Annotated in this window: 56 protein-coding genes (2 of these 56 cut by a window edge); 19 read left to right on the plus strand and 37 right to left on the minus strand. The window is 53.4% G+C overall.

The annotated features are described in order from the left end of the window. Both AUQ43_RS04500 and AUQ43_RS04505 read right to left on the minus strand, forming a co-directional pair. A protein-coding gene (locus AUQ43_RS04500) for a TRAP transporter permease (protein WP_062954885.1) crosses the window boundary here: on the minus strand, positions 1-146 show its 5' end (the start). It extends 2,095 nt beyond the left edge of the window; only the first 146 of its 2,241 coding nucleotides appear in the window; the start codon lies at positions 144-146; the stop codon falls past the left edge of the window. A gap of 115 nt (positions 147-261) precedes the next feature. Beyond that, entirely contained in the window at positions 262-1,236 is a 975-nt protein-coding gene (locus tag AUQ43_RS04505) for a TAXI family TRAP transporter solute-binding subunit (RefSeq protein WP_062954886.1), read from the minus strand. 288 nt (positions 1,237-1,524) lie between these two features. Between AUQ43_RS04505 and AUQ43_RS04510 the strand changes: the two genes are divergently transcribed. From AUQ43_RS04510 to AUQ43_RS04550, 9 genes are all read left to right on the plus strand, one after another. After that, the gene (locus AUQ43_RS04510) at positions 1,525-3,471 is read left to right on the plus strand and encodes a methyl-accepting chemotaxis protein (RefSeq protein ID WP_062954887.1); all 1,947 of its coding nucleotides are present in this window, start codon (positions 1,525-1,527) and stop codon (positions 3,469-3,471) included. Between the two features lie 383 nt (positions 3,472-3,854). Further along, positions 3,855-4,616, plus strand: coding sequence for an ATP-binding cassette domain-containing protein (locus tag AUQ43_RS04515; protein WP_348657893.1), 762 nt, complete (start codon positions 3,855-3,857; stop codon positions 4,614-4,616). 92 nt (positions 4,617-4,708) lie between these two features. Beyond that, entirely contained in the window at positions 4,709-5,506 is a 798-nt protein-coding gene (locus AUQ43_RS04520; RefSeq protein ID WP_062954889.1) for a transporter substrate-binding domain-containing protein, read from the plus strand. A 115-nt stretch (positions 5,507-5,621) separates the two neighbouring features. Then, positions 5,622-6,314, plus strand: coding sequence for an ABC transporter permease (locus AUQ43_RS04525; protein WP_062954890.1), 693 nt, complete (start codon positions 5,622-5,624; stop codon positions 6,312-6,314). Positions 6,315-6,317: 3 nt separating this feature from the next. After that, complete coding sequence (locus AUQ43_RS04530; RefSeq protein WP_062954891.1) at positions 6,318-7,061, plus strand: ABC transporter permease; 744 nt, start codon at positions 6,318-6,320, stop codon at positions 7,059-7,061. A 116-nt stretch (positions 7,062-7,177) separates the two neighbouring features. Continuing rightward, positions 7,178-8,314 carry a succinylglutamate desuccinylase/aspartoacylase family protein gene (locus tag AUQ43_RS04535; protein WP_062954892.1) on the plus strand — a complete coding sequence of 379 codons (1,137 nt, stop codon included), beginning with the start codon at positions 7,178-7,180 and terminating at the stop codon, positions 8,312-8,314. A 195-nt stretch (positions 8,315-8,509) separates the two neighbouring features. Beyond that, entirely contained in the window at positions 8,510-9,343 is an 834-nt protein-coding gene (gene deoC, locus AUQ43_RS04540) for a deoxyribose-phosphate aldolase (protein ID WP_084271985.1), read from the plus strand. 59 nt (positions 9,344-9,402) lie between these two features. After that, a complete protein-coding gene (locus tag AUQ43_RS04545) occupies positions 9,403-10,626 on the plus strand; it encodes a phosphopentomutase (protein ID WP_062954893.1) in 1,224 nt (407 codons plus the stop codon). Between the two features lie 6 nt (positions 10,627-10,632). Further along, positions 10,633-11,319, plus strand: coding sequence for a DsbA family oxidoreductase (locus tag AUQ43_RS04550; protein ID WP_062954894.1), 687 nt, complete (start codon positions 10,633-10,635; stop codon positions 11,317-11,319). 55 nt (positions 11,320-11,374) lie between these two features. On the opposite strand, the gene mfd is transcribed toward AUQ43_RS04550, so the two are convergent. Continuing rightward, positions 11,375-14,872: a transcription-repair coupling factor gene (mfd, locus tag AUQ43_RS04555; protein WP_062954895.1), complete on the minus strand. Its 3,498-nt coding sequence runs from the start codon at positions 14,870-14,872 to the stop codon at positions 11,375-11,377. Positions 14,873-14,879: 7 nt separating this feature from the next. Continuing rightward, the gene (locus AUQ43_RS04560; RefSeq protein ID WP_062954896.1) at positions 14,880-15,152 is read right to left on the minus strand and encodes a succinate dehydrogenase assembly factor 2; all 273 of its coding nucleotides are present in this window, start codon (positions 15,150-15,152) and stop codon (positions 14,880-14,882) included. 226 nt (positions 15,153-15,378) lie between these two features. Between AUQ43_RS04560 and recG the strand changes: the two genes are divergently transcribed. Continuing rightward, positions 15,379-17,466: an ATP-dependent DNA helicase RecG gene (recG, locus tag AUQ43_RS04565; RefSeq protein WP_062954897.1), complete on the plus strand. Its 2,088-nt coding sequence runs from the start codon at positions 15,379-15,381 to the stop codon at positions 17,464-17,466. Positions 17,467-17,528: 62 nt separating this feature from the next. On the opposite strand, the gene AUQ43_RS04570 is transcribed toward recG, so the two are convergent. Then, positions 17,529-18,392, minus strand: a complete 864-nt coding sequence (locus tag AUQ43_RS04570; RefSeq protein ID WP_062954898.1) for a DUF502 domain-containing protein — start codon at positions 18,390-18,392, stop codon at positions 17,529-17,531. A gap of 203 nt (positions 18,393-18,595) precedes the next feature. On the opposite strand from AUQ43_RS04570, the gene AUQ43_RS04575 reads away from it, so the two are divergent. Both AUQ43_RS04575 and AUQ43_RS04580 read left to right on the plus strand, forming a co-directional pair. Beyond that, a complete protein-coding gene (locus AUQ43_RS04575) occupies positions 18,596-18,865 on the plus strand; it encodes a hypothetical protein (RefSeq protein ID WP_062954899.1) in 270 nt (89 codons plus the stop codon). Beyond that, on the plus strand, positions 18,852-19,307 hold the full coding sequence (locus AUQ43_RS04580; RefSeq protein WP_062954900.1) for an NUDIX hydrolase: 456 nt from the start codon (positions 18,852-18,854) through the stop codon (positions 19,305-19,307). The genes AUQ43_RS04575 and AUQ43_RS04580 overlap by 14 nt, the downstream gene beginning before the upstream one ends. 87 nt (positions 19,308-19,394) lie before the next feature. Here AUQ43_RS04580 and rpoH read toward each other — a convergent pair whose 3' ends face one another. Beyond that, positions 19,395-20,264 (minus strand): RNA polymerase sigma factor RpoH, encoded by an 870-nt coding sequence (rpoH, locus tag AUQ43_RS04585; RefSeq protein ID WP_062954901.1) that lies wholly within the window; start codon positions 20,262-20,264, stop codon positions 19,395-19,397. 614 nt (positions 20,265-20,878) lie between these two features. On the opposite strand from rpoH, the gene AUQ43_RS04590 reads away from it, so the two are divergent. Further along, entirely contained in the window at positions 20,879-21,394 is a 516-nt protein-coding gene (locus AUQ43_RS04590; RefSeq protein WP_062954902.1) for a YchJ family protein, read from the plus strand. On the opposite strand, the gene AUQ43_RS04595 is transcribed toward AUQ43_RS04590, so the two are convergent. From AUQ43_RS04595 to AUQ43_RS04625, 7 genes are all read right to left on the minus strand, one after another. Further along, the gene (locus AUQ43_RS04595) at positions 21,391-21,789 is read right to left on the minus strand and encodes an NUDIX domain-containing protein (RefSeq protein WP_232310578.1); all 399 of its coding nucleotides are present in this window, start codon (positions 21,787-21,789) and stop codon (positions 21,391-21,393) included. The two genes, AUQ43_RS04590 and AUQ43_RS04595, sit on opposite strands and share 4 nt — an antisense overlap. Positions 21,790-22,033: 244 nt before the next feature. Next, the gene (ssb, locus tag AUQ43_RS04600) at positions 22,034-22,564 is read right to left on the minus strand and encodes a single-stranded DNA-binding protein (protein ID WP_062954904.1); all 531 of its coding nucleotides are present in this window, start codon (positions 22,562-22,564) and stop codon (positions 22,034-22,036) included. Between the two features lie 59 nt (positions 22,565-22,623). Beyond that, complete coding sequence (locus AUQ43_RS04605) at positions 22,624-23,097, minus strand: GAF domain-containing protein (protein ID WP_062954905.1); 474 nt, start codon at positions 23,095-23,097, stop codon at positions 22,624-22,626. Positions 23,098-23,245: 148 nt separating this feature from the next. After that, on the minus strand, positions 23,246-24,316 hold the full coding sequence (locus AUQ43_RS04610) for a sn-glycerol-3-phosphate import ATP-binding protein UgpC (protein WP_062954906.1): 1,071 nt from the start codon (positions 24,314-24,316) through the stop codon (positions 23,246-23,248). Positions 24,317-24,373: 57 nt separating this feature from the next. Continuing rightward, positions 24,374-25,228, minus strand: coding sequence for a sn-glycerol-3-phosphate ABC transporter permease UgpE (gene ugpE, locus AUQ43_RS04615; RefSeq protein WP_062954907.1), 855 nt, complete (start codon positions 25,226-25,228; stop codon positions 24,374-24,376). 13 nt (positions 25,229-25,241) lie between these two features. Then, positions 25,242-26,120, minus strand: coding sequence for an ABC transporter permease subunit (locus tag AUQ43_RS04620; protein ID WP_062954908.1), 879 nt, complete (start codon positions 26,118-26,120; stop codon positions 25,242-25,244). Positions 26,121-26,204: 84 nt separating this feature from the next. Next, positions 26,205-27,503 (minus strand): extracellular solute-binding protein, encoded by a 1,299-nt coding sequence (locus AUQ43_RS04625; protein ID WP_062954909.1) that lies wholly within the window; start codon positions 27,501-27,503, stop codon positions 26,205-26,207. A gap of 552 nt (positions 27,504-28,055) precedes the next feature. Between AUQ43_RS04625 and nagA the strand changes: the two genes are divergently transcribed. The 3 genes from nagA (at position 28,056) to uvrA (ending at position 33,477) form a co-directional block, all read left to right on the plus strand. Then, a complete protein-coding gene (gene nagA / locus AUQ43_RS04630) occupies positions 28,056-29,204 on the plus strand; it encodes an N-acetylglucosamine-6-phosphate deacetylase (RefSeq protein ID WP_062954910.1) in 1,149 nt (382 codons plus the stop codon). A 156-nt stretch (positions 29,205-29,360) separates the two neighbouring features. Further along, positions 29,361-30,440 (plus strand): class II fructose-bisphosphate aldolase, encoded by a 1,080-nt coding sequence (fbaA, locus tag AUQ43_RS04635; protein WP_062954911.1) that lies wholly within the window; start codon positions 29,361-29,363, stop codon positions 30,438-30,440. Between the two features lie 208 nt (positions 30,441-30,648). Further along, entirely contained in the window at positions 30,649-33,477 is a 2,829-nt protein-coding gene (uvrA, locus tag AUQ43_RS04640) for an excinuclease ABC subunit UvrA (protein ID WP_062954912.1), read from the plus strand. A 55-nt stretch (positions 33,478-33,532) separates the two neighbouring features. On the opposite strand, the gene AUQ43_RS04645 is transcribed toward uvrA, so the two are convergent. Further along, positions 33,533-34,513 (minus strand): hypothetical protein, encoded by a 981-nt coding sequence (locus AUQ43_RS04645; RefSeq protein ID WP_062954913.1) that lies wholly within the window; start codon positions 34,511-34,513, stop codon positions 33,533-33,535. Positions 34,514-34,715: 202 nt separating this feature from the next. Here AUQ43_RS04645 and trmFO point away from each other — a divergent pair, with 202 nt between their 5' ends. Continuing rightward, positions 34,716-36,062, plus strand: coding sequence for a methylenetetrahydrofolate--tRNA-(uracil(54)-C(5))-methyltransferase (FADH(2)-oxidizing) TrmFO (gene trmFO / locus AUQ43_RS04650; RefSeq protein WP_062955262.1), 1,347 nt, complete (start codon positions 34,716-34,718; stop codon positions 36,060-36,062). A 59-nt stretch (positions 36,063-36,121) separates the two neighbouring features. Here trmFO and AUQ43_RS04655 read toward each other — a convergent pair whose 3' ends face one another. The 3 genes from AUQ43_RS04655 to AUQ43_RS04665 all read right to left on the minus strand — a co-directional run bounded on the left by AUQ43_RS04655 (position 36,122) and on the right by AUQ43_RS04665 (position 38,874). Continuing rightward, positions 36,122-36,703 (minus strand): hypothetical protein, encoded by a 582-nt coding sequence (locus AUQ43_RS04655; protein WP_232310579.1) that lies wholly within the window; start codon positions 36,701-36,703, stop codon positions 36,122-36,124. 147 nt (positions 36,704-36,850) lie between these two features. Then, on the minus strand, positions 36,851-37,696 hold the full coding sequence (locus AUQ43_RS04660; protein WP_062954915.1) for a phytoene/squalene synthase family protein: 846 nt from the start codon (positions 37,694-37,696) through the stop codon (positions 36,851-36,853). 5 nt (positions 37,697-37,701) lie between these two features. Beyond that, positions 37,702-38,874 (minus strand): mechanosensitive ion channel family protein, encoded by a 1,173-nt coding sequence (locus AUQ43_RS04665; RefSeq protein WP_062954916.1) that lies wholly within the window; start codon positions 38,872-38,874, stop codon positions 37,702-37,704. Between the two features lie 108 nt (positions 38,875-38,982). On the opposite strand from AUQ43_RS04665, the gene AUQ43_RS04670 reads away from it, so the two are divergent. Continuing rightward, a complete protein-coding gene (locus AUQ43_RS04670) occupies positions 38,983-40,332 on the plus strand; it encodes an NAD(P)-binding protein (protein WP_062954917.1) in 1,350 nt (449 codons plus the stop codon). A 16-nt stretch (positions 40,333-40,348) separates the two neighbouring features. Here AUQ43_RS04670 and AUQ43_RS04675 read toward each other — a convergent pair whose 3' ends face one another. From AUQ43_RS04675 to yajC, 6 genes are all read right to left on the minus strand, one after another. Then, positions 40,349-40,729 carry an Mth938-like domain-containing protein gene (locus AUQ43_RS04675; protein WP_062954918.1) on the minus strand — a complete coding sequence of 127 codons (381 nt, stop codon included), beginning with the start codon at positions 40,727-40,729 and terminating at the stop codon, positions 40,349-40,351. 53 nt (positions 40,730-40,782) lie between these two features. Then, the gene (locus tag AUQ43_RS20515) at positions 40,783-41,091 is read right to left on the minus strand and encodes a DMT family transporter (protein WP_232310580.1); all 309 of its coding nucleotides are present in this window, start codon (positions 41,089-41,091) and stop codon (positions 40,783-40,785) included. Further along, positions 41,052-41,633: a DMT family transporter gene (locus AUQ43_RS20520; protein ID WP_232310581.1), complete on the minus strand. Its 582-nt coding sequence runs from the start codon at positions 41,631-41,633 to the stop codon at positions 41,052-41,054. Before AUQ43_RS20520 ends, AUQ43_RS20515 begins: the two co-directional genes overlap by 40 nt. A gap of 212 nt (positions 41,634-41,845) precedes the next feature. Next, entirely contained in the window at positions 41,846-42,775 is a 930-nt protein-coding gene (gene secF / locus AUQ43_RS04685) for a protein translocase subunit SecF (protein ID WP_062954919.1), read from the minus strand. Between the two features lie 19 nt (positions 42,776-42,794). Further along, complete coding sequence (secD, locus tag AUQ43_RS04690; protein ID WP_062955263.1) at positions 42,795-44,369, minus strand: protein translocase subunit SecD; 1,575 nt, start codon at positions 44,367-44,369, stop codon at positions 42,795-42,797. 142 nt (positions 44,370-44,511) lie between these two features. Next, a complete protein-coding gene (gene yajC, locus AUQ43_RS04695; RefSeq protein ID WP_062954920.1) occupies positions 44,512-44,889 on the minus strand; it encodes a preprotein translocase subunit YajC in 378 nt (125 codons plus the stop codon). A gap of 234 nt (positions 44,890-45,123) precedes the next feature. Here yajC and AUQ43_RS04700 point away from each other — a divergent pair, with 234 nt between their 5' ends. Continuing rightward, a complete protein-coding gene (locus AUQ43_RS04700; RefSeq protein ID WP_062954921.1) occupies positions 45,124-45,987 on the plus strand; it encodes an ATP-binding protein in 864 nt (287 codons plus the stop codon). Between the two features lie 57 nt (positions 45,988-46,044). Here the strand turns inward: AUQ43_RS04700 and AUQ43_RS04705 are convergent, their stop codons facing one another. From AUQ43_RS04705 to argS, 14 genes are all read right to left on the minus strand, one after another. Continuing rightward, positions 46,045-47,100, minus strand: a complete 1,056-nt coding sequence (locus AUQ43_RS04705) for a M23 family metallopeptidase (protein ID WP_232310582.1) — start codon at positions 47,098-47,100, stop codon at positions 46,045-46,047. Between the two features lie 83 nt (positions 47,101-47,183). Continuing rightward, positions 47,184-47,822, minus strand: coding sequence for a protein-L-isoaspartate(D-aspartate) O-methyltransferase (locus AUQ43_RS04710; protein ID WP_181838576.1), 639 nt, complete (start codon positions 47,820-47,822; stop codon positions 47,184-47,186). Between the two features lie 11 nt (positions 47,823-47,833). Beyond that, on the minus strand, positions 47,834-48,601 hold the full coding sequence (gene surE / locus AUQ43_RS04715) for a 5'/3'-nucleotidase SurE (protein ID WP_062954923.1): 768 nt from the start codon (positions 48,599-48,601) through the stop codon (positions 47,834-47,836). A gap of 12 nt (positions 48,602-48,613) precedes the next feature. After that, positions 48,614-49,888, minus strand: coding sequence for a serine--tRNA ligase (gene serS / locus AUQ43_RS04720; protein WP_062954924.1), 1,275 nt, complete (start codon positions 49,886-49,888; stop codon positions 48,614-48,616). 100 nt (positions 49,889-49,988) lie between these two features. Then, complete coding sequence (tatC, locus tag AUQ43_RS04725; protein WP_309471158.1) at positions 49,989-50,987, minus strand: twin-arginine translocase subunit TatC; 999 nt, start codon at positions 50,985-50,987, stop codon at positions 49,989-49,991. A 2-nt stretch (positions 50,988-50,989) separates the two neighbouring features. Continuing rightward, positions 50,990-51,388 carry a Sec-independent protein translocase protein TatB gene (gene tatB / locus AUQ43_RS04730; protein WP_062954926.1) on the minus strand — a complete coding sequence of 133 codons (399 nt, stop codon included), beginning with the start codon at positions 51,386-51,388 and terminating at the stop codon, positions 50,990-50,992. 35 nt (positions 51,389-51,423) lie between these two features. After that, the gene (tatA, locus tag AUQ43_RS04735; protein ID WP_062954927.1) at positions 51,424-51,663 is read right to left on the minus strand and encodes a twin-arginine translocase TatA/TatE family subunit; all 240 of its coding nucleotides are present in this window, start codon (positions 51,661-51,663) and stop codon (positions 51,424-51,426) included. A gap of 173 nt (positions 51,664-51,836) precedes the next feature. Beyond that, positions 51,837-52,880 (minus strand): ABC transporter ATP-binding protein, encoded by a 1,044-nt coding sequence (locus tag AUQ43_RS04740; protein ID WP_062954928.1) that lies wholly within the window; start codon positions 52,878-52,880, stop codon positions 51,837-51,839. Between the two features lie 105 nt (positions 52,881-52,985). Next, positions 52,986-53,831, minus strand: coding sequence for an SMC-Scp complex subunit ScpB (gene scpB / locus AUQ43_RS04745; RefSeq protein WP_232310583.1), 846 nt, complete (start codon positions 53,829-53,831; stop codon positions 52,986-52,988). 18 nt (positions 53,832-53,849) lie between these two features. Beyond that, the gene (locus tag AUQ43_RS04750; protein WP_062954929.1) at positions 53,850-54,719 is read right to left on the minus strand and encodes a ScpA family protein; all 870 of its coding nucleotides are present in this window, start codon (positions 54,717-54,719) and stop codon (positions 53,850-53,852) included. 31 nt (positions 54,720-54,750) lie between these two features. Further along, a complete protein-coding gene (locus AUQ43_RS04755) occupies positions 54,751-55,434 on the minus strand; it encodes a site-2 protease family protein (protein WP_062954930.1) in 684 nt (227 codons plus the stop codon). After that, positions 55,431-56,501: a beta-N-acetylhexosaminidase gene (nagZ, locus tag AUQ43_RS04760; RefSeq protein WP_232310584.1), complete on the minus strand. Its 1,071-nt coding sequence runs from the start codon at positions 56,499-56,501 to the stop codon at positions 55,431-55,433. Before nagZ ends, AUQ43_RS04755 begins: the two co-directional genes overlap by 4 nt. Further along, the gene (locus AUQ43_RS04765) at positions 56,488-57,369 is read right to left on the minus strand and encodes an SPOR domain-containing protein (protein ID WP_062954932.1); all 882 of its coding nucleotides are present in this window, start codon (positions 57,367-57,369) and stop codon (positions 56,488-56,490) included. Before AUQ43_RS04765 ends, nagZ begins: the two co-directional genes overlap by 14 nt. A 3-nt stretch (positions 57,370-57,372) precedes the next feature. Continuing rightward, positions 57,373-57,671, minus strand: partial view of an arginine--tRNA ligase gene (gene argS / locus AUQ43_RS04770; RefSeq protein WP_062954933.1) — the 3' end only. It continues 1,453 nt past the right edge of the window; the window shows 299 of its 1,752 coding nt (coding positions 1,454-1,752); its start codon lies beyond the right edge, outside the window; its stop codon occupies positions 57,373-57,375.

Genomic DNA, 57,671 nt, shown 5'->3' on the forward strand with positions numbered 1-57,671 from the left:
ATGTGGAAGGCCGCGTAGATCGCCGCGGAGATTGTGATGAAGGTCAGTCCCCCGCCCTCAAACATTCGCCGGTTATGTTCGACCGGTTCTTCGTCAACACCATCAGCAATGAGGTGTTCGTCTTCCACCTGGCTTTTATCTGACATCTATTCCCCCGCACTCACGCAAGTTTGTTTTTGGCCACAGGCAAGCTGGTAATTGAAATATGGCGGACCGTCCACAAGGACAGTCCGCCTTACAAGATGTTTTTGATGGCAGTGATCAGTTGATCATGTCTGCCGGAATGGACGCGCCATTCTCGTTGAACCACTTCGCAGCACCCGGGTGCCACTTCATGACCTTGTTCTTGTCCCAGTTCGCCGGAACGGTCGAGCGGGCCGCACGGTGGATGGAAACCATCCGGTCATTGTCGGACATCACAACATCTGTAGCTGCATAGACGAAGCTTTCCGGAAGATCACAGTTAGCAATCGCAAAGTTCCACATGGAAACCGAACGTGCAGGTTCGGTCAGCGTGGTATAGGTATCTGCTGCGATGTCGAACTCCGATACCGGGAAGGCATCCATGATTTGCTTCTGTTCTGCTTCGGTAAACTCGATGATGTTTACGTCGGTCTGAACTTCAAGCTGGCTGACAGCGGGAACCGGGACGCCTGCGGCAAACGCGATCACGTCAAGCAAGCCGTCCTGCAGCTGACCACCAAGGTCAGACCAGCCGCCATTCCGGCGTTCGAAATCAACACCCAGTTCTTCAAGCATGCGCGGGAAATAGGTGTCCGAGGTCGAGCCAGCCGGACCAAAACCGATTTTGGCGCCTGCCGGAATATCGGCAACCGAGGTAATTCCGGAAGAAGAAAGTGCGGTGATCGAGAACGGCGTCTGGTACATCGGGAACATCGCGCACGCATTGGTCATCTGCAGACCTGGTGCAATCGGGTTGGTACCCGCCAGAGATTCTGCAGCCGGACCCATGGTGGTCATGCCAAAGGCGGCTTCGCCGGTGTGAACAAGTGCCATATTCTGCATCGGGCCGCCGGTGACTTCGCCGCCACCCGAGATTCCAAGTTCTTCCGCGACCAGGTTGGCCCAGCCAGAACCATACGCAAAATAGGTCCCGCCCTGAGACGCTGTGCCGACGGTGAAGCTCTCAGGCCAGCCATCACGATCCTGTGCCACGGCAGCAGTGCTCCCGAACGCAAACGCGACCGCCATCCCTGCAAATAATGCGCGTTTCATTAATTTCCTCCGTTTATCGGTATTTTGTGAGAATCTGCCACAAGTCATTTCCTCATATGGGGAAACTTGAGGTTGATGGCAATGTGGTTCTTAATCAATACCGAAAATGGTGAGATTTCATAGTGATGTCGATCTCATGACATGCTCGACTTTAGTTGTATTCGCCGTACTTATAAGATTTAATTAGAATTATCTAACGTGCGCAGATCACTAAGACGGCGCGGCTTGTAATCGTGACGTTCAATCACATTTGTATCTGATGGCGTGGGTGTTTTGGGGGACTTATGAATGTCGTTAAACATTGGTAGCCGGATACTGCTTGCGGCAGCGATGATCGTTGTTGCCACATTCGTGGCCTTTATCCTCTATTTTGACTATCAGCAGCGTACGTCGATCCAAACCTCCTTAGAATCGAAACTGACCGAAAGCGGTTCGTTGGCGACGGCTGGTATTTCGAATTGGCTTGATGGTCGCCGCCTCTTGGTTGAGAGCCTTGCCAACAGCATTGCACGTGACAGTTCACCAGAGAATGTGTCGGCGGTTGCAAGTGGTGAAGCCTTTGCCGAGTCATTCATATTTTCGTATTTCGGCAGTGCGGATGGTGTGATGACGATGTATCCACCTGATGAGTTGCCGCCCGATTACGACCCACGTAAACGTCCCTGGTATGCCGACGCTGTTGCAGTGGGCGACAGTACCTTGACCGAACCTTACACTGATGCCTCCACCGGACAACTGATTGTCACGGCGACCACGCCGGTTTCCGAAGACGGCAACCTACTCGGTGTTGTCGGGGGGGACATTGATATTGGTATTCTCGGTGATCTGGTGCGCAGTATTGACCTTGGGGGTATCGGGTATGGCTTCCTTGTGAACGATCAGGGAACGGTCCTGATCCACCCGAATGCCGAGTTCACACTAAAACCCCTGTCTGATGTTTTCCCTGAAGACACACCAACAGTGACCGAAGGTATGGACAATATCAAAGAAGGTCGTGGGGAACAGCTCTTCACCTTCTTTCGTGTGAGCGGCCTGCCCTCGGTAAACTGGTATCTTGGGTTCGCTCTGGATCGGGATGAAGCGTATGCTTCACTTTACGAGTTCCGCTACACGGCGATTATTACCGCCGTAATTGCCGTCCTGGCGATCATGGGGCTGATGGGCGTTTTGGTGCGCGTTTGGGTTTCAGGTCCGGTTATGAGCATGACTTCTGCCATGACCCGGCTTGCCCAAGGTCAGAAAGACGTCGAGGTTCCAGGAACAGAGCTCAAAGACGAGATTGGTGCGATGGCCGCTGCGGTGCTTGTGTTCAAGAATAATGCAGCCGAAGTCGAACGCTTGGCGCATGCAAACGAAGAAGCAACGAAGCGGGCTGCGGAAGCGCGAAAACGTGCGCTTGAGCAGATGGCGGACAACTTCGAACAGAGCGTGCTTTCAATCGTGGAAACCGTCGCAGATGCCGCGGAAAAAACGCAGTCAGTGGCAACACAGTTGTCGGCCAATGCAGAGGAGTCGACGTCACGCGCTGCTGCTGTCTCCAATGCAGCAAATATTACCACGGAAAATGTGCAGGCCGTCGCGTCTGCCACCGAAGAGCTTTCCGCCGCTATTCGCGAAATCGGGGCGCAAGTGACGCAATCCATCGAAGTGGCAACCGAGGCTGTTGACGGCGTCAACAGCACATCGGCAACTGTCACGGAGCTTGCAGAAGCAGCTGAACGGATCGGCAAGGTCGTTGGTCTTATTCAGGATATTGCCGGGCAAACCAATCTTCTGGCTTTGAACGCAACCATCGAAGCCGCCCGCGCAGGTGACGCTGGCAAGGGCTTTGCTGTTGTTGCTGGTGAGGTGAAATCACTTGCCAATCAAACCGACAAGGCGACAGGCGATATCCAGGTTCAGGTCGATGGTATTCAGGGATCCTCGTCCCGCTCGGTTTCGGAAATTGGTTCAATTTCAGGAACGATCGAACGCATCAATGAGTTCTGCAATGCGATCGCAGCAGCCGTAGAGCAACAAGGGGCTGCCACGCGTGAAATAGCCGATAGCGTCCAACGCGCGGCGTCGGGCACACAGGAGGTATCGCAAAATGTTTCCGCTGTGTCTGATGCGTCAAACATGGTCAGTGTCGAAGCCAATTCGCTTCTGCAGTCCTCGCGGGAGATGCGTGAACTTGCCCATCGATTGCGCGAAGAAGTACTCGGTTTCCTGAAGTCAGTGCGTGATAATGATTGAGTTCCCCATGGTGACATCTTTCGTGTGATCTAAAACCCAGAGCGCCTGATTAACGGACTCCGTCTGTCCTGCTTAACTCCATGAGAACTGGATTCTCAGGTGAGCGTAACCTCTGTGTAGTTTTTTATTGCGTAAAATCCCTTACTGCTGCACGATTTGTGCAATGCGGTCGTTAATGGTGATGTGTAACCGTCTGAAACCGCAGTTTTCTTCACAAAACTGCAAAATATCAGTGGAAATGCTCTCGTTGGACAGGCAATTATTGACGGAATGAGAGGCGCTTTGGCGCGTCTTGTGGGGGAGCATCTGGTTTCAGATGCTAAGACGAACGAAGAAGACAAGACTCTCAACAGGGAAATTTTAAACTCGATATGAGCACAGACATACCCGCCCTGCAGGTCGAAGGGATGTTCAAAAGCTTTGGTGAGCATGAAGTTCTCAAAGGAATTGACCTTACGGCCAACACCGGGGACGTGATTTCGATTATTGGCTCGTCCGGATCGGGCAAAAGTACATTTTTAAGATGCATCAACCTGCTTGAAACGCCAGACTCCGGTGAAGTTCATGTTAAGGGTGAACTGATCCGCATGAAGACGTTGAAGGACGGCTCGCAGGAAGCGGCTGATAAAAAACAGTTGCAGCGCATCCGCACCAAACTCGCCATGGTGTTTCAAAGCTTCAACCTCTGGAGCCATCTGACCATTCTTGAGAACGTGATCGAAGCACCGATCCATGTTTTGGGTGTTCCCCGCAAAGAAGCGATTGAGCGCGCTGACGCATTGCTCAAGAAGGTCGGGATGTATGAACGTCGGGATTACTATCCCGGTCATGTATCCGGTGGCCAGCAACAACGTGCCGCGATTGCGCGCGCGCTTGCAATATCACCCGATGTTTTGCTGTTTGATGAGCCGACTTCAGCCCTTGATCCCGAGCTGGTTGGTGAAGTTCTTCGGGTTATGACCGATCTTGCCGAGGAAGGCCGCACAATGCTTGTGGTGACCCACGAGATGGGCTTTGCGCGCGGTGTTTCAAGCCATGTCATGTATTTGCATCAAGGAAGGGTCGAGGAATTCGGCAACCCGACTGATGTTTTCGAGAATCCAAAATCGGAACGCATGAAGCAGTTTCTTCAGCGCGATTTCTGATCTGGGCGGACCAGGGCCAGGTGTGCCGTGGTCGCAAGAATGGGAGTACCTCAATACGTACGCCCCGTTCCAATCAACAAGGGAGACTATGAATGAAAAACTGGATCAAGGTTGCATCTGCTGCAGCAGTTGGCATTGCACTGAGTGCTTCGGCCGCAAACGCTGATTGGGATAAAGTCGTTGTCGCGACCGAGGGGGCCTACCCTCCGTTCAACATGATGGACGACAATGGCAACCTCATCGGTTTCGACGTTGATTTCGCCAACAAGCTTTGCGAAACCGCGAATGTCGAGTGCGAAATCGTTGCACAGGACTGGGACGGCATGATCCCGGGTCTTCTGGCCAAAAAATATGATGCAATCATTGCGCAGATGTCGATCACCGAAGAGCGCAAGCGTTCCATCGACTTCTCTAACTACTACAGCAACACCCCGGCCGTGTTCGTCGGTAAAGACGGCATGAGCATCACCGCTTACAAAGACGGCGAAGTCATTGAAGACGCGCTTGATGGCATGGTCATCGGTGTTCAGCGTTCGACCACCCATGCGAACTTCCTTGAAGATAACTTCATGGATACCGAAATCCGCATGTATGGTACGCAGGACGAAGCTCTGCTTGACCTGACTGCTGGTCGTATTGATGCAACGCTTGCTGATTCCGGTACCCTCGAAGCGTGGGTTAACTCGGAAGAAGGCGAAGGCTATGGTTTCGTTTCCAACCAGTTCGCACCGAGCGAGTGGTTCGGCGAAGGTGCCGGTATTGGTATCCGCAAGGAAGACCAGGACCTGAAGGAAATCTTCAACAAGGCACTGGCTGAAATGCTTGAAAACGGCTCTTACGAAGAGCTGAACAAGAAATACTTCCCGGCGATCGATCTGCATCCGAATTGATCTGCCTGATCTATTCAGGGCGGCGAAGTGTTCGCCGCCCTTCCCTTATTGTTGCGCGTTGCTTGTAATTCAGGGGTGAAAAGCACGGGCAGCATCAAGGAAATCTGGAGATACCATGCTCGATTTATACGGCCGCGGCTGGCAGATGCTTGAAGGGGGACTGGTGACAGTTCAGCTTTGCCTAACCGTTTTGCCATTCATGATTGTTATTGGTTTGTTGGGCGCGTCGGCAAAGCTGTCGCGCTATCGCACACTGCGTGTGATTGGGGAAAGCTATACCGTTCTTATTCGTGGCATTCCCGAGCTTCTTGTTATTTTGTTGATTTATTTCGGCGGCACCATCGCCGTCCAAAGCCTTGCAGAGCTTATTTCCGGCGAAGAAACCCGTGTTGATATTCCTGCCTTCTGGTCTGGTGTCGCGGCTTTGGCGTTGGTCCAGGGTGCATTTGCATCCGAAGTTTTCCGAGCAGCCATGCAATCGATTCCGCTTGGCCAAATCGAGGCCGCGACAGCATGTGGCATGACGCCAATGCAAGTTTTCATGCGCATCAAACTGCCGCAGCTTTGGCGCTTTGCCCTGCCGGGGCTTAATAACCTCTTTCAGGTCCTGATCAAGGACACCGCACTTATCTCAGTTGTCGGTGTTGAGGAAATCATGCGCAAGGCCGCCATCGGTGCCGGAACGGAAAAGGCACCGTTCACTTTCTATCTGGTGGCGATGCTGATGTTCCTTTCATTTACAACGGTTTCGCTTCTGGTCTTCAACTATCTTGAAAAGCGGGCGGCCCGCGGTGTGGCGAGGGCGTAGCAGATGTTTGAAGATTTCATATACGTTCTTGGCAAGTATGACACGTGGCTGTGGCGCGGCTTTCTACTGACCATCGAGTTGTTGGTCATTTCGGTTACGTTGGGCACCCTTCTGGCCATTCCACTTGCCGTGGCCCGCGTTTCTAAAAAGGTCTGGATACAGGCCCTGCCCTTTGCCTTTATCTATGTGTTCCGTGGTACACCGCTGATCGGGCAGCTGTTCATGATGTATTATGGCGTCGGGCAGTTGGTAGCAGAAATTGATGGCATTCAGGATCACTGGACCTGGACCTATTTGCGTGATCCATACTGGTATTGCCTGCTGACATTCGTTTTGAATACAGCTGCCTATGTCGCCGAAATCATGCGTGGTGGTATTCAGAACGTCCCGAATGGTGAACTGGAAGCCGCGCGTGCATGCGGTATGTCCCCGTGGATTACCTATCGGCGAATCATCTTCCCGCGCATGTGGCAAATGATCTGGCCTGCTTACACCAACGACGTGATTTTCACGCTGAAGGCGACGTCGCTGGCATCCACTGTCACCATGATGGAGCTGACGGGTGCCGCGCGCAAAATCGTTGCCCGTACTGCCCTTCCCTATGAAGCATTTATCTCAGCAGGCGTGATCTATCTGATCATCGTTTACACGCTGACCTTTGGCTTCAAAGGGATTGAACGGTATTTGCGCCGTAGCGAAGTACGCAAGGAACCAAAATCCGGCAAGCCTAAAGCGGCATCTGCCTGATCAACTACCCATATCAAACCCGGTATTCAGAGACGGACATTGCCAGCCTCAATGGTTGGGTGTCCTGATCCGGCCGGGTTGTTTTGCCCCACACCCCCCTCTTTCAGGATTTCGAAATGCAAGAAGAACGCATTGAACTCGTCCGCCCGCAGATGGGTACGTCACGCGCCCTGACAGTCCGCCGTTATGGCAAGCCCGGCCAAGGCCCAAAGGCCTATTTCCAGGCTGCTTTGCATGCCGATGAATTGCCCGGTGTCATTACGCTCCACCACCTTGAAGTTCTTCTGAAGGAAGCCGACGCAAAGGGCGAGATCACCGGCGATATCGTCGTTGTGCCGTTTGCCAACCCGATTGGCTTTACCCAGTATGTCGATATGAAACCGCTTGGCCGTTTTGAGATGCGCAGCGGTCAGAACTTTAACCGCCACTACCCTGACCTGAGTCCAGCATTGATTGACGCCGTTGACGGAAAACTGGGCCAGGATGGCGACAAAAACGTTGCGCTGATCCGGGCTGAATTGCGCCGTCTGATCAAGGAACATCGCAAGAACGTCAGTCCATTGACCGATCTTCAGGATTTGCGTCTGACCCTTGCGGAACTTGCGATTGATGCGGACTACGTCATGGATTTGCATTGCGACTGGGAAGCGCCGATGCATCTTTACATCAGTGACCATAACTGGCCGGATGCTGCCGACCTTTCGGCACAGATCGGCTCGGAATGCAGCCTGATTGCCGAGATCAGCGGCGACAATCCGTTTGACGAGGCGTTCAGCCGACCATGGGTCGAACTGCGCCGTGCCTATGGTGATAGCTTCCCGATCCCGATGGCGACCTTGGCAACCACGATTGAGCTGCGTGGTGATCGGGACGTTTATGACGAATACGCAATCAAGGATGCAGAGAACATGTACAAGTTCCTGCAGCGTCGTGGGCTGGTCGCTGGTGATCCCGGCCCCCTGCCCGAAGCCAAATGTGATGCGACCCCGCTTTCGGGTGTTGATCGCGTTATGGCCCCGCATGGTGGCATGGTTGTGTTTGGCGCAGAGGCCGGAGCAAAGGTCACCGCAGGTCAGGAGCTGGGGTATGTTCTTGATTGTGAGACCGGCGAGAAAACACCGTTCTCCAGCCGAACGGATGGTGTTCTATATTCACGCATCGGGATCCGTCTGGTGGTTCCGGGCGGGTATCTATGTTCGGTCGCGGGCGAGAAGCCGCTTGAAGGACGTGAAGGTCAGCTTTTGTTGTCCTAGTAGCGTGACAGAGCTCTTTTCTGTGTTCTTGTTGAAACTGTGTTTTGAGACGGATCGATTGATTGCCGCTTGAAGGTTGGATACCTTGCAGGGCAGCTGATGGATCCGTCTTTCGCGTTCGTGCCAGATGGTATCGGGCGAGTTGACGGACTAACTGCACCAGACGCAGTAGCGGTGCAATACAAGGAATGTTTGATGTTTGATCCAAATACCGTTTCAGAAGTGATTTCTGCCGCAAAGGACGAGGCCATGGCAGATGCCGATACGGCCCGACGCGCCATTTCTGTTCTGGATCTGACCAGCCTGAATGACGATGACAATGAACAGGTCATTGAAGCCCTGTGCAAGCGCGCGCAAACCCCGGTCGGAAATACGGCCGCCGTTTGCGTCTATGCCCCGTTTATTGAAACATCGTGGCGTGCACTGGGCCAATCGGGTGTGAAAACCGCAACTGTGGTGAACTTCCCCGAAGGTGGCACCAACGCCCAGCGCGTTGGTGACGAGACCGCCAACTGCGTTTCCAAGGGCGCGGACGAGATTGATCTGGTGTTCCCTTATAAGGCGTTTCTTGATGGCGACGTTGCGACCGCAACCGAGGTTGTTGATGCCACCCGGATGGCGTGCGGCACCATGACCACCATGAAAGTCATCCTTGAAAGCGGCGAGTTTGATGATCTGGGAAAGCTTTATGAAGCCGCCCGCCTTGCCATCAAGCATGGCGCAAACTTCGTTAAAACCTCAACTGGCAAGGTAGCCGTCGGCGCAACCCCCGAGGCCGCAGTAGCCATGCTGACTGCCACTCGAGATGCCAGAGACGAAGACGGTATTGACGCCGGATTCAAGGCATCCGGCGGAGTGAAAACCACCGATGATGCAGCCCTTTATCTTGCCATTGCAGACCACATCATGGGCAATGGATGGGCAAAGCCGGAAACCTTCCGGTTTGGTGCAAGTGGTGTTTTGACTGCATTGCTGGAAACATGCGGTTCGAAACCGGGCGATACACCTGCCCCGACTGGCAACTATTAAAATTCATCACTATTTGCGGGTGATCACATTGCCCGGATTAGGTTTTAAGGAAGATATCAATGGCACGTGCCATCATTATCGTGGCGGACAGTTTCGGGATCGGTTCGGCACCGGACGCAGCAAAATTTGGCGATCAGGGTTCTGATACCCTTGGCCATATCGCCGAACACTGCGCCAGAGGCCTTGCCAATAGTGACAAGCGTAGCGGACCGCTTAATGTGCCAAACATGGTCGCACTGGGCCTTGGTGAAGCTGCCAAGGATGCGACGGGTCGCGTGCCGCCCGGATTGGATCACGGTGGCGCAATGATCGGTGCGTTTGGTCATGCCAAGGAACTCTCGCGTGGCAAAGATACGCCAAGCGGCCATTGGGAAATTGCCGGTGTTCCGGTGGATTTTGACTGGGGGTATTTCCCGCTTACGGTCCCGACCTTCCCGGCGGAACTGACAGACGCCCTGATCGAACAGGCCAAACTGCCGGGCATTCTTGGCAACTGTCATGCATCGGGCACAACCATCATTGCCGAACTTGGTGAAGAGCATATCAAAACCGGCAAACCAATTTGCTATACGTCGGCCGATAGCGTGTTTCAGATCGCCGCCCACGAGGAACATTTTGGTCTGGAGCGCCTGTATGAGGTTTGCGAAATCGCCTTCAAACTGGTTGAGCCCTATAACATCGGCCGCGTGATCGCCCGACCGTTTCTTGGCGAAACTCCGACTGATTTCAAGCGGACGGCAAACCGGCGTGATCTTGCCGTACCGCCAACCAAACCGACTCTGCTGGATCAGTTCACTGAGGCAGGCGGTACGGTCGTTTCAGTTGGCAAGATTGCCGATATTTATGCCCATCGCGGGATTACCAAAAAGGTGAAGGCGGCAGGCAATATGGCCCTTTTTGATGCCATGATGGCCGAAATTGCCGGGGCCCCGGATAACAGCATTGTGTTCACCAACCTGGTGGACTTCGACATGGAATTCGGTCACCGTCGTGATGTCGCCGGGTATGCAAACGCGCTTGAGGAATTTGATCAGCGAATTCCGGAACTGCGCGCTGTACTTCAACCAGGTGATCTGGTGATCATTACGGCAGACCATGGATGTGATCCGACTTGGCGTGGCAATGACCATACGCGCGAATTCGTCCCGATCCTTGCTTTTGGACCGGCAATCGCGCCCGGCCCATTCGGGATGCGCGAAACCTTTGCAGATATCGGGCAAACGGTTGCCGACCATCTTGGGATTGCGCCACTTGCAGCCGGAACGTCTTTCTTGAATGGATAAAATGGCATGAATTGGCAGTTCGGACAAAGTGAGCCTTCAAACGCGCCCATCAGGATCGAGGCGATCGTCGATACCATTTGTCCGTGGTGCTATATCGGCAAGAAGCGTCTTGAAAAGGCGTTGGCCCGTGAAAAGCTTGATAACCTGATCATTCACTGGCGTCCGTTCCTGCTCAACCCTGACATGCCAAGTGGCGGTATTGATCGCAAACTCTATTTGTCGGCCAAGTTTGGCGGGGCTGAAAGTGCCGAACGGGTCTATAGGGCTATCGAGGATGCCGGGGCTGCCGTTGGCATTCCATTCAAGTTTGATCAGATCAAGGTCACCCCGGACTCAACAGATTCTCATCGACTGATTACCAAGGTCTGCGCCGAACGCCCGGCCGTGGGGAATGATCTGGTTGAGGATCTGTTTGTCGCCTACTTCCTTGAAGGTCAGGATATCGGTGATCATGAGCTTCTGGCCGAAATTGCCGTGCGCCATGGCGAGGACAGAAACGAAATCCTTGAATACCTTGCTGGTGATATGGATCGGGAATTTGTCGGTCAGGAAAACCGTGTCGCCCATCAGATGGGCGTTACGGGTGTGCCGTGCTTCCTGTTTAACAGCCGCCACGCCCTTTCGGGTGCCCAGGAACCAGATATTCTACAGCGTATGATCCGGTTGGCCCGACAAGAAGAAATTCCGGTTTAACTAGGCCCATCAAGAACGAAAAAGGCGGGATAACAATCTGTTACCCGCCCTTTCTTCATGTGGCTTCGGCAATATCCGAAAGGCGCTTCATCAAACGTTTCAGCCCTTCAAGCCGGTCCGTCGGACCATCCCAGCCTGCGGCATAGACCATCTTATGGTCAGGGCGCAGACGGGCCACACCAACCTGTTGCTGGATGAAACCGATCAGACCGGCCGGGTTCGGGAACTCGTTATTGCGCAGCGTGATCAATGCACCCTTGGGCCCCGCATCAAGCTTTTCGATATTGGCGACCCGACACCATTGTTTGATGGTAACCACATCCAGAAGGTTTTCGACTTCTTTGGGCAGCTTGCCAAACCGGTCGATCATCTCGGCAGCAAACTGATCGACTTCTTCACGGGATCGCAGTTCTGAGATCCGGCGGTAAAGACCAAGGCGCACACCAAGATCGGGCACGTAACGGTCCGGGATCAGAACCGGCATGCCGATATTGATCTGCGGGACGAAGCTTGCTTCTTCGGATGCGTCGATCTCGCCCTTGGCTTCTGCCACGGCTTCTTCGATCATCTGTTGATACAGCTCGATCCCGACTTCCTTGATATGCCCGGACTGTTCTTCACCCAGCAGGTTCCCTGCCCCGCGAATATCAAGATCATGGCTTGCCAGATTAAAACCGGCCCCCAAACTATCAAGCGTCTGCATGACTTCGAGACGCTTTAGCGCGGTCGCCGTCAGCTTCTTGCCATGTGGCAGCGTCATATAGGCATAAGCACGTTGTTTGGAGCGCCCGATGCGCCCGCGCAGCTGATAAAGCTGTGCCAGACCAAACATATCGGCCCGATGAATGATCATGGTGTTGGCGTTCGGAACATCAATGCCCGATTCAATGATGTTGGTTGCCAGCAACAGATCAAATTTACGGTCGGTAAAGTCGGTCATGACCTGTTCAAGGTCACGCGCGCCCATCTGGCCGTGCGCCACGTCAAACTTGATTTCCGGCACAAGGTTTTCAAGTTCCTTGGCAACCCGACCCAATTCGTTCACCCGTGGGCAGACATAGAAAATCTGGCCGCCACGATGGCGTTCGCGCAAGATGGCCTCTCGCACGACAACCGGGTCGTAGGGCGTGATATAGGTTCGGACAGCAAGGCGATCGACTGGCGGGGTTGCAATGATCGACAGTTCCTTGACCCCGGTCAGTGCCAACTGCAAGGTTCGCGGAATTGGTGTCGCGGTCAGGGTCAGAACATGCACATCAGATTTCAGTTCCTTGAGCCGTTCCTTGTGCTTCACGCCGAAATGCTGTTCTTCATCAACAATCAGAAGTCCAAGGTCCTTGAAATGCACACCGGTTCCCAAAAGCGCGTGGGTTCCACAAACAATATCAACATGTCCGCTTTCGATATTGTCCTTGACCAGTTTGGCATTCTTGCCAGTGACAAGACGCGATAGCTGTTCAACGCGAACCGGTAAGCCTTCAAAGCGTTCCTTGAAATTCAGGTAATGCTGGCGACACAAAAGGGTTGTGGGTGCGACCACGGCGACCTGCTTGCCTGACATGACAGCCGCAAAGGCAGCACGCATGGCGACCTCAGTCTTGCCAAACCCGACATCGCCGCAGACAAGACGATCCATCGGTTTGCCAGCCGAAAGGTCATCAAGCGTGTCGCGGATCGCACGTGCCTGGTCCTCGGTTTCGGCAAACGGGAAGCCTGCGCAGAACTCGTCATAGGCGCCTTCAGGGGCCTGAAGTGTTGCGCCTTTGCGCAAGTGGCGTTCGGCAGCGACCTTGATCAGCTTGCCTGCCATGTCGCGGATGCGTTCACGCAGCTTGGCCTTACGCGCCTGCCACGCAACGCCACCCAGCTTGTCAAGGATAGAGACACCCTCGTCCGAGCCATAACGTGACAGGACTTCGATATTCTCGACCGGGACAAACAGCTTGTCGCCCCCGTCATATTCAAGTTCCAGGCAGTCATGTGGCGCTCCACCCGCTGTAACGGTTTTAAGGCCCAGATAACGCCCAATACCGTGTTCAAGGTGGACAACAAGATCGCCTTCAGAAATTTCGGACGCTTCGCGCAGGAAGTTGTCGGCCTTGCGGCGCCTTCCGCCAGGGCGGCTCATGCGATCGCCAAGGATGTCCTGCTCGGTTACAAACCACAGCCCCTTGCGCCGGAAGCCTCGTTCAATATCAAGGATGACCACGCCGACATGTTCATGGGTCAGGTCATCGGTAACGTCTTCCCAGCACTCGCATGGGACGACCTTGCCCACCCCATGTTCACGGAGTAGAGAGACGATCCTGTCGCGCGAGCCATCAGAATATGCGGCAATGACAACCTGGTTCTCCTTGCCGCGCTGGGTCGTGATGAAATGACGAAGCTCGTCATACAGATTGACGTCCGCACGTGCACGGATATCCCCAAAATCACGCCCTGCGCGCGCGCCAAGGTCATAAATACCGCGTTCCGGATTTTCATCGTCATAGTACGGCGAAAATTCCAGAACCGGGCGGTCTGACAACAGGCGGTCAAACTCTGCCTGATCAAGGTAAAGTCGTTCTGGTGGTACAGGTTTGTAGACGTTGTCACCCGAAAGACCGCCGCCTTTGATGTTGAGCCGCGCCTGATAATAATCATCAATCATCTCAAGGCGGTTTTCGATCACCTCACCAAACTGATAATCAAGACTGACGATGGTTTCGGGCACATAGGCAAAGATAGTGTCCAGACCGTCGTGGAATAGCGGCAACCAATGTTCCATCCCGCCATATTTCAGGCCATTGGAAATCGATTCATAAAGCGGATCGGTCTGCGAAACCGCACCGAACAGCTCGCGATAACCACTTCGGAAACGCGAAATGCCGTCCGGATCAAGATAGACCTCACCCACAGGTAAAAGAGCTATTTCCTTGATCTTGCCAACTGTACGCTGGGTTTCCACATCAAAGCGACGGATGCTTTCGATCTCGTCACCAAAGAAATCAAGGCGCACCGGCTCTTTCATACCGGGTGCAAAGATATCAACAATGTCGCCGCGAACAGCGTAGTCACCCGGTTCCATTACCTGTTCGGCGCGGTTGTAGCCCATGCGCTCGAAATAAGCGGTAAGGTCTGCGCGGTCATATTCACTACCAGCCTTGAAGGCGAGCTTGCCCTTGCGCATGACATCAACGGTCGGAACGCGTTGCATTGCCGCAGCGACGGTTGTCAGGACAATACGCCCGTTTCCGGCGGCGGATTCCACACTATCAGCAAGGGTTGTCAGCGTTTCAACGCGACGTGCCGTTACCTCGGAAATTGGTGAAACACGGTCATATGGCAGGCAATCCCAGGCCGGCAGGGTCAGGAAGTCGATTTCACCGGCAAAAAATTGCAGTGCCTCGGCCAGTTGGGCCATGCGCTTGTCATCACGCGCCACATGAAGAACGGTTTTGTTCTTGCCCGCACTGTCGAGCAGCTCGCGCAAGATCAGGGCGTCCGCACCCTCTGGTACACCGCCTACCCGTTTGCGACCGGTGGTCGATATAATTTCTTTGATTTTATTCAATGTTTTGTCAGGCGTTGCTGAGTGCACGGATCATGCGCAGGACATCGGTATCATACTGCGCCGGTGCCTCTTCCTTGCCGGTGGCCCATTTGAAGAAATCGGCATCCGGCACTTCGTTGATCAGGGTCTCGAATGTATCAAGCTGTTCTTTGGTGAGCGTCGCAAGATGCTTGTCCATGAAACGGCCCATCAGGATATCGTTCTCCTTGGTGCCACGATGGCTTCCACGGAACAGCAGCTTTTTGCGGCGCATTTCAAGGTCCGATATGGTGTCGGTCATTATACGATCTCCTGACTTCCTGTGCAGTGCCTTGCGGGCAGCGGCTGCAGCCTGTTCTGTGGCATGGTTTGTACGGCAAAATCTCCTACGGGTCCATGCCGTGATCGGGTCATTTTGCATCAAATGATGACTTGATGGTTGTGGCGGGATAGTTTTGTTGTATACCCGTGCCATAAACGCAATTGTTCTATTAACGTTCTCATCGAAAGTTTCAACGAAAACCGTCATGCGTCCGGAAATTCTGTTCCCGCTTTTTGCTGAAATTGACACGCTGGCCGGTATCGGACCACGCTTAAAGCCGCTGGTCGCGCGCCTGATCGGTGGGGAACATGTCGCCGATCTGTTGTGGCATTTGCCATCGGGCATCATTGATCGCCGGTTTTCGCCGGACCTTTCGGACACCATCGACGGATCGATCGTTACCATGGATGTCTGGGTCGAACGCCATGAACCTGCGCCCAACCGTCGTCGTCCCTATCGTGTGGTCTGTAAAACCCAAAGCGGTACGCTTGTTCTGGCGTTTTTCAATGCACGGGCAAAGTACCTGAATGACGTGCTTCCGGTTGGCGAAAAGCGGATTGTTTCGGGCAAGATTGACCATTACCGCGGTGAATTCCAGATCACCCATCCCGACCGGATCGGCACAGAGGCAGAACGGTCTGAAATCCAGACGGTCGAGCCAGTCTATCCGATGTCCGCCGGGGTTACGGGAAAGACGCTGACCAAGGCGGTACGCGGTGCGCTTGAAACGCTTCCCGATTTGCCAGAATGGCATGACCCGGCACTGGTCGCACGTCACAAATGGCCGGATTTAAAAACGGCACTCTATACCGTTCACAATCCGCAAGACGAAACCGACCTTTCTCCTGACCATCCGGCGCGTAAACGCCTTGCTTATGATGAGTTGCTTGCCAATCAGCTGGCACTGACATTGATCCGCGCCAAGATGCGCAAGCTTGGCGGGCGTGTAACCAAGGGCGATGGACTTCTGCGCGAGGCACTTGGCAACCACTTGCCCTTTGCCATGACCGGTGCACAGCAACGCGCCCTTGCTGATATCTATGACGACATGGCAAGCGAGGGTCGAATGCTTCGTTTGCTTCAAGGAGATGTCGGTTCGGGTAAGACCGTCGTCGCACTCATGGCCATGCTCAATGCGGTTGAGTGCGGACGTCAGGCGGCTCTGATGGCGCCGACCGAAATTCTTGCACGCCAGCATTTTGAAACCATTTCGCCGCTGCTAGAGGAAATCGGGATCAAATGCGCCATCCTGACCGGTCGCGATAAGGGTAAAACCCGCAAGACTGCCCTTGAAGGCTTTGCCAATGGGGATGTCCAGATTGCTGTCGGGACGCATGCCCTGTTTCAAGATGATGTCGCCTTCCATGATCTTGCCTTTGCGGTCGTCGACGAACAGCATCGCTTCGGCGTGCATCAACGTTTGATGCTGGCTGGCAAAGGTCAGGCGGTTGATGTCCTGGTGATGACGGCAACACCTATACCGCGGACCCTGACCCTGACAGCGTTTGGAGATATGGAAGTTTCGCGGCTGGATGAAAAACCACCGGGACGCAAGCCGGTTGATACGCGCGTACTGCCGATCGACAAGGTCGATGATGTTATTTCCGGCATCGGGCGCGCCATGCGCACCGGTACCAAGATTTACTGGGTTTGCCCGTTGGTCGAGGATTCCGAGGTTCTGGATCTGCAAGCCGCAGAGGAACGTTATCGCGTGTTGGCAGAGCTTTTTGGCGCAGAGCGTATCGGCCTTGTCCATGGCAAGATGAAGGGCAAGGAAAAGGACGAGGTCATGGAAAAGTTCGCCCATGGCGATACCTCCATCCTTGTCGCAACGACGGTAATTGAAGTGGGCGTGAACGTGCCGGAAGCGACGATCATGGTGATTGAGCATTCCGAGCGTTTCGGTCTGGCACAACTTCATCAGCTTCGCGGTCGGATTGGCCGTGGTGACGCGGCATCGACCTGTTTGTTGCTTTATGGCAGCCCGCTTGGACAGGTTTCCAAGGCGCGTCTCAAAATCATGCGTGAAACCGAGGATGGGTTCATCATTGCGGAAGAAGACCTGAAACTTCGTGGGGCTGGGGAGGTTCTTGGCACGCGCCAAAGTGGCCTTCAGGAATACAGACTTGCCAATCTGGAACTGCATGGAGATTTGCTGGCCATTGCAAGGGATGATGCGCGTTTGATTGTCGAGCGTGATCCGGACCTTCAAAAGAGCCGCGGTGATGCATTGCGTTTGTTGTTATATTTGTTTGAACGTGATGAAGCGGTTCGATATTTCAGGTCTGGATAAAAAACAAGGGCGCATCAAGATGATGCGCCCTTGTTTTGTCGGACATTAACGATGCATTACGATCACGCGTCTTCGGGTGTCTTGCCATCTTTTGCCTGCGGGTCAGAGTTTTCTGTCCGTGCAGGTATGTCGCGCGAGACCAGGATTGGAACGTTTTCCTTTTCGCGAAGGGTATCGACATCCTCATAGGTTTTGGCCGAGACCTTTGGCTGGTTGCGTTCTACTTCCGGGCGACGGTCTGGCGGGGTCACGATGCCGCCCGACATGACCATCTTGATGGCTTCCTCGACCGTCATATCAAGGATCACCACATCACGCTTGGGCACGAACAGCAAAAAGCCCGACGTCGGATTTGGTGTTGTCGGCAGGAAGATGTTGATGACCTTGTCTTCGGTCAGGTTCTGTACCTCACCAGTCGTTTCGCCGGTGATAAAGCCAATTGCCCACATGCCGCGGCGCGGATATTCCAGAAGAACGGCCTGACGAAACGCATTGGACTGATTGGCCAGAACCGTTTCAAGGATCTGCTTTACCGCACCATAGATGCTGCGCACCGCCGGGATACGGCCAAGAATGCGTTCGTAAAGTTTAATGAGCGCCCGACCGGCAAAGTTGGTGGTGAACCAGCCAACGACGGTGATAAAAACGATGATGACCAACAGGCCAAAACCGGGAATCCCGTATTCCTCATAGCCTACCGGAAGATAGGATTCCGGATTGTAATGGGCCGGGATCAGAGGGATGACCTTGCTATCGACGAACTCGATAAACCACCATGCAAGCCCAAAGGTAATCGCAAGAGGTGCACTGACAAGCACACCTGTCAGGAAATAGGCTCTCATCCGGGCAAAGATACCCGGACTTGGGATGACATGATCCGAACCCTTGTTTTCCGGATCATCGTTATTGTCGCGCTTGGCGTTCATTGAGCACCTGTGCAAAAGAGCCAAATATCAAGAACCAAAAACTGCAAGATTAGTCTTTGGTTTTTGGTCATTGTACGTGAGAATATGGCAAAGCTGGGACTTAAGACCGGGTTGTTCCCGCTTATTAAAGTGATAGCAGTAATCAAGTTTGCGGTGCAACCAACAAACCGTAATTCGCAGATCAGAATTGTTGTGGAGACGTTTTGCAGGTCTGGATTGTTGAATATATTTACGATGATGACGGTTCGGTCGGGATCAAGACCGCGAAGGTCCGCGCCCCTGACTATGAAACCGCACGGCAGTTTGCCATCGGCGATGCCCCATCCCGGGATTTTGTGATGTCACTCCATCCGGAGTCCGAGGAACAGTTTCTTGGAACCCCGGGCATTCGGGCGCGTGAAATGACTGGTAAGGTTGTCCACGAAGTCCCCGACCCCGATGATGATTTGGAAGAAGATGATGACGATTACTGAACTTGATGATCAGCGAACCTTTTTGCCGCGTCCTCTTGTCGGGGTTGGTGCCGTTGTATGGCACAAGGACCATGTTCTGCTAATTCAGCGTGGCAAAGAACCCCATTTGGGAACCTGGAGTCTACCGGGCGGCGCGCAGGAACTTGGTGAAACCGTGCGTGATGCCGTTTGCCGCGAAGTTCTTGAAGAAACCGGGGTCAAAATCTCAAGCCCGATCCTTGTTGATGCGGTGGATATGATTTCGACCAACGAGGATGACAAGGTCGAGTATCACTATACACTGATCGACTTTGTAGCGGTGGCGCTTAATCCTGACGTTACGCTTGGCGGGGACGCCGCCGATGCAAAATGGGTTAATGTCAAGGATGTGACCAAGTACGCCCTTTGGAACAAGACCATTGAAATCATCGCCAAATCCCGCGATGTGCTCTCGAAGGGTTGAGCGGCTCCTTCGCGACTTCAGACAATATCGCATGAAAAAGGCGGCACCAGTTTGATGCCGCCTTTTGTTTTGAATGCAGTGTAGTGCTTACGCTGCTGAATGCTGGGTCAGGACACTTTCCTGGATTTTCTTGAAAGCGCGCGCTTCGAGCTGACGAACACGCTCGCGGCTAACACCAAAGCGTTCGCCAAGTTTTTCAAGCGTGATCGGATCATCGCTCAGGAAGCGGGCCTTGATGATTTCCTGTTCGCGTTCAGGCAATTCACCCAAGGCATTTTTCAGCATGCCGTTATGAAGAACACGTTCTTCGGCATCGGCAACCAGTGCTTCAGGGCTTGGTGCATCAGACGACAGGGTATCGAGATACTCCATCCCCTCGTCCTTTGGCATCGGCGTGTTAAGCGAGAAGTCACGCGCCGCAAGGCGACGGTTCATATCAAGCGCTTCCCGGCCGGTCACACCAAGTTTTTCGGCGACCTGATCAGCTTCCTCTGGCGAAAGTTCACCATTGTCATAGATGTTAAGCTGACGCTTGGCCTTGCGCAGGCTGAAGAACAGCTTTTTCTGCGCTGCCATGGTGCCGAGTTTAACCATCGACCAGCTTTGCAGGATATATTCCGTCACGGCGGCGCGGATCCACCACATTGCATAGGTCGAAAGACGGAAACCGCGTTCCGGGTCAAACTTCTGCACGGCACGCATCAGGCCTGTATTGCCCTCTGCAACGAGGTCGGCCATCGGCAGGCCGTAGCCGCGATAACCGAACGCAATCTTGGCAACAAGACGCAGGTGACTGGTCACAAGTTTATGGGCGGCCTCGGTATCATCATGATCCTGATAACGGTGGGCCAGCATGTATTCTTCGTCTGCCGTAAGCATGGGGAATTTCCAGACTTCACGGAGATAACCCGAGAAACCTTCTTCCTGAGGAACGGCTGGTAATTTAATGGCGCTCATTCTATGTCCTCCTGAGAGGTTTACACGTCGGGATGTGTATTGGATACGGAATCCATCACAAGCTAGATGACGCGCAAACACTATCGGTTGTGAAATAATTCACGTGGACGACCGGAACTCGTTCAAAGACAAGTGCAATCCGGTCGTATCTCATTCCAAAGTCACCTATGGAAGAGGACAGCAGACGCTAATAAGAAGTGTATTCATCGTGTCTCATCCTTACTCGAAGCAAATCGACAATTTACATGTCCGCCAATTGGCCGGACGTTGATCCGGCGGTGCCTTTGGGCCCCCACCCGCATTTATTAATATATCTAAACCCGACCAAATCCGTCAAGAACTTATGACCAGTGTTTCAGTTATATTAATTCCTCGATATCAGCGTTTTAGGATTTATAGCCGACAAAATCAGTCAGGTACTTAAAACGCCAATGGTTAACGCTAGGATCGATATAAGGCGAAACAAAGGCAGCCTTCCAAATTTCGGTTATTACGCGTCAAAACAGGATTTTTGACCTGATGCCGCCCCAACCGCCCCGATCGGCCCGCAGAGATGGATTCCATCAAACACCTGCCATAAGATGGTGGTGAATACAGTTTTGCCCGGAGTTAATATGCCCAGCTTGCCAACGAATGCGCCCTGCCCCTGTGGCACTGGTGACGCTTATGTATCCTGTTGCGGGAAATATCATTCAGGCAACGCAAGTACCGAAACTGCCGAAAAGCTTATGCGATCACGTTATTCTGCCTTTGTACTGCGTGATGGGACTTACCTTCTTTCAACGTTGGCAGAGGAAAATCGTTCCGGATTCAATGCTGACACGATTGCGCAGGACAGGACCCGTTGGACCGGGCTGGAAATCATCGACGTTGTTTCGGGTGGTGTGCTTGATCAAACCGGCATTGTAGAGTTCATCGCCCATTTCGAAGAAAACGGAGCCAAGCACCAACTTCACGAGCGATCCAATTTCGAGCGTCGAAACGGCAGATGGCTTTATGTTGATGGTGTTTTTCCCGGGGCTCAGCGCGATGCCGGTGCAGCTTCCGTGAGTTCGGGATCGGTGAAAACCGGTCGGAATGACCCCTGCCCCTGCGGTTCCGGGAAGAAATTCAAGAAATGCTGTGGCTAGCCCACAAATTCCAGTGCCCAGCGATGAAATGGTCGCAACAGGTTTTCATGCGCTTCTTTATAAGGCATCCAGATCAATTCGTGATCCTGATCGATGGGCGGGCCAAGCTTTTCGGTCAGCTCGCACTCAAAGAAGGTCGCACGCTTTAATCGATAGCGATCCTTCGCAGCGTTATTGACATACTGAGATGCGAAGCCCAACCGCGATATGATCTGAGCACGGTAACCGGATTCTTCGTAAGCCTCACGATACAGGGCATCACGTTCACTTTCGCCGTCCTCGACCCCGCCACCTAGCAGAACGATCCCTTTGGGCGTGCGGGCAACGGCAACATCGCCGTTGTCACGAGAGATAACGGCATAAACGCAGTCCTGAACGCTATAGCTTCGCCCCATGCGCGGGGTTCCAAATATCGGCCCGGCCAAAAAACACTCCCTTAAGCCGCCAAGTGTGATCTTCAACCTTAAATCAGGTTTTCTTAAATATTTACAGTCTCGCAGCTAAAAACGATCTGATTTGGGAAGTCCATTTCATGTGTGGTCGGGGTGCTGTTTGTCAAAGGCGTATCACCCCAAAACCAAAACACCCCAAAACAACCAGTGCTTTGGGGTGCATTGAACTTGATTGGCAAATGATTACCTAGAACGGGATCTCGTCATCAAGGTCCGGGCTGCCGGCCGGTGCCGAACCACCACCCGACGATCCACCGTTCCCCCAACCGGCATCAGAGCCGCCGCCAAATCCGCCGCTGTCCTGGCCGCCGCCATAGCCGCCACCAGAGGACGAGCCACCACCCATGCCTCCGCCATCGCCGCCGCCGCGGTTATCAAGCATGGTCAGGTTGGAGTTGAAGCCTTCAAGCACAACTTCGGTGGTGTAATTGTCTTTGCCGTCCTGTCCCTGCCATTTACGGGTGCGGAGCTGGCCTTCGATGTAAAGCTTGCTGCCTTTTTTCACAAAGCGCTCGACCACATCCGCAAGACCTTCATTGAACACGACAATGCGGTGCCATTCGGTGCGCTCGCGGCGCTCACCAGACTGACGGTCACGCCACTGTTCGGAGGTTGCGATACTGAAATTGGCGATCTTTTTGCCAGCCTGGGTAAACCGGATTTCAGGATCGCGGCCAAGGTTCCCGACGAGAATGACTTTATTGACACTGCCAGCCATGGGTTATCTTCCAAAGTTTGTGTTGTCCGCTGTCCCAATTTGTCGGGACTTGTGGGTTATCATTGCGCAAAAATGCGCTGCATTAAAGTTTCAAGTGCAATGCGATCCGTTTCATCAAACGAATTGGCTTCGACACTATCTACGTCGAGCACGGCGATCAACTGTCCATCCGCATTAGTCACCGGCACGACGATTTCCGAATTGGTCCGGCTATCGCAGGCGATATGCCCCGGGAACGCATGAACATCGACGACCACCTGGGTTTCAAGCGTTGATGCAGCAGCACCACAGACACCGCGCCCGAACGGAATGCGAAGGCAGCCAAGCGTGCCCTGATACGGACCGACGACCAGTTCGTTTTCCTTATGGGGATCAACATTATAGAAGCCCGTCCAGAAGTAATAGTCGAACTTTTGCGAAAGGATACAGCAAACCGTCGCCATAAGCGCGGTCACGTCCGTTTCGCCTTCGGTAATGCTGATCAGTTCTTTTTCTGCTTCTTCGTAAAGCGCTTGTTTCTGTTCGGTCTGCACGATTTACTCCTTAACTTTCGCCGATAGGAACTACCCCGTTCCGGTCTGTTGAGACAAGGGTAAACTGGCGAAATGGAAAACAAAAAAACGCCCCTGACAGGTAAGTTGTCAGAGGCGTCAGATAGATAGCTGTTATCTGCGATATCGCTCAGATACGCTTGCCGCTTTCGACATCAAAGAGATGGATTTTCTCGGCCGGGACGGACAGATTTAATTTCTGTCCTTGCGTGAACTGATGGGTCCCCTGCAGTCGAAGCGTAACGTTATCTGCATTTGCGCCAAAATCCAGATAGGCTAGCGTTTCCGCACCAAGTGACTCCACCATGCGCACACCGGCATCAATGCGGCCGTGACCATCACTATGCATTTGCAGATGTTCCGGACGGATACCGACCGTGACATCCCGTCCCCCTTCGACATCGTGATCAAGTTCGAGTTCGACACCATCGCCAACCGTCACATGCTTTTTGTCGTCCGATGCCTTGCCTTTGAGGAAATTCATCGCAGGCGATCCGATAAAGCCGGCAACGAACTGGCTTGCAGGTCTTTCATAGACGTCAATCGGTGAGCCGATCTGTTCCGCGACACCGCCATTCATGACAATCAGACGGTCTGCAAGCGTCATTGCTTCGACCTGGTCGTGGGTAACGTAGACCGAGGTAATTCCAAGGCGTTGCTGCAGGTTCTTGATTTCAAGGCGCATGTCCACACGCAACTTGGCATCAAGGTTTGACAGCGGCTCGTCAAACAGGAAGACCTTGGGTTGGCGCACAATCGCGCGCCCCATGGCAACACGTTGGCGCTGCCCGCCTGACAGCTGGCGCGGCTTACGCTCAAGGTAATCTTCAAGCTGAAGGATGCGTGCAGCCTCACGGACCTTTGCATCGATCTCGGCTTTGCTATGACCGCGGTTTTTAAGGCCGTAAGCCATGTTGTCATAGTTGTTCATATGTGGATAAAGCGCATAATTCTGAAAGACCATCGCGATATCCCGGTCAGCCGGGGCGACCTTATTTACGACCTTGTCATCAATGCTGATCTCACCATCAGAAATACCCTCAAGGCCGGCGATCATACGCAGCAATGTCGATTTGCCGCAGCCCGACGGGCCAACAAGAACGGTAAACTCGCCATCGTCGATTTTAAGGTCAATGCCATGAATGGCCTTATAGCCATTCGGGTACGTTTTTTCGGCCTTGTTAAGCGTTACAGTTGCCATCTTAGTATCCTGTATACGGATCGGTTGTTTTCAATTCAAACTCGTGGGAGACGGAGATCATTTCTCCGTCTCGACCAGTCCTTTGACGAACATGCGCTGGAAGATCACCACCACCAGTACCGGCGGGATCGATGCCATGATTGTCAGTGCGAATGCTTTGGGAAATTGCGGGATCTGCCCGCCTTCATAAAGCGAGTTATAGACCTGCTTGATCCCGATCACGATGGTGTAAAGCTGATCATCGGTCGTCATCAAAAGCGGCCAGAGATACTGGTTCCAGCCAACCACGAACATGATGATGAAGATCGCGGCAATCATGGTGACAGACAGCGGCACCAGAATGTCGATAAAGAAGCGCAACGCCCCTGCACCATCTAGCCTTGCGGCCTCAAGCAATTCGTCGGGGACGGAACGGTAAAACTGCCGAAAGAAGAATGTGCCGGTTGCCGAGGCGATCAACGGCAGGATCAGACCGGTATAGCTGTTGAGCAGCCCAAGGCTTGCCACGACCTCATAAGAAGGCACAATGCGCACTTCGAGCGGCAGCAACAGCGTTGAGAAGATGATCCAGAACAGCGGCACAGCCAGCTTGAATCGGAAATAGACAATCGCATAGGCCGCCATCATCGAAATGATCACTTTGCCAATCGCAAAGCCAAGGCCGAGCACCATACTGTTAAACAGCATCTCAAGTGCGGTCACCCTGCCCTTTGTTGCCTCGGCATCAAACAGGATCGCACCGTAATTGGAAAAGAACTCGCCGCCCGGCCAGAATTGAAGGCCATGCTGGAAGATATATTCACGGGTATGGGTGGATGACGCAAAGGCAATCCAGACCGGAAGGATCATGAAAAGTGCGCCAAGCACCAGAATGGTGTGGTTGGTAAATATACGCCATTTGGACTGATACATGATGACGTTCCCCCTAGTAATGCACTTTGCGTTCGATGAAGCGGAACTGGAACACAGTCAGGACACTGACCATGATCATCAGCAAGACTGACTGGGCCGCACTGCCGCCCATATCCGCACCCAGGAAGCCATCGACATAAACCTTGTAGACAAGGGTTGCAGTCGAGCCACCCGGTGCGCCCTTGGTCGAAACGTCGATGATCCCAAAGGTTTCAAAGAAGGCATATGTCAGGTTGATCACCAGCAAGAAGAAGGTTGTTGGTGCCAGAAGCGGGAACGTGATGGTCCAGAAACGGCGTTCCGGGCTTTTGCAATCAAGGGTCGCAGCTTCCTGTATCGATTTCGGAATGCCTTGCAATCCCGACAGGAAGAAGATGACGTTCACGCTGACCTGTTTCCAGACCGCAATCAGAATGACGACAAACGCGGCGTCATTGGGGTTCTCGATGTGGTTGAACTCAAACCCGAAGCTGTTAAAGACCATATAAAGGTCGCCCATTAACGGGTTGAACATCATAATGCCAAGCAGGCCAGCCACTGGCGGCGCAATGGCATATCCCCACATCAGAAGTGTTTTATAGGTTTTTGCCCCGCGGATGACTTCGTCGGCGCGCACTGCAAGGAACAGCGAAATCGCGATCGAAAGTACGGAAACAAGAACAGAGAATACGACGGTAAAGATGGCGGAGCGCGTCCATGAACTGCTTGAAAGCACATCTTCAAAATTGCGGAACCAGACAAACTGTGAAGACAGGCCAAAGGCGTCTTCAAGCAAGAATGACTGGTACAGCGCCTGGACCGCCGGCCACAGGAAGAATATGGAAATAATCAGAATTTGCGGCGCGATGAAAAGGTATGGCACCGCGCTATGTTCAAATTGTACGCGCTTCATTGTGAACGCAACCTCAAGGCAAAATCAGAAAATGCAAAACAGGGCGGCCAAAAGATCGGCCGCCCCGCTTTTGCGAAAAGCAGATTAGTTCGAATAGGTATCGTTGAAGCGATCCAGAAGACCGTTTGCTTCTTCTTCAATGGTCGCAAAGGCTGCATCAACGGTTTCTTCGCCGTTCATGATCTTGTCGACTTCACGATAGATGACTTCGCGGATCTGGACGTAGAAGCCAAGACGGTAACCTTTGGTCCACTCCCCACCTTCTTCGGAAAGCTGGATGATACCAACTTCGGCATCCGGGCTTTCGTTGTAGTAGCCGTCCGATTTTGCGAGATCATATGCCGCGTTGGTGATCGGAACATAACCGGTTTCTTTGTGCCAGTAGTACTGGGTTTCCGGCTTGGTCAGGAATTTGAAGAATTCGGCTACACCGGCATCCTGTTCAGCATCATGCCCAGAGAACGCGAAAAGAGCAGCGCCGCCGATGAAGGTTGATTTCGGTGCGTCGCCAACATTTTCCCAGTACGGCAGGGTCGAGGTGCCGAAGTCGAACTGTGCGGATTTGCGAAGACCACCAAACGAACCGGAGGAACCGATCCACATTGCAACTTGCTGCTGAACGAAGGCATCCTGGTTGGCGCCCCATGCACGGCCGTAATAACCATAGTAGCCGGCGTCTTTCCAGTCTTTGACGTGCTGCCAGTGGTCTTTCAGAGCATCGTTGTTGTATAGGATTTCAACATCGGTGTTGTCATAGCCGTTGTTGCCCGTCGCCATCTGAAGGTTATGACGCGACATGAAGTTTTCGAAGAAGATCCAAGGGCTGTGCGACTGTGCAAGCGCGGCGTAACCGGCTTCTTTGAGCTTCGGCGCAGCAGCTTCGAATTCCTGCCAGGTTTTCGGAACGTCAACACCGGCTTTGGCCAGCGCTTCTTTGTTGTAATACAGAAGCGGGGTCGAGCTATTGAACGGCATGCCGATCATCTTGCCGTCTGAATCCGCATAGAAATAGCGAACACCCGGGATGTAATCGTTGATGTTGAAGGCAACATCGTTCTCTTCGAGCAGATCCTGAACCGGCTTAACAGCGCCTTTGGCGTTGATGATGGTGGCTGCACCGGCATCGAAGATCTGAATGATGTTCGGCTGGTTGTTTGCACGGAACGCTGCGATACCTGCCGTCATGGTGTCTTCGTAACCACCTTTGTTGATGGATACGAGTTTGTATTCATCCTGGCTGGCGTTGAAGTCTTCGGTGATCTGGTTGACGACGTCACCCAGGGCGCCGTCCATTGCGTGCCACCAGGTGATTTCGGTTGCAGCCTGTGCGGTGTTGCCGATGGCAAACACGGCAGCAGCGGCCATCAGTGTCTTGCGGAACATTGTCAAATAACTCCCTATTGAAAACTTGTCGCGAGACGCCGCCCGTAATCCGGCGCCCGGCTAGACGTTCGTTTTCTTCTCGAGGGCGTTTTCACTCAAGTGACAGTTTTCGGAAACTTACTTTTGATGTGCGAATTGGTTGTGATCTGACATAAAAACAGCCAATTTATGATCGAACGAACATCAAAAATATTCATTATAACGCTTGGTCGCAGCCATATTCCTTCCAGTCTCAACAACAAGAATTAGCTTGGGTTTTAAGGGCGTTGATCAAACCTATTCGTTATTTCAGTGTGTTGCAGGGCTCTTGTTATGTTTCAGACAAATGAATTTTTTACGACGGAAGCATGAAAACAGGCCGTTCCGGCGCCCGCTTTATCGATGTTCGAGAAATGTTCATGTTCGAATAATGCGAAAGTTTTCATTCACAGCCGGCACAAACCGCAAAACTGAACCTTTAATTTTATCCCGCAATACGATTGCGGCAGTCGCATCAGCCCTTTACGATGCACGAACCCCGTTTCCAGACACGCAGAGATCGGAGATTCAGGCGTGAGTGTATTTGCTATAAGAAATGCCCGAATCTTTGATGGTAGCGATTTTCTGGCTGATCATGCGGTGCTTGTGAAAGATGGAAAAATTGACGCGATCATTGCGGATGGCAGCCTACCTGATGATGTCGAAACCTTCGACGGCAAAGGACAAACCCTCGCACCCGGTTTGATAGATGTTCAGGTAAATGGCGGCGGTGGCGTATTGCTAAACGACGCACCTGACGTCGAGACGATCAAAACCATGGTCACGGCTCATCGCAAGTATGGCACCACGGCGATGTTGCCAACCTTGATCACAGACACCCGCGAAAAGATGGAAGCCGCAATCACGGCTGTTCAGGAAGCCATTGATGGTGATCTGCCCGGTGTGATTGGTATTCATCTCGAAGGGCCCTACCTCAACCATCAAAGGCGCGGCGTGCATCCAGATCATCAGATCCGTCACATGGAAGACGATGCCATCGAATTGCTCTCAGGCCTGCGCAATGGTCGAACACTTGTGACATTGGCACCTGAAAATGTTGCGAAAGGCGCGATAAAGGAACTTGTTGCCCGAAATGTGCTTGTATGTGCCGGCCACACAGCTGGTACTTATGAAGACATGATGTCGGCAATTGACGAAGGCATGCAGGGCTTCACGCACTTGTATAATGCCATGAGCCCCCTTTCCCATCGTGCGCCCGGCGTCGTCGGTGCAGCACTTTCTGATGACAGGACATGGTGTGGTCTGATTGCCGATGGCTATCATGTGCATCCGGCGGTCATAAAGGCTTCTGTACGCGCCAAGGTCAAAGGCAAGATGATGTTGGTAACTGATGCCATGCCAACAGTAGGCGCCGTTGAGAAGCGGTTCAAACTGGGCGAAGAAGAAATCATTGCGGTCGATGGCCGCTGTGCGCTTGCGGATGGAACGCTGGCAGGATCGGATCTTGATATGATTTCGGCTGTCAGAAATTGCATGGGAATGGCGGAAGTCAGGCTTGATGAGGCCCTTCGCATGGCTTCGTTATACCCCGCGCAGTTTCTTGGCCTTGATCATGTTCTTGGGCGATTGGCGCCCGGGTATCAGGCCGATATGATTTTGTTCGATGATCAGTTCGCAGTCACCCGGAGCTGGGTCAAAGGAGCCGAACTGGCCTGTGTCTGAGCAAAAGCGAGATTTTCCGAAAGTCTATAACGGAAAGCCTTGACCTGAGGCGGCATTTCGAAGATGCATTGGGCTCTGTAACAGTTTGTATGCAGGATCCTCAGGAGATTTTGCTGTTGACCTGTTTTTGCTCTGACCCCCAGGAGGAGTACCCACATGCCTTCCGTTAAACCCGGTGTTGTTACCGGTGCTGCTTACCGCGAACTCGTTGCTGCCTGCAAGCAGGACGGTTACGCCCTTCCCGCCGTCAACATTACGTCTTCAAGCACGATGAACGCAGCCCTTGAAGCTGCTGCAAATGCCGGCTCTGACATCATCGTTCAGCTGTCGAATGGTGGCGCGCAGTTCTTTGCCGGCAAGGGCATCAAGGACGCTGCCACTGCCCGTGTTCTGGGCGCTGTTTCTGCTGCCCGCCACGCACAGCTTCTGGCTGAGCATTATGGTGTGGCTGTCGTCATGCATACCGACCATGCCAACCGCAAGTTCGTGCCGTGGGTCGATGAAATGCTGAAATGGAGCGAAAAGGCCTATGCCGAAACCGGCAAGGCGCTATACAGCTCCCACATGCTTGATCTTTCCGAAGAGTCCTTAGAAGACAACCTTGCAACCTGCGAGACCTTCCTGAAGCGGATGTCCGCCATTGAAATGAGCCTTGAGATCGAACTGGGCGTCACCGGTGGTGAAGAAGACGGTATCGGCCAGGAACTTGATACCTCGGTTGAGGAAATCGATCCGCGCCTTTACACCCGTCCGGAAGAAGTTGAAGAAGCCTATCGTCGTCTTTCCCCGCTCGGTCACTTCTCTGTCGCGGCTGCGTTTGGCAACGTGCACGGCGTTTACAAGCCGGGCAACGTCAAGCTGCGTCCGGAAATCCTGCTGGAAAGCCAGAAGTATGTCGCCGAAAAGCACGGCCTTGGGGATCGCCCGCTTGATTTCGTGTTCCATGGTGGCTCCGGTTCGGAGAAAGAGAAAATCGAAGAAGCGGTCAGCTATGGCTGCTTTAAGATGAACATCGATACCGACACCCAGTTCGCCTATGCCCGCCCGGTTGGCGAGTATGTCGAAGCCAATGATCGCGCCTTTAAGTACCAGGTCGATCCGGAAACCGATCAACCCTACAAAAAGCAATATGATCCGCGTGTCTGGATCCGCGAAGCTGAACTTTCCATGGCCGCTCGCCTTGAAGAGGCTTTCAAGGACCTTGGTGCAACCGGTCGCACGGTTACCAAAGGCTAAGTCAGAAAAAAAACTGACCTTTTTGGTCACAGGATTTATGAAGCCCGCCGGTCTTGTCCGGCGGGCTTTTTCGTGGCCCCATCGCCTCTGGGATTGTTAATTGCCAGTCTCCTGACAAATACTGACAGGAACTGTCAGGGGTGCGCTTGCGTATAGCTAATGGCTCCTCTATACATTCCCCGAACAATTCAGGAACAAAAGGCCCGACATGCTGACGAAAATTTCGGTTCGCGGTGCGAAAGAACACAACCTTCAGAATATTGATGTGGAACTGCCGCGCGATTCTCTTGTGGTGATTACCGGCCTGTCGGGTTCCGGCAAAAGTTCGTTGGCGTTCGATACCATTTATGCCGAAGGTCAGCGACGCTATGTCGAAAGCCTGTCAGCTTATGCACGCCAGTTCCTTGAACTGATGCAAAAACCTGACGTCGAATATATCGACGGCTTGTCGCCAGCAATTTCCATCGAACAGAAAACGACTTCCAAGAACCCCCGTTCGACCGTCGGTACCGTCACCGAGATTTATGACTATATGCGTCTGCTCTGGGCGCGTGTCGGCATTCCCTATTCGCCTGCAACCGGCCTTCCAATTGTCAGCCAGACGGTATCGCAAATGGTTGACCGCGTTATGGAAATGGATGAAGGCACGCGTCTTTATCTGCTGGCCCCGATCGTGCGCGGCCGCAAAGGCGAATACAAGAAAGAACTGCGTGAATTGCGTGCACGTGGCTTCCAGCGCGTCAAAATCGATGGTGAAATGTATGACATCGACGAAGCACCGGAACTCAATAAAAAGCTTAAGCACGATATCTCCGTCGTGGTTGATCGCCTGATCGTCAAGGACGGTATTTCTACGCGTCTGGCGGACAGTTTTGAGACTGCGCTTGAGCTGACTGACGGGATTGTGCTGACGGAAGATGCCAAAACCGGCGAAACCACAGTGTTTTCGGCAAAGTTCGCCTGCCCGGTTTCCGGCTTCACGATCGAGGAAATCGAACCGCGTCTGTTTTCATTCAACAACCCGTTTGGTGCCTGCCCGGCGTGTGATGGCCTCGGAACCCAAATGGAATTCGATCCGATGCTGGTCGTCCCGGATGAAAGCAAGACGCTCGAAAATGGCGCTGTTGCCCCCTGGGCCAGCACAACATCGAAATACTACCTCCAGACCCTGAAATCGGTCGCCAAGCACTTTGACTTCAAAACCAATGTCGCGTGGGAAAAACTGCCGAAAAAGGCCCAGGACATCATCCTTTATGGTTCCGGTGACGAGGAAGTCACGGTGACCTATGATGATGGTTCGCGCAGTTATAAGGTGTCCCGCCCGTTCGAAGGCGTTATTCCCAATATGTCGCGTCGCTGGCGCGAAACAGATAGCCAGTGGGCGCGCGATGAGCTGTCAAAATATCAGATGGTGTCAAACTGCCCGACCTGTTCTGGCAAGCGACTGAAGCCTGAAGCGCTGGCCGTCAAGGTTGATGGCTGTGACATTTCACAGATTACAGACCTGTCGATTGCCAAGGCAGGTGACTGGTTCCTGGCACTGGAAGAAAATCTGAACGAGAAAGAAACCGAAATCGCGCGCCGCATCCTGCGTGAAATCAATGATCGACTGCGCTTCCTGCGCGATGTCGGTCTGGATTATCTTTCAATGTCGCGCACCTCGGGCACGCTTTCTGGTGGTGAAAGCCAGCGTATCCGGTTGGCATCCCAGATCGGTTCTGGTCTGACAGGCGTTCTTTATGTGCTTGATGAACCATCTATCGGCCTGCACCAGCGCGATAATGACCGCCTGCTTGAAACGCTCAAGCGCTTGCGTGATCTGGGCAATACGGTTCTGGTTGTTGAACATGACGAGGATGCTATTCGTGCAGCCGACTATGTTGTCGATATGGGGCCAGGTGCAGGTATTCATGGCGGCCGTATTGTTGCCGAAGGTACACCCGAGCAGATCCAGCAGAATCCGGACAGCCTCACGGGCAAATACCTTGTCGGGGTTGAACAGATCGCGGTACCAAAGGAACGCCGCAAGGGTAACGGCAAGGCCATCAGCATCACGGGCGCCACAGCCAACAACCTTCAGGGCATTGATGTTGACTTCCCGCTGGGCAAGTTTATCTGCGTCACCGGGGTTTCCGGTGGCGGCAAATCAAGTCTTGTCATCGAAACGCTTTATAAGGCGTTGGCAAAACGGATGCATAATGCGCGTCATCATCCGGGCGCGCATGACGAGATCAAGGGTGTCGAGCTGATCGACAAGATCATTGATATCGACCAAAGCCCGATTGGCAGAACGCCACGATCCAACCCCGTCACCTATACCGGCGCCTTTACGCCGATCCGTGAATGGTTTGCGCAATTGCCAGAGGCCAAAACACGCGGCTACAAGCCTGGTCGGTTCTCTTTCAACGTCAAGGGCGGGCGTTGCGAAGCCTGTCAGGGCGATGGCGTGATCAAGATTGAAATGCACTTCCTGCCCGACGTTTACGTCGAATGTGACCAGTGCAAGGGCCATCGCTATAACCGCGAGACACTAGAAATATCGTTTAAGGGCAAATCGATATCCGACGTCCTTGATATGACAGTTGAGGAAGGCGCGGACTTCTTTAAGGCCGTTCCATCCATCCGCGACAAGATGGAAACCCTCAAACAGGTCGGGCTTTCCTATATCCATCTGGGACAGCAGGCCACGACCCTGTCGGGTGGTGAAGCCCAACGTGTGAAGCTCGCCAAGGAACTGTCCAAGCGCGCAACCGGTCGAACAATCTATATCCTTGATGAACCGACCACCGGTTTGCATTTCCACGACATTCGCAAGCTTCTTGAAGTGTTGCATACGCTGGTTGATCAGGGAAATACGGTCGTTGTGATCGAACATAACCTGGATGTCATCAAGACCGCCGACTGGATCATTGATATCGGCCCCGAAGGTGGTGATGGCGGCGGACAGCTTGTTGGTACAGGAACGCCAGAAGACATCATGGGCAACGAGCGCAGCTATACCGGACGCTATTTGAAGCGCCATCTCGGACTGGAATAAGACATAAGGGCAGCATCCAGCTGCCCTTTTTGATTCTGGCGCTATTTCATGGCCCCTAGCCAGGATGCGTTACCCTGTCCTCAACCCGCTTCACCAGCGCAGTGCTGAGCCGTTCGCTAAAGCCTGACAGGAAGGCGAAGACCAGGACGATTGATATCTGTTGACCGGCGGCGGCGGATTGACTGATTTCGTCAAGATCGTCGATCTTGTGCAATTCATCCAGTGGGATTGGGAGCATCCCGGCCCGCAAAGCCAACAACACAAGAATGGCAAAGCAGAACCCCATGCACGGTCGGAACAGGAAATTGAAGAACACAGAAGCCGGCTCCATTTCATCCCACGGAACATCCTTGCCAAGCCGCATCATCATACTTGTCAGTGCCCCGATTGCGCCAAAGCTGCCAACCACGAACAGCAAATCATAGCTGAAACCAAACACCTTGCCGCTGCCCGCGCTGATGATGTTGTCGATCTGAACGAACAACAACACAGCGAACACCAGAACGATTGGTGAAAGCGCCAGTGCCAGTGCGGCAATTCGAAGGCTTTTGTTAAATGCCAGCTCTATTGGATTTTCAGGGAGAACCGCCTTGGGGTTTTCTTGCTGCTCGTGCTTTAGGTCGTGAAGGTATCCCTGAACAAAACCGTCCCGCCCCTGGTTTAACGCCAGAAGCATGATAATGGCGTCGGATTGTTTACGGTCGCGGATGGCGTCGCTGTCATTGTCATCATCTTTACGCCACCAACGCAAAAACGATCGTATGACCATCGAAGAGCGCCAGCCCTGACGGGTGGCCACGACGTATTCGATCATGCCTTCTATGTCGGCGGGGCCGAACGCGCTTTCGCCCGCACAACCGAACGGAAATCCAAGACGACGCTCCGATGGAACGGGCTTTTCTTCGATTTCTATAGTTTCCGGCTCATCCCGGGCATTTGAACAGTCCACGTCGATGATATGACGCCTGCGCGGCACAAGATCAATGACCGGACAATGTGTTGGTTCGTAGCCATAGGGATGATGCGGGTAACTCATGATGCCATCTTCGCGTTATCGGTACAGAACGGCGCTGTCCTTCAAGACGGTTGGGATGTGGTGTTGTGAAAATTTCAGGTCACTACAACACCATGTGATCTTGTTTGCCCATCTTACGGTGCAATTGACTTGAAATCTGCCCCCTTGCACCGCTATGTGTGTGCCACGTTATCAAATCCACTCTGGCAAGGAGTTCGCACACGTGAATACGGTCAAGCCTGTTCATATTATTGGCGCCGGTCTGGCAGGCAGCGAAGCCGCCTGGCAATTGGCAGAAGCCGGTGTGCCTGTCATCATCCACGAAATGCGACCAACGCGTCCGACCGACGCACATCATACGGACAAGTGCGCTGAACTGGTCTGCTCGAACTCGTTCCGTTCAGATGACAAGGAATACAATGCCGTCGGCCTGATCCATGATGAAATGCGCCGTGCGGGTTCGATCATCATGCGCTGTGCTGATCAGCACAAGGTGCCTGCCGGTGGTGCACTTGCTGTAGACCGCGAAGGCTTTTCCGAAGCGGTAACAACCGCGCTTGAAAACCACCCATTGATAACGATGGAACGCGGCGAAATTGATGGCCTGCCGCCCGAAGAATGGGAACAGACCATCATCGCAACTGGTCCGTTAACGTCCGGGGCCCTGGCAGACGCCATTCGCAAGGCAACTGGCGAAGAAAGCCTTGCCTTCTTTGATGCGATCGCGCCGATTGTCTACAAGGACAGCATCGATTTTGACAAGGCGTGGTTCCAGTCGCGCTATGACAAGGGCGATGGCAAGGACTACATCAACTGCCCGATGTATGAAGATGAATATAACCGCTTCATCGATGCCCTGATCGAAGGTGAAAAGACCGAGTTCAAGGAATGGGAAAAAGACACCCCCTATTTCGACGGATGCCTTCCCATTGAGGTCATGGCCGAACGTGGTCGGGAAACCCTGCGTCATGGTCCCATGAAGCCTGTTGGTCTCACCAACCCGCATAATCCGACCCAAAAACCACGCGCGATTGTTCAACTGCGTCAGGATAACGCACTGGGCACGCTCTATAATATGGTTGGTTTTCAGACCAAGCTTAAGTACGGGGCGCAAGTTGAAGTCTTTCGTACCATTCCCGGCTTGGAAAACGCGGAGTTCGCCCGTCTGGGGGGGATTCATCGCAATACTTTCCTGAATTCTCCGCGCCTGCTGGATGGAACTTTGCGTCTGAAATCGCGTCCGGATCTGCGTTTTGCCGGTCAGATCACCGGGTGCGAAGGCTATGTTGAAAGTGCGGCTGTCGGGCTGATGGTCGGTCGGTTCACCGCGGCGGAAAAAGCAGGCAAAAGCATCCCGACCCCGCCGCTTGCCACGGCCATGGGAGCCCTGCTGAACCACATTACCGGTGGCGCGGATGAAAGCACGTTCCAGCCAATGAATGTGAATTTTGGTCTGTTTCCCGACCTTGAGCTGACAAAACGGGTCAAGGGTCGTGACCGCAAAAAGCTCTATACTGATCGTGCCATTCCGCTATTTGACGAATGGCTTGGCGCCGTATCAGCCGCCTGAAGAATTAAGAGCCGCATCCTGTTCGATGCGGCTTTTTCGTTGGATCGTGAAAGACTGTATCAGTATGGGGAAGATTGGCGGGTCAATTTACCCGTGACATCGCGGATCTGTTCGCCATCGCGGAAGCGGCGAAACACCAGATCCAGGTTCCCCTCCTCATCAAGGGTGCGCTTGTAGACCTGCATCTCATACCCGCCTTCATCGTTGATATAGAGGGCGTGGATGGTCAGTGTCTTGTCGACGATCCTTGCCCAGAAGAACGGTTCACCCTTGAGCGGATCATTGGGAATACGTTTCCCGAACAGGCCTGAGCGCATGGCGCTGCCATAGATATCGGCGCGTTCGGTTGCATAAAACTCGACATCCAGTGATACGGTTTTTTCCCGACCATCCGCCTTGTGAATGACAGTCGACCAATCGACGACAAAGCCGCGGTCGGTTTTTTCGATCACAACATCAAGGTCACGTGCCTGAAGTTCATTTTCGGCATGTTCAATTGTCGTACCATGATATGACCCGACGAAGGGATCTATACTGGCGGCCTGAGCCATGGAAATGGAAGCAAGGCACAGCCACAGGGCAGCAATCAGGGTCAGATTACCAAACCAACGCATCCGGGAGTGTGAGATCGAAGTTGACATGTCGGTCCTCATCGCGGGGTTGCCCCTTGTGTCGTGCCCAATTTCAAAGCGTTATCAACGCTACCATGGACAGCTCAACACTGTCCTGACCTTAATCACCTCTTTAAGAGATACTTTTGTGATGATCACGGGGCAAGTGACATTCCATCAATATCTCTTGAGCATCCCATTCAGCGTCAAACGCAGGCTGGCCGGCCGGGCCAAACCAAATTCTGCAGAAAACGGATCGTAATTCGCCTTGGCCAGTTTCCGAAGATATCCATCTGCCAGAACGACCGGCAATGCAGCAGCGTGGGCCTGCTTCGGCAAAGCCCGACGATGTTTGCGGGCCTCATTGATCCGCTCGCGCGCAAGCTTCGCCAACTCGCTGATGAAGTCGCGAATTTCCTGTTTTTTGCGAAATTCGAAGACATCGCCCTGCGCCACTTCATGATGATCCATTCGGTCCTTGGGCAGGTAAAGGCGTTTTGAACGACCATGGAACACGATGGCGCGCATGATCCCCACCAACCCATAAGCATTCCCCGCAAGACGTGCGGCATGCTCTGCATCTTCGCCTTTTGCCCCAAGAAGCTTTGCCGCCAGAACACTGACCTGGCCGGATGTTTGATTGATGTAACGATCAAGTTCCTGCTGGGAGGCAGGTTGGCGATCTTCTAGATCAAATTCGCGTGCTGCCACGATTGCTTCAAGTTCGGGAACGTGGAGGTGACCGTCCTTGACCAGTTCGGCCAGTGGCTCGACAACCTCGTGTTTGCGGACCTGTCCCTCGCCCAGTTCAGTCAGGGTGTCACGCCACCATTGCAGGCGAATATGCCCCAGCATAACTTCGCTGACCATTTCACGGGTCTTGGAGACTTCCTGATTAAAGGCATAGAGCGTGAACAGGGATTCACGTTTCTCCGGTGCCGCAAAAAGTGTGCACAGGAAACGATCCCGGTCATGGCGCCTGACATAGTCTGCGCAATGAGAAAGCTTGGGCGTATCGGTCATTTATCCTATCCGATCTTACGTTCCGCACGTTGATCGTCATTTGGGCTATTGCTGAATTCCGGCATGCTCTCGACATATAGCGATTGTGACGGGAAGGCGAAAGCCGCCCCCTCTTCCTCGACAATGCGCTTGAAAGCGATGATGTGACGATTTCGGATGTCACGCCAGGTCACCCAGTCCGTGGTTTTGGTGAAATAATAAAGATCAATATTGATCGAACTGGCACCAAAGTCCGAAAAATGAACCATCTGGGCCACGTCGGTCTGCGCAACATCTTCGTCGTTTTTCAGAAAATCACGCAGCTTGTCGACGATGGCTTCCATCTGCTTGGCGGTTGTTCTGTATTCAAGACCAATCACCATTTTGATCCGACGATGTGTCATGCGCGACCAGTTGATCACCGGTGAATCCACGATTTGGGCATTGGGCATCGTCACCAAGGCCTTGGCAAAGGTGCGTACTTTGGTGGCGCGCAGGCCAACGACCTCTACCGTCCCTTCAAAATGCGGCGTTTCGATCCAGTCACCGCGCTTATACAGATTGTCGGCAAAGATCGTCAGACCGCCAAAGATATTGGCCACTGAATCCTTTGCTGCCAAGGCGACAGCCATCCCTGCAAGACCAAGACCACCGAGAAACGCCGAAACATCAATGCCCCAGTTTTCCAGAATGATAACGCCGCCGATAACGACGATGAGGGTTTTCACACCACGAATAAAGAATTGCCTGAGATCATCGCCAAGCCCGGCACCAAACCGGCCGACCAGCCGATTTAACGATACACCCAATGGCTCCACAGCGCGAAACAGCGCCCAAAAGACGCAGAAACCAGCCGCGATTGAAATAGCCTCAACAGCAAACGCATCAATTTCATCAGGGAGTGTCAGTACCTCGGTCGCGAAATATACCCCAAGCAGCATGAACAGCGCTTGGAGCGGTAAGGCAAACGCGTCGAGCACATTGGCCATCATGCTTTCCGAGCGCTGCTGTGCGATGCGGCGCAATATACCAAGCGCGCCGCGCACCAGAACACGTTTGAAGATGAAGAACACAACCAGCACCAAAAGCGCACCGATCAGTCTTCCGACCTCTCCGCCGCCAAGCATGTCGACCCAAGAATTCATTTGGCCGATGACCTCTTCATTGAGGTTGTCCAGTTCGGTCGTGATTTCATCCATGGCTTGTAAGCTATTCTGATGTTAAGGTTATTACGACTTCTGACATGACACGACTGTGTAGCACATCGTTCTCTGGCCTTTGTATAACAACTAAATTGGCTCAGGCATATGGCATCATTTGCGTCGGGAAGCATACATGTTATCGGTGGCGGCCTTGGTGGGTCAGCACTTGCAACCTGTATGGCAGAAGACGGCTTTGAGGTTACGCTTTATGACGAGGCGGAACCATTCGAAAGCCGCTGGACGCGCGGTATGCACACTGCGGCCGAAAGCCAAAATGCTGCCGAGCCAGAAGTATTCTATGACCCGCAAGGGCTGGTTGAAGGTTTCTTCGCGCAATACCCGGAAATTCCGAGAAAGCTGATCCGACCTGCCCATTGCGTAATGGGTTTGAAACGTGGACGGCGCAAACATGCCATCGTTTCACTTGATCAGGGGCTCTCACGATCATTGATATCTCGGCGTATCGGCCTGGCAGCAAGGGCCTATACGGCCCTTACTCTTTTTCAACAGCGCTATGCCAGCGAGGAAAGCCGTGTCGAGAGCACACTGGGATCAAGCACCTTTGATTCAGATGACAAAGCGCACCAGCCAGGTACATATCACCGAGATGCGCTGACAGTGTTGGCTGAAGTGCTGTTCTCAATGCCAGCGCACAAATGCTCGAAAGCATTACTGGCCCGTGTTCTGGTTCCCACGCTGCGCGAGATGCTGCGACGTCATCATGAACCGGTTTTTTCTGCTGTTGATCCAATCATTCTCAATGACATCGCCTTGCCAGCCCTGCGCGAGCGATTCATTGCAGCCGGCGGCAAGATCAAAGCGCGGACGAAACTTGGCGACATTGACAGCACATCGGATTACGCCACCGATCTATTGTTTGAGGATGATAGTCAGGTGGTTCTGAAACCCGATGATGCAGTCGTACTTGCGCTGCACCCCGGGCCGTTATGTGATGCGGTGCCAGACATCGGCATTACACCGGCCCCGGCCCGTCGTCTGAGCATGGCATTTGAGATACGCAAACCGTTTGTTGAACCGCGCGCTCTTCTTGCCGGCGACGATATTGTGCGCGCCATTTACTGCACCCGCCGGCACCTTCAAGTTAGTCTGAATAGTGCTTTGCCATTAACAGCGATCCAGAACGCCAATCAATTTGCACAACTTGTTTGGCAACGCTGTGAGTGGCTCTGTGATCAGTATCTTAATCTTGATCTACAAGCGCGCATTGACACGGGTGATAACGCGGAACATCCCAAACATCTTTTTATAAATGCAGAAGCCCCGTTTCCAGAAATGACGCCAGGAATGGCTGCGGCCAGACAACACCTGCGCGCGCCCTGGAAAAACCTGTTCCTGTGTGGTGACGCCTTTCCTGTCGATCAGGCACCGGGCCCTGCGGCCCTGTTTTCAAGCGTATCGGATGTGCGCCATCAGCTTGAAAAGTTCTTCGCATAGCATTCAGCTGAAGGGTCTAAACAGCGATCATTGCTGCGGCAACACGACGTGCTTCTGACACCAGAACGTTATAGGTTCGACACGCGGCACCGGTATCCATCGGTTCGATTACAATGCCGTGCGGTCTTAACGCCTGACGCCACTCAATTGGTACAGGTGTTAGACGTGTCCCCATGCCAAGCAACAGGATTTCGATTTCATCGGCCTTTTCTATCACCCGGGAAAAAGAGTCCGGCGTGATGTCGTCTTTTTTCGTAACGTTCCATGAATAGACGGCTTCAGGAAACAGCAGAATTGATCCCGTAACCGTCTCTTCGCCAAATCGAAAAATGCCATCGCCATAGCTGGTGAATATTTTACTGCCTTCGGCGACCAAGGTGCTTACTTCAAGAGACATGCGGGCCCCATTTGCGGTTGTTCGATTAATTTGAATTTGACTTAGTCTGGATTTCACGGAGTGTCGAGGTGCTCCTCAGTAATTTTTCTGCGCCAAAGAATGAACAACCCGGACAAAACGACGATACCGCAACCGACCATCATCAACAGGTCGGGCTCCTCGCCAAACAGGATCATGCCCAGTGCAATACCAAACAACAAGCGGGTGTACCTAAATGGCGTAACTGCGGAAACATCACCAATGCGCATCGCTTTCATTAAGGCAGCGTAGGCAAAAGCCCCCATCAAGATTGCGCCAACGAAATACAAAACGCTTTGCGTATTCATCCACGTAAACGCTTTTCCATCCCAGAATGAAAACATGATGCCAGCCAGTATAATGGCCACAAAACCATAGAAACCAAGGATGGACGTACTAGTGATACAGGCGCTGCACGGCTGGCAAGATCACGCCCGGCAAAGCCAATCGTGCCAATAACAGCAAGCAGGGATAACGCAGAAAAGCTGTCAGCCGTCGGGCGCAAAATAATCAAAACGCCAATCAATCCGACGATGATTGCCGTCCATCTTCTCCAACCCACCTTTTCGCCAAACAGGAGTGCTGCTCCAAGAACGACAATAATCGGCGTCGCCTGAAGAATTGCGGTCGTCGATGAAAGCGGCGTTAATGCCAATGCGAGGACATAAAACAACCGGCCAATAACTTCAAAAACGATCCGTATGCCCATCGCGCGCGACAGCACGTCAGGATTAAGCAAGTGCTGTTTGTTGATCCGCGCGACAACTGCAAACAGGAGCGCCCCACCGACCCCGAACACAACCAGGACCTGACCAACGGCATGGGTTTCCGAGACAGCCTTGACAAAAGCATCCTCAAAAGAGAACGCCACCATCGCGGCGATCATCCAGATGCTTCCGATCAGATTTGCGCGATGTTCGGGAGGCGATGCGATATGGGGTGTCATCCGTTTCCGCCAGTTCTTGATGGACTTTTTATCGGCTCTCTAGGCACGGAAACCAAAGACCGCAAACGATCAAATCCCGTAAAGAAATGGCCGGGTTTGTTTTCTCACAAACCCGGCCATAGTGTAAATGTCTATCAATCCAATCCGGCAGATCAGGCGCCAGCTTCCTGACCTTCTTCTGCCTCGGGGATCTTGCGTTTCAGGCGCAGAACAACCAGAAGCGGCGAAGCGACACAGATCGAAGAATATGTCCCGATCACGATGCCAAAGATCAAAGCCATGGTGAAACCACGAATGGCTTCCCCACCGAACACAAACAGCGCAATCAGGGCCAGCAAAGTGGTCAATGACGTCATGGTCGTACGGGCCAGCGTCGAGTTGATCGACAGATCAAGAAGATCGGGGATTTCCATCTTGCGGAATTTGCGCAGATATTCACGGATCCGGTCAAACACCACCACGGTATCGTTGATCGAGTAACCTGCGACAGTCAGAACCGCAGCCAGGGTCGCCAAATCAAACTGAATGCCTGTAACGACAAAGAAACCCACGGTAATCAGCACATCATGGAGCAACGCTGCCACCGATGCGATGGCAAACTGCCATTCGAACCGCACCCAGATATAGACCATGATCAGGAATAGCGAGATCACGACCGAATAGAAACCGGCCTCCTTAAGCTCACCACCGACTTTTGGCCCGACAAGTTCGCTCCGACGGATGGTCACATCATCACCAAGCGCCTCGGTAACCGCAGCAAGGGCTGCCATCTGGGCTTCTTCTTCTCCGTCCTGGCGTTGCAGCTGAATCAGGACGTCATCTGGTTCGCCGAATTCCTGAATGGAAACATCACCAAGGCCAAGGCTGCCAAGATTATCACGCAGCGCATTGATATCGGCCGGACCATCGGTCTTGATTTCAACCAGAATACCGCCACGGAAATCGATGCCAAAGTTAAGACCCTTGGTAAAGAACATGCCAACGGATGCCAGCACCATTACCAAAGACACGATATAGAAAATCTTCCGGAATTTAAGGAACGGGACGTTCACGTCATCCGGGATAAGATGTAAAGGTTTCATATCTTCCCTGTTCCCTTCCTTAAATAACCAGCTCGGTCGGACGACTGCGCTTGACCCATGTTGCGATCAGCAACCGAGTCAGCCAGATCGCCGAGAACATCGACGTGATAATCCCGATGGCCAGCGTCACGGCAAAGCCCTTGATAGGACCTGACCCGAAGCTAAACAGCACAAGCGCTGCAATCAGGGTCGTAATGTTGGCATCAAGAATGGTCGACATCGCACTGCGATAACCTGCATCGATGGCATTGATGATTGACCTGCCATTTCGCCGTTCCTCGCGGATACGTTCAAAGATCAGAACATTGGCATCAACCGCCATACCGACCGTCAGCACGATCCCGGCAATCCCCGGCAAGGTCAGCGTCGCCTGAAGAACCGACATCACTGCCAGAACAAGGATCAGGTTCATCATCAGGGCGATGTCCGCATAAACACCAAACCGACCGTAACTGATGATCATAAAGGCGATTACAAAAACAAGCCCGAGAACTGCTGCGAATTCACCTGCCTCGACTGAATCCTGACCAAGGCCAGGACCGACCGAGCGTTCTTCGAGAATCTGCATAGGCGCAGGCAAGGCACCTGCACGGAGAAGAAGCGAAAGATCGTTGGCTTCCTGAACACTGAACTGACCGGTAATGATACCGTTGCCACCAAGAATTGGTTCGTTGATGCGCGGTGCGGAAATCACTTCACCATCCAGAACAATGGCAAGGCCACGGCCTGCATTTTTGCTTGTTACATCGCCAAACCGTGCGCCTCCGGCCGCATCAAAGCGGAAGGACACTACCGGGCGACCGTCGCTAAAGGTCGGCTGCGAATCAACAAGGTTGTCGCCCGACACCACGATACGACGATCAATCAGATATTCACGGATACCGGCAGCCTGATCGCTGGCATCAGCAGCCGGCAAGATCATCGTTCCCGGCGGAAGACCCGTTGCACGGGCCTCGGCCGCGGTTTTCTCGTTATTCACCAGATGGAAGTTCATCTTTGCGGTACGGCCAAGAATGGCCCGCAGGCGCGACGGATCATCAAGACCCGGCACCTGAACAACAATGCGGTTTTCGCCCTGACGCTGGATTGATGGTTCTGTCGTGCCCAACTCATCAACACGGCGACGGACCACTTCCAATGACTGCGCAATCGCGCGGTCTATCAGTTCACGGTAAGCAATTTCGTTATAGGTAACGGTGATGTTGTTACCTTCGCCGCCCAGCTCTGTATTCGGTTCCGCTGTGCGCGCGATTTCGCGGGCTTTTTCCACGTCTTCGGGGCTCAGAACGGTGATTTCTGCACCACTGGCGCTGGATTCACGCGGGCGGTTGCGGATCTTTTCCTGACGCAGTTCTGTGCGGATTGCATCCGCAAGAGCATCATAGCGTTCGCGCAGGACCGTATCTGTGTCGACTTCAAGCAACATGTGCGAGCCGCCACGAAGGTCAAGGCCGAGATTGATCTGCTTGCCCGGCAAATAGCTGGACTCAGTCGGGAACGTTCCCGACGGCAGGAAGTTCGGCGCAGCATAAATTACGCCCAATGCACACACCAGAAGGACCAGTGCTGCTTTCAATTTGGTAAAATAAAGCATGTTTTTGTGACCGGATCTGTCTGGGTCAACCTTGGTCTGGTTCCAAGGTTCTTGGAACAACGGGTATTTGGTACCGCTTCAGGCCACCGGCAAAATGCAAGAAGGCGGAGCCGTGTGCCCCGCCTCGCTTGATACGAAGAGATCAGTCTTTTTTGGGCTCTTCTTCTTTTTCTTCTTTGTCTTCTTTAGCGTCGCTTTTGGCCGGTTCGGTTTTCGACAGAACCGTCGAAACCATACCGCGCGCTACTTTGACTTTGACGCCATCAGCGATCTCGACCGAAAGTTCATCATCGCCAACGACCTTGGCAACGGTACCGATCAGGCCACCAGCGGTAACAATCTTGTCGCCGCGACGGATCGCCTCGAGCATTGCTTTATGTTCTTTCTGCTTTTTCTGCTGAGGACGAATAAGCAGGAAATAGAAAACAACAAAAATCAGGATCAGCGGCGCAAACTGCATCAGCGCACCTGCGCCATCTCCACCACCAGCGGCCTGAGCGTAAGCCGTCGAAATAAACATTAGGAACTCCTAATTCCTCAGAACAAAAAATATCAACTGCCGGAATATAACGGGGTGTTGCGCCAAAGCAAGGGAGAACCGGTTTTAAAGCGGTAAAATCAACACTTGTGTGCGTTTGTTCACCTTGCGTTGCACGAAAGTCATTATAACAAACACTTCCATTGGCTTGCTGATGTGCTAGCTTTCCGGCCAACAAAAAAAGTCACCAGAAAAAGAAACACCCAAGAGGCCCCGATGACCAGCGATTTCGACACACTTTTACCCACACTCGAACGCATTGCCAATGCGCTGGAACGCATGGCACCACCGGCTCGCTCCAGGAACGACCTGAGTGCCGCGGATGCTTTTGTCTGGCAGGCCCAGACCAGCTATCTGCAGCCGGTGCGCAATGTGAATCGCGTCGATATCGGCCTGCTTCAGGGTATCGGGCAGCAAAAAGAAATTCTGTATAACAATACCAAGCGCTTTGCAGACGGCCTTCCGGCCAATAACGCTCTGCTTTGGGGGGCACGCGGTACCGGCAAAAGTTCTATCGTCAAGGCGATGCATGCCATGATCAACGCAGAAAGCCCGGCCTCACTGGCGCTGGTCGAAATACACCGCGAAGATATTCCGACCCTTCCCGATCTGCTGCATATCCTGCAGGAAAGCGGTCGTCGCACAGTTCTGTTCTGTGACGATCTGTCATTTGATCTGCACGATGAAAGTTACAAGTCTCTTAAGGCCGTGCTGGATGGTGGTATCGAAGGCCGCCCGAAAAACGTGATTTTCTATGCCACGTCAAATCGCCGACATCTGATGGCGCGCGACATGATTGAAAATGAACGTTCGACGGCAATCAACCCGTCCGAAGCGGTCGAGGAAAAAGTCTCCCTTTCGGATCGGTTTGGTCTGTGGCTCGGCTTCCACAATATATCCCAAGACGTCTATTTCGATATCATTGATGGTTATGCCAAGGAATTCAAACTCGACATGCCAACCGAAGAGCTGCACGCACGCGCCAAGGAATGGACAGTGACGCGCGGCAGTCGTTCTGGTCGCGTTGCCTGGCAGTTCATTCAAGAGATCGCGGGCGAACTCGGCAAGTCGATCGACTAGCCCAAAACTGCTTGCAGGAAACGCTGAAGGCACCCGGGCAATGTCCGGGTGTTTTTATTAGCGCGAGACCATCACGCTTGGCAGATATTTAATCGGATCGGAAGACTTGCGCCCTTTGCGGACTTCAAAGTGAAGCTGCGGGAAAGTAACCGCCCCCGTCGTACCGACTGTGGAGATTTTCTGGCCGCGTTTTACAACGTCCCCCCTCGCAACCAGGGGGCTTTCCGTGTGCGCATATGCGGTCACGAAGTTATCGGCATGTTTGATCAGGATCAGGTTGCCAAAACCACGCAATTCGTTGCCGACATAAGTCACAACACCGTTTTCCGCTGCAAGGATGGGTGTGCCACGATTGGCCTGAATATTGATGCCGTCATTAAACAGTCCGCCGGTGCTCGCCCCGTACTTCAGGACCACCTTGCCCTGTACCGGCCAGATGAACCCTTTTCGGGCGGATGGCTCGGCCAAGGCAACGTTCTGGCGAACGTTACTGCCCTGCCCGGCAACCGGTGTCGACCTGCTATCAGACACCCAACTGCGTGCAGACGCCATCTTGCGTTCGGCAGCGGCAGCAAAATCTTGTGGTTTCAGGCCTGGCGTCGGGATGCTTCCGCCGTTGCGCGGCGAAACCCGTGCATGCATCGTCGTTGGCCTTGTGGTTCGAACTGGCGCGCTTGTTGAGTTCGTCGGCACGCTCACCACCTGACGTTTGCCACCAATCGTGACAGTTTTCGTCGGTGCTGTGGTTCTCGATGCGATAGCCGTATCTGGCGGCATGCTGTCATAGTTCGGGGTCCACGGCGGCAACACAAGGCGCTGTCCCGGATAGATCACATAAGGCTTGCGAAGATCATTACGGCGAGTGAACTCGACGAAGTCCATGTGATAGCGCACGGCGAGTTCGGAAACTGTATCCCCCGGCGCAACGGTGATGACGCGTTCGCCGTTTTTAAGTTTTGGCATGCTGTAGGGGCTATAACTCGCCCCATCGCCATAAACCACCGGCACCGGAACGGAATTGAGCAAACAGCCGCCAAGCGCCGCACTTGCCGCGCAGACAAGCAGCAGGCGTTTACCGTGATCAACAGCGCGTTTGACACAATTTTCCATCATGGTTCCGATTGTCTCCGATCAGCGGTTAACAATCGGTAAGCATGCGGACGCTTTGAATAGGAATTTTTAGGGCCAAGAAGTCATCAGAATTCTTCGGTGCCGGGAAGCATCGGCACGAAACGGACCGGCATTAGTTCGGTCACATCGACGCCACTTGGCGTGCGCAGAACACGGAGCAGCAATTGCGTATGCGACACCTCACCAACGGGTACAACCATAATGCCGCCCACGGCAAGCTGATCAACAAGCACCGGCGGAACATCCTGTGCTGCAGCGGTCACGATAATACGGTCAAAAGGTGCCTGCGCCTTCCAGCCAAGCCCACCATCAGCATGCAGCGTGGAAATGGTATGCAGGCCCAGTTCACGAAACTTCTCTTCGGCTTCACGCAACAGGGGTTTATGACGTTCAAGGGTGTAAACCCGGCGTGCCAACTTGGCCAGAATGGCAGCCTGATACCCAGACCCGGTTCCGACTTCCAGCACCTTCATTCGGTCATTAAGCTCAAGCGCCTGCGTCATCAACGCAACGATATAGGGCTGTGAAATCGTCTGTCCCTTGCTGATCGGCAAGGCGACATTTTCCCATGCGCGGGTCACGAAGGGATCAGCAACAAAGGATTCACGCGGGATTTCAGCGAGTGCAGCCAGAACCTCTTCGTCGTGAATGCCATCTTCACGAAGAGTTTGCAGCAGATTAGCAATGGCGTTTTCGCGTGTCATCACCGGCTCGTTCACGGGAATGCCTTCGTCAGTTTTTCAAACGTTTCATAATGGGTGAAATCAAGACTTATTGGTGTCACCGAAATATTGCCCTGTTCGATGACACGCAGGTCCGCAGCTTTATCAGCTGGCAGTTCGGATTGAATGGCACCAATCCAATAATAAGGCTCGCCACGTGGATCAAGACGTTCTGCAATATGGTCACCGATCTTGCGCTGCCCCTGCTTTGCAATTTTGACCTCTGCCCCGCCTTTGGCCTCGTGGTCAGGGAAGTTAACGTTGATCAAAACCCCTTTTGGCCATGTGGTGGTGACCAGGGTTGCAAGAACGTCCTTCAGGTACTTCTCGGCAATCGTCCAGTCGATCATCTCACCGGCAAAATACTGTGAGAACGCGACGGCCGGTACGTTCAGAAGAGTTGCCTCCATCGCCGCAGCGACCGTCCCTGAATAGGTCACGTCTTCACCAAGGTTCCCGCCACGGTTGATCCCGGACAAGACGATGTCTGGCGGATTATCACGCATCACCTGTTGCAAGCCGAGCAAAATACAATCGGTCGGTGTACCGTCGACTGCAAAATGCCGTTCGTCGCGCTTATGAATGCGCAACGGACGTCGCAGGGTCAGGGAATGCCCTGCCCCGCTTTGCTCCATTGATGGTGCGATCACCCAGACATCATCCGAAAACTCCCGCGCGAGCTGTTCTAGCAGCTTGATCCCGGGCGCGTCGATGCCATCATCATTGCTGATCAGGATACGGGCGTTGGTGAGGTCAAGCATGTCTGTTTCGTCCTAGCGCGCCGAAATGACCTCGATACCGCCCATATAGGGTTTGAGCGCATCCGGAACACGGATCGAACCATCAGCCTGCTGATAGTTTTCCATAACCGCAATCAGGCAACGACCAACCGCAAGACCAGACCCGTTCAGGGTATGAACAAACTGGGTTTTCTTCTCGCCCGTCGCGCGATAGCGAGCGTTCATACGACGTGCCTGGAAGTCACGGGTGTTCGAGCAAGACGAAATCTCGCGATACTTGCCCTGTCCGGGCAGCCAAACCTCGATGTCATAGGTTTTGGTCGCCGAGAAACCGATATCACCGGTGCAAAGGATCACAGTGCGATACGGCAGGCCAAGGCGCTCCAGAACCGTCTCGGCACAACGCGTCTTGCGGGTGAGTTCTTCGTCGGACTTTTCGGCTTCAACCACCGAAACCATTTCCACCTTCGAGAACTGGTGTTGACGGATCATGCCGCGGGTATCACGCCCGGCCGAGCCAGCCTCCGAGCGGAAGCACTGGGTTAGCGCAGTATAGCGCAGCGGCAACTTGGCCTGATCAACGATCTCGTCTGCCACCTGATTGGTCAGGGTGACTTCAGAGGTCGGAATCAACCAGTAATCATTGGTCGTTTTGAAAAGATCTTCCGCAAATTTTGGCAGCTGACCGGTCCCAAAAACCGCATTGTCACGCACAAGCATCGGCGTGATGGTTTCTTCGTAACCATGTTCGGTTGTGTGCAGATCGATCATGAACTGCGACAAGGCGCGTTCAAGCTTTGCCAAACCGCCACGCAGAATAACAAACCGCGAGCCCGAAAGCTTGGCCGCAGTTTCAAAATCCATCAGGCCCAGTTTCTCGCCGATTTCGAAATGTTCGAGCGGTTTGAAATCAAACTCACCTGGCGTCCCCCAGCGATTGACTTCGACATTATCGTCTTCGTCTTCGCCCACCGGGACTTCCGGATCCAGAACGTTCGGGAAAGAGGACAGCAAAAGATCAAGCTTGTCATTCAGGGATGCCTGTCCATCTTCGGCTTCTTTGATCTTGTCCTTGAGCGTGGACATCTCGGCCATCAGGTCGTCGGCGTTTTCACCGTTCTTGCGCAGCTTTCCGATTTCACCGGAAATCACCTTGCGGCGGGCCAGCATTTCCTGATGTTCGGTCATCAGTTTACGCCGCTCTACGTCGATATCGATCAAACGCTGTGCGGTAACGTCCTGTTTGCGCGCAGTCATTGCTGCGTCAAAAGCCTCGGGATTTTCCCGAATCCATTTAATGTCGTGCATCTAACGGCACCCTGTCAGTCTATCTATTTGTGGCTTTATACGATGGGGTGGACACAAGGTCCACCCCGTCAAATCGGACTGTTTTAGCGAGCATTTTCAATCAACGCGCGTTGTTGAAATCATCCTCGCCATCATCATTGTTCGACGGCCCGGACAATTTCGGTGCATCGCCATCATCATCAGAAGATCGGGTCAGAGATGACTGGCCATCATCATAGGATGCAGCCGCCTCACCTTGCGCATCGACACTTTCCTGGGCTGTTGCCACTGTTGTGCCGGTTGACGCCTGTGCTTCTTCACCGTCATCAGATTCCGCTTCATCTTCATCGTCTTCGTCATCCTCGGCGTTGGCCTTTGCGCGCTTGCGCTCGGAAACCCGCGCCATGACGATCGAAATCTCGTAAAGAATGATGATCGGGATCCCCAGACCAATCTGTGAAATCAGGTCCGGCGGTGTCAGAACCGCTGCAAAGCCAAACGCAATCACAATCGCGTATTTGCGACGTCGCGCCAAGCCATCAGCGGTCACGATTCCGGCGCGCGCCATCAAGGTCAGAAGAACTGGCAACTGGAAGCAAAGCCCAAAGGCAAAGATCAGCTTCATCACCAGCGACAAATATTCGCCCACTTTGGCTTCGAGCTGGATCGCCAGATTGGCTGCGCCACCCGCCTGTTCGAAGCTCAGGAAGAACTTCCAGGCCAGCGGCATGATCAGGTAATAGACCAGTGCACCGCCCATCAGGAACAGCACCGGGGTCGCAAACAGGAACGGCATGAAAGCCGAACGTTCGTTCTTATACAGACCCGGCGCAACAAACGCCCAGAATTGACCAAGGAATACCGGTGCTGACACAAAGCAAGCCGCAAAGAACGATACCTTGACGTAGGTGAAGAACACCTCGGTCAAGGCCGTATAGATCATGCGCCGATCCGGGCCCATGATGTCGGCAAGCGGTCGCACGAGGAAGCCGTAGATATCCTCGACGAAGTAGTAGCAGACACCAAATGTAATAAACAGTGCAAGAACCGCCCAGGTCAGACGGTTTCTCAGCTCGATCAGATGCTCCATGATCGGCATCTGTCTGTCATGCGATTGCATGTTCACGCCTGGTTCTCCGGCTGATCTTTTTTCTTGCTCTCATCTGCGGACTTTCCAGCCGTGGTCTTCGCCGGTTTCGCAGGAACATCCGCCTTTGCGGCGGGCTTGTCTGCGGTCGGTTTTGCCTCGGTCTTTTTCTCGTCGCTTTTGGGGCTTGAGATTTTGTTCTCGAGGAAGTCGGTCGGGTTGCTGTGCGAACTGTTGACCTGCTTGCGCAGATCATCAAGCTCCGCCTCGCGGATGATGTCATCAATTCCGCTTTGGAACTCGCGCGCCATTCCGCGCACTTTTTTCCAGTAACCCGCCAATTTATACAGCAGATGCGGTAGCTCTTTGGGGCCGACGACAAAGAGTGCGACGACGGCCACAAGAGCCATTTCGGTCCAGCCGATATCAAACATATGACACGCCTATCTGAAGGAAATCCGACAGACGATCAGGATTTCACAGAATCCTTCTCATTATCCTTGCTCTCGGAAGAAACCGATGCAGAGGTCGTGTTTTCGATGGTCTTGGCCGAAGCGCTCGCATCCTGTTCTTCTTTTTCATTGATGCCCGCTTTGAAGCTCTTGATCCCTTTGCCCATGTCGCCCATGACTTTCGGCAATTTGCCAGCGCCAAAGATGATCAGGACAATCGCAAGAATCAGAACGATTTGCCAAACGCCAATACCCATAACTTAAATCTCCAAAGATCCATTCTGCCTTCCGGCGACTTGCCCGGATAATGGCAGAAAGCCCCCCACTGTGCAATGCGACGGTTGGTTAATAACCGTGCACGACAAAATGCTTGTTAAACTTGCGTCGTTGCACTCGTCGGAGCCGCTAAAACCCCGATCGCTGCAACGCATCAAGTCATAGGAAACACGAAGGTCATCTCGGGATCAAGCGTTATAGCGACAGAGGGCTGATTAATCGGCGAAAGACGCCGTGGCACCCGTGCGTGAATATGGTCGCCCGCCTCGAGTGTCAGGTGAACCAGGTTGACTTCGCCAAGAACGCGCACAGCATCCACGTTGGCCAAAACGTCATGCCCGTTCAGTGCTTCGGCGATATGAAGACCTTCTGGCCGAATCAAAACTTCGACATCGGTGCCATTTTCAATCTCGTCGGCATGTATCGCCCCAAATGGCGTCGCCACCTTGCCATTCGCAACAGTTCCGGAAAACCTGTTCACTTCGCCAAAGAATGACGCCACGAAGCGGTTTTCAGGGCGGAAATAAAGCGTTTCAGGGGTACCGTCCTGCATGATCTGCCCTTCATTCATAATGATGATCCGGTCCGCCATATACATGGCTTCCTGTGGGTCATGGGTCACCATGACGGTCGCAATCCCGGCATCCTTGAGCACATGCAAGGTGGTATCGCGCAAATCTGCGCGCCGCGCCACATCAAGTCCCGAAAACGGTTCATCAAGCAACATGATCCGGGGTTTCGGGGCCAAGGCACGTGCCAGGGCGATGCGCTGTTGTTGCCCACCGGAAAGCTCGTGGGGATAGGCATTCAGATATTCCGACATGCCGACCTGATCAAGCGCCGCTGCAATCGCATTCGTCCGGTCTGCTTCACTGAAATGACGCAGGCCAAAACCGATATTTTTCGCGACGTTTAGATGGGGGAACAAGGCATAGTCCTGAAACACCATGCCGACACCCCGCTTTTCCGGTTCTACATAGCCACCGGGTTCCGCGACGATGTGGTTGTCGACCGCAATTTCACCGACCTGCAGCTTTTCAAGACCTGCGGCCAGTCTAAGCGCAGTGGTCTTACCGCATCCGGACGGTCCCAGAAGGCACACCAGTTCGCCGGGTGCTACATCGAAACTGATATCGCGCAACACGCGGTTCTCACCAAACAGGTGCGATACATGCGACATCTTCAAGCCGTCGGTCATCGGGTACTCTTCTTGCAACAGGGAGCGAACACTTGCAGGTGCAAATGATTTGCGAAATCTTTCGGGGAACTTAAGGTCCCTGAACGCACGATGCAAGAAGATGGATCAATTGGTTTCCTGATCCTGCGCGTCAAACGGGTCGTTTTCCGCGCCCATCCCATCGCTCTGATCAGTTTCAACCTCCTCGACTGCCCTGCCCGGCTTCTTTTCATCTGCGTCGAGCAGATTTGGATTATCCGAGTAGATCGTTTCATCCAGATCGTCGAGATTACGGGTGGTAAGTGCCTCTTCGACCACAGAATCGGTCACCTCGCCGTCATCGACCAGGTCAGGCAATGCTTCGTCATCGGAATTCGCGCCATAGCGGCCCATGCCCGGACGACTATCAAGCAAACCAGCCGCTTTGAGGTCGGCAAGCCCCGGAAGATCATCTCGGCTCTCAAGGCCAAAATGATCAAGGAAATTATCCGTCGTTGCCCAAAGTACCGGACGCCCCGGAACGCGTTTGCGGCCGCGTGGCCGGATCCATTTGGATTCAAGCAGGATGTCGAGCGTACCCTTGGAAAGGGCTACACCACGGATTTCTTCGATCTCGGATCGGGTCACCGGTTCGTGATAGGCAATGATCGCCAAGGTTTCCAAGGTTGCTCTGGTGAGTTTTTTGGCTTTCTCGACCTCAATATGCAGGTCCCCGGCCAGATCAACAGCAGTACGGAATGCCCATTTATCGCCGATCTGCTTTAAGTTTACACCACGTGGTGCATAGGTCTCGGCAATCGCATTCATGATTGCGCCGATATCAGTGCCCTCCGGCAGGCGCGCCGCAATCACCCGTTCACTGACCGGTTCGGCAGAGGCGAACAAAACAGCCTCAACAATACGAATATGTTGAAAGTCAATCTCCGGTCCGGATTCGACGCCTTCGATTTCAAGCTGCGTTTCTTCGTTCATTGAGTGCCCCTGCCCAACTTATTTCTTAAACGTGTCTGCGTCATAGTCATAGTTGCGCGGTAAATCCCCTTCCCGCGCAGTCTGTGGAGATCGCAGCAGAATCGGCCCAAAGGTTTCTTCTTGTGAAATTTCCAATTCGCCGTCTCGGCACATCTCAAGACTTGCGACAAAGTGCGCAGCCAAAGCCGAGCGGGCCTTGAGTGGCGTACCCAAGCCACGCGGCATGAATTCAAGCAGCTTTGTCCATGTTGGAACGACGCGCCGACCAAACAGATCGCGCAAACGCTGAATGGCATCGTCCATGGCGTAAAGATCAAACGCCTCAATCTCGAGCGTTTTACTTTCCGATGTCAGCATGATCTGCGCATAGGCCTTCAGCAAATCATACAGCGACGCGTCATAAACTGATGCTGTCGTAACACGAACTTCTTCCGGGTCGCCGCGCCCAAAGAAATCACGCCCCAAATTGGGCCGTTCCAGAAGCTTGTCGCCCGCCGCTTTCATTGCCTCAAGACGCTTAAGCTGGAAAGCAAGAAGTTCCGCCATTTCCTCGGCGCTGAGCTCTTCCTCGTCATTTTCCTGCTTGGGCAGCAACAGGCGGGACTTCAGATAGGCAAGCCAAGCGGCCATCACCAAATAGTCGGCTGCAAGTTCAAGGCGCAAACCCTGTGCCGTGCTAATAAATTCGAGATATTGTTCCGCAAGATCAAGGATGGAGATCTTGATGATGTCGACCTTTTGGTCGCGTGCCAGTTCAAGCAGGACATCCAATGGCCCCTCGAAACCGTCCAGATCAAGAATCAGGCGTTCGGCAAGGCTCGGCCCATCGTCGACCGGTTTCTTGTCGAACACATCATCTGGAATTTCGAATTCGAACTGGTCTGCCATTTATCCCCGATCATCCCCCGTATATCGGCGTTCAGGCAAATATATCTGCCAGAAGCCTCACCAGTGCATTTGCCGGTTCAAGAACCAACCACTGGAATACCGGCAGGTCGATGCCAAGCTGCGTTGTCACATAGGGCAGCAGAAAGACCAAGCCGATCAAGATGATCATGCCGGTTTTTTCCATACGCGCCAAGACCCGCGCAACCGGCATTGGTGAAATCGCTGTCAAAACCCGCCCACCATCAAGCGGCGGAATTGGCAGCATATTGAAGACCGCCAGGATGCAATTCAGCCAAAGTGACTGATTAAGCATGGTGGAAAGCCAGTCATTGACCGCCGGAGAGAAGCTTGGCAGCCAAACCAGTAGCAGGATGGATGCAACGGCAAGTGCAACGTTTGTCGCCGGACCGGCAATCGCGACGCCGATCACTCCCAAACGTTGCGGATGCAGGCGATGAAATGCCACTGGTACCGGTTTCGCATAGCCAAACAGAAACGGTGCTGCTGTCACCAACAGCAAACCCGGGATAAGGACGGTGCCGACCGGGTCAATGTGCCGGATGGGGTTCAAACTCAGTCGGCCCATCCGTTGCGCGGTGTCATCGCCAAACAATTTCGCGGCAAAACCATGCGCAGCTTCGTGCAAGGTCACGGCAAGCAGAACCGGAATAATCCACGTCGTTGCCGAGATGATCAGGTCAATCGTGTCATTCACTTCTGATCATCTCCTGCCGACCAGACCGGTGCCAGAAGTGTCGCCAGACGCACCTGCCAATCGGCGACCTGGGTGCCGTCCGGCACATCGGCCTTAAAGGTCGCGATCTGGTTGGTAAAGGTCTGAGCGCGTTGCAAAGAACTGCCCGACAGAAGCGGCGCCATGGAGACAACCTCTTCCATCTCGGTGCGCTTGCCATTGCAATGAAGTGCGATGTCGCATCCGGCTCGCAGGCACTCATGCGTGCGGCTGGCGATTGAACCACCAAGGGCTTCCATCGACAGATCATCACTGATCAGAAGGTTTTCAAAGCCGATTTCACCGCGAATAACGTCTTCAATGACCTTGGGCGATACTGTGCCGGGGCGCTGATCGTCAATGGCCGTAAACAGCAGGTGAGCCGACATCGCAGCCAACACATCCTTCATCTGCGCAAACGGCGCAAAATCAAACTCGGAAAGCGTATCGCGCGATACGCTGACAATTGGCAAATCCTTGTGGCTGTCGACTGTTGCCCGGCCATGACCCGGAATATGTTTGATGATCGGGGCAATGCCACCATCCAGAAGGCCAGCCGCCACGGCACTGGCGAGCATGACCACCTTACCGACCTCGGCGCCATACGACCGGTCCCCGATAACGTCACTCATACCTGGCAGGCGCAGATCAAGAACCGGCGCACAGGTCGTATTGAACCCGGCTTCGCGCAGGTCCATGGCCATCAGGCGTGTATTGGTATAGGCCGCTTCGCGGGCATCATCTGGATTGCGATCAAACAGATCCCCGAATGCGCCAGCAGGCGCAATATGGCGCCAGTGCGGCGGCTTCAGCCGCATCACACGCCCGCCTTCCTGATCAACCAGAATGGGAACGTTGCTGTTGCCAACCGTTTCACGCAGCGCATCGGTTAGCGCACGTACTTGGTCATGATCTTTAACGTTACGGGCAAACAGAATGAAACCAAACGGATCAGCTTCGCGCAGAAAACCTTTTTCCCAATTGCCAAGCTCCGTCCCGGCAATCCCAAGAATACAGGCACGTGGCTTTTTGACTTCAAGGCCGGACAATGAGGCACCCCACACTGCGTTCTTTCAGATCTGCACAAAGCTTTTCGGCGGCACCTGCATCGCCAAGTGGGCCCGCCTGCAACCGATAGAAGACACCTTTTCCTTCGATATCAATACGTTGCACAAACATTTCAAGGTTGCCAAGCAAGTCTTTGTTTTTCGACGATAACCGCTTCCACTCTGCCGCAGCACCCGCTTCTTCACGTACCGATGCAAGTTGAACACGAAATGCCCCCGCGTCTGCTACTTCTTGTTCGGCAGGCGCCGGTTCTTCTTTGGCTGCTTCCACCTGTTCGGCGGCCGCGGTTTCATTGGTCCGGCTTTTGGCGGCTGCAACCGCTTTTTCGGCGTCGGTCAGATCCGGCTCGTCGATTTCCGGTGCTTCAACGACTGTATCAGCAGCTAGGCCTTGCGACTCTTGCACCTGTTGGACGGTTTCTTCCATCGATGATTCTTCAACTGTTTCAGTCGTTTCATCATCCCCCTGTGCCTTCGCGGTCGGCACAGCTTCTGGCGCGCGTGGCATGTCCGGCAATTCCTGCAAAACCACATTTGCGTCCGGATCGACATCGCTTAGCTGATCGTAAACAGTCGTTTCGCGATGCGGAACCTCCATGCCACCCGGATCTTCCGGGCGGATCTTGATCGGTGATGGATCAGGCAAAAGGATCGGCAAATTGCCGTCATCCTGAATTGGCTGCCCCTGATTGTAAAACCAGTAACCTGCCCCACCCAGCGCACCACCGATAACGACAAGACCAAGAAACACGGTCGCAAGCCCTTTGATCATGCTTTTGCCAGCGGGCTTTTCTGATCCGTAATGATCGGCGCGCTCTGCATGAAGGTCGGAACCGTGTTCTTCGCTCATATCTTACATCTCCTCGACGGGCGTGACGCCCAACACCTCAAGACCGGATGCAATGACCGTCGCAACCGCACGGATCATCGCCAGACGTGCCAGAGTCGCCGGCAGATCATCGGCAACGATGAAGCGCAGTGCGGTGTTGTCACGTCCCTTATTCCACAATGCATGGAATTCTGCGGCAATTTCTGTCAGGAAAAAGGCAATGCGATGGGGTTCGTGTGCGATTGCCGCCTGTTCGACGATACGCGGCCATTCTGCCATGCGGCGAACCAATAGTTTCTCTTCTTCGGTGCTTAGCAACGACA

The organism is Thalassospira sp. MCCC 1A01148, assembly GCF_001613795.1.
GTDB lineage: Bacteria > Pseudomonadota > Alphaproteobacteria > Rhodospirillales > Thalassospiraceae > Thalassospira.

Bases quoted from the DNA above. Each gene is read 5' to 3' on its own strand.
- uvrA (WP_062954912.1), top strand. From the start codon at position 30,649: ATGCTGACGAAAATTTCGGTTCGCGGTGCGAAAGAACACAACCTTCAG.
- AUQ43_RS04625 (WP_062954909.1), bottom strand. From the start codon at position 27,503: ATGTTCCGCAAGACACTGATGGCCGCTGCTGCCGTGTTTGCCATCGGC.
- yajC (WP_062954920.1), bottom strand. From the start codon at position 44,889: ATGTTTATTTCGACGGCTTACGCTCAGGCCGCTGGTGGTGGAGATGGC.
- tatC (WP_309471158.1), bottom strand. From the start codon at position 50,987: ATGCAATCGCATGACAGACAGATGCCGATCATGGAGCATCTGATCGAG.
- scpB (WP_232310583.1), bottom strand. From the start codon at position 53,831: ATGAACGAAGAAACGCAGCTTGAAATCGAAGGCGTCGAATCCGGACCG.
- AUQ43_RS04665 (WP_062954916.1), bottom strand. From the start codon at position 38,874: ATGGATGAAATCACGACCGAACTGGACAACCTCAATGAAGAGGTCATC.
- AUQ43_RS04765 (WP_062954932.1), bottom strand. From the start codon at position 57,369: ATGAGCGAAGAACACGGTTCCGACCTTCATGCAGAGCGCGCCGATCAT.
- AUQ43_RS04535 (WP_062954892.1), top strand. From the start codon at position 7,178: ATGCAAGAAGAACGCATTGAACTCGTCCGCCCGCAGATGGGTACGTCA.
- AUQ43_RS04550 (WP_062954894.1), top strand. From the start codon at position 10,633: ATGAATTGGCAGTTCGGACAAAGTGAGCCTTCAAACGCGCCCATCAGG.
- AUQ43_RS04525 (WP_062954890.1), top strand. From the start codon at position 5,622: ATGCTCGATTTATACGGCCGCGGCTGGCAGATGCTTGAAGGGGGACTG.
- AUQ43_RS04620 (WP_062954908.1), bottom strand. From the start codon at position 26,120: ATGAAGCGCGTACAATTTGAACATAGCGCGGTGCCATACCTTTTCATC.
- AUQ43_RS04645 (WP_062954913.1), bottom strand. From the start codon at position 34,513: ATGAGTTACCCGCATCATCCCTATGGCTACGAACCAACACATTGTCCG.
- deoC (WP_084271985.1), top strand. From the start codon at position 8,510: ATGTTTGATCCAAATACCGTTTCAGAAGTGATTTCTGCCGCAAAGGAC.
- AUQ43_RS04655 (WP_232310579.1), bottom strand. From the start codon at position 36,703: ATGTCAACTTCGATCTCACACTCCCGGATGCGTTGGTTTGGTAATCTG.
- AUQ43_RS04505 (WP_062954886.1), bottom strand. From the start codon at position 1,236: ATGAAACGCGCATTATTTGCAGGGATGGCGGTCGCGTTTGCGTTCGGG.
- AUQ43_RS04610 (WP_062954906.1), bottom strand. From the start codon at position 24,316: ATGGCAACTGTAACGCTTAACAAGGCCGAAAAAACGTACCCGAATGGC.
- AUQ43_RS04710 (WP_181838576.1), bottom strand. From the start codon at position 47,822: ATGACACGCGAAAACGCCATTGCTAATCTGCTGCAAACTCTTCGTGAA.
- AUQ43_RS04750 (WP_062954929.1), bottom strand. From the start codon at position 54,719: ATGGCAGACCAGTTCGAATTCGAAATTCCAGATGATGTGTTCGACAAG.
- AUQ43_RS04510 (WP_062954887.1), top strand. From the start codon at position 1,525: ATGTCGTTAAACATTGGTAGCCGGATACTGCTTGCGGCAGCGATGATC.
- AUQ43_RS04570 (WP_062954898.1), bottom strand. From the start codon at position 18,392: ATGAACGCCAAGCGCGACAATAACGATGATCCGGAAAACAAGGGTTCG.
- AUQ43_RS20515 (WP_232310580.1), bottom strand. From the start codon at position 41,091: ATGTTTTCATTCTGGGATGGAAAAGCGTTTACGTGGATGAATACGCAA.
- AUQ43_RS04590 (WP_062954902.1), top strand. From the start codon at position 20,879: ATGCCCAGCTTGCCAACGAATGCGCCCTGCCCCTGTGGCACTGGTGAC.
- AUQ43_RS04560 (WP_062954896.1), bottom strand. From the start codon at position 15,152: ATGACCGACACCATATCGGACCTTGAAATGCGCCGCAAAAAGCTGCTG.
- rpoH (WP_062954901.1), bottom strand. From the start codon at position 20,264: ATGAGCGCCATTAAATTACCAGCCGTTCCTCAGGAAGAAGGTTTCTCG.
- AUQ43_RS04595 (WP_232310578.1), bottom strand. From the start codon at position 21,789: ATGGGGCGAAGCTATAGCGTTCAGGACTGCGTTTATGCCGTTATCTCT.
- AUQ43_RS04660 (WP_062954915.1), bottom strand. From the start codon at position 37,696: ATGACCGATACGCCCAAGCTTTCTCATTGCGCAGACTATGTCAGGCGC.
- fbaA (WP_062954911.1), top strand. From the start codon at position 29,361: ATGCCTTCCGTTAAACCCGGTGTTGTTACCGGTGCTGCTTACCGCGAA.
- tatA (WP_062954927.1), bottom strand. From the start codon at position 51,663: ATGGGTATTGGCGTTTGGCAAATCGTTCTGATTCTTGCGATTGTCCTG.
- AUQ43_RS04670 (WP_062954917.1), top strand. From the start codon at position 38,983: ATGGCATCATTTGCGTCGGGAAGCATACATGTTATCGGTGGCGGCCTT.
- AUQ43_RS04740 (WP_062954928.1), bottom strand. From the start codon at position 52,880: ATGACCGACGGCTTGAAGATGTCGCATGTATCGCACCTGTTTGGTGAG.
- ugpE (WP_062954907.1), bottom strand. From the start codon at position 25,228: ATGTATCAGTCCAAATGGCGTATATTTACCAACCACACCATTCTGGTG.
- AUQ43_RS04545 (WP_062954893.1), top strand. From the start codon at position 9,403: ATGGCACGTGCCATCATTATCGTGGCGGACAGTTTCGGGATCGGTTCG.
- ssb (WP_062954904.1), bottom strand. From the start codon at position 22,564: ATGGCTGGCAGTGTCAATAAAGTCATTCTCGTCGGGAACCTTGGCCGC.
- AUQ43_RS04700 (WP_062954921.1), top strand. From the start codon at position 45,124: ATGACCAGCGATTTCGACACACTTTTACCCACACTCGAACGCATTGCC.
- secF (WP_062954919.1), bottom strand. From the start codon at position 42,775: ATGAAACCTTTACATCTTATCCCGGATGACGTGAACGTCCCGTTCCTT.
- AUQ43_RS04675 (WP_062954918.1), bottom strand. From the start codon at position 40,729: ATGTCTCTTGAAGTAAGCACCTTGGTCGCCGAAGGCAGTAAAATATTC.
- surE (WP_062954923.1), bottom strand. From the start codon at position 48,601: ATGCTTGACCTCACCAACGCCCGTATCCTGATCAGCAATGATGATGGC.
- serS (WP_062954924.1), bottom strand. From the start codon at position 49,888: ATGCACGACATTAAATGGATTCGGGAAAATCCCGAGGCTTTTGACGCA.
- tatB (WP_062954926.1), bottom strand. From the start codon at position 51,388: ATGTTTGATATCGGCTGGACCGAAATGGCTCTTGTGGCCGTCGTCGCA.
- secD (WP_062955263.1), bottom strand. From the start codon at position 44,369: ATGCTTTATTTTACCAAATTGAAAGCAGCACTGGTCCTTCTGGTGTGT.
- AUQ43_RS20520 (WP_232310581.1), bottom strand. From the start codon at position 41,633: ATGATCGCCGCGATGGTGGCGTTCTCTTTTGAGGATGCTTTTGTCAAG.
- AUQ43_RS04705 (WP_232310582.1), bottom strand. From the start codon at position 47,100: ATGATGGAAAATTGTGTCAAACGCGCTGTTGATCACGGTAAACGCCTG.
- recG (WP_062954897.1), top strand. From the start codon at position 15,379: ATGCGTCCGGAAATTCTGTTCCCGCTTTTTGCTGAAATTGACACGCTG.
- AUQ43_RS04520 (WP_062954889.1), top strand. From the start codon at position 4,709: ATGAAAAACTGGATCAAGGTTGCATCTGCTGCAGCAGTTGGCATTGCA.
- AUQ43_RS04530 (WP_062954891.1), top strand. From the start codon at position 6,318: ATGTTTGAAGATTTCATATACGTTCTTGGCAAGTATGACACGTGGCTG.
- AUQ43_RS04580 (WP_062954900.1), top strand. From the start codon at position 18,852: ATGACGATTACTGAACTTGATGATCAGCGAACCTTTTTGCCGCGTCCT.